Origin of the sequence: Acetobacter musti, from assembly GCF_011516835.1 — a bacterium.
Classification (GTDB): Bacteria; Pseudomonadota; Alphaproteobacteria; order Acetobacterales; family Acetobacteraceae; genus Acetobacter; species Acetobacter musti.
The window spans coordinates 56,800-114,470 of record NZ_WOTB01000011.1; the positions used below are offsets into that span (position 1 = coordinate 56,800).

Annotated in this window: 46 protein-coding genes (2 of these 46 only partly in view); 20 read left to right on the forward strand and 26 right to left on the reverse strand. The window is 60.9% G+C overall.

Annotated features, from left to right (window positions below; translation table 11 throughout):
- The 4 genes from GOB93_RS09875 to GOB93_RS09890 all read left to right on the forward strand — a co-directional run.
- Positions 1–560 carry the 3' portion of an alpha/beta fold hydrolase gene (locus GOB93_RS09875; RefSeq protein WP_173583342.1) on the forward strand. The gene continues 331 nt to the left of window position 1, outside the view, so the window shows 560 of its 891 coding nt (coding positions 332–891); its start codon lies beyond the left edge, outside the window; the stop codon is at positions 558–560.
- Complete coding sequence (locus GOB93_RS09880) at positions 557–1,786, forward strand: M20 family metallo-hydrolase (protein ID WP_173583343.1); 1,230 nt, start codon at positions 557–559, stop codon at positions 1,784–1,786. The genes GOB93_RS09875 and GOB93_RS09880 overlap by 4 nt, the downstream gene beginning before the upstream one ends.
- A gap of 840 nt (positions 1,787–2,626) precedes the next feature.
- Positions 2,627–3,385 (forward strand): class II aldolase/adducin family protein, encoded by a 759-nt coding sequence (locus GOB93_RS09885; protein ID WP_173583344.1) that lies wholly within the window; start codon positions 2,627–2,629, stop codon positions 3,383–3,385.
- 43 nt (positions 3,386–3,428) lie between these two features.
- Positions 3,429–4,721, forward strand: coding sequence for an LLM class flavin-dependent oxidoreductase (locus tag GOB93_RS09890; protein ID WP_198912687.1), 1,293 nt, complete (start codon positions 3,429–3,431; stop codon positions 4,719–4,721).
- 180 nt (positions 4,722–4,901) lie between these two features.
- Here the strand turns inward: GOB93_RS09890 and GOB93_RS09895 are convergent, their stop codons facing one another.
- From GOB93_RS09895 to GOB93_RS09925, 7 genes are all read right to left on the reverse strand, one after another.
- Positions 4,902–5,228, reverse strand: a complete 327-nt coding sequence (locus tag GOB93_RS09895; protein ID WP_173583345.1) for a YnfA family protein — start codon at positions 5,226–5,228, stop codon at positions 4,902–4,904.
- A 196-nt stretch (positions 5,229–5,424) separates the two neighbouring features.
- Positions 5,425–6,441, reverse strand: a complete 1,017-nt coding sequence (gene holA / locus GOB93_RS09900; RefSeq protein ID WP_173583399.1) for a DNA polymerase III subunit delta — start codon at positions 6,439–6,441, stop codon at positions 5,425–5,427.
- Between the two features lie 69 nt (positions 6,442–6,510).
- Positions 6,511–7,212: a hypothetical protein gene (locus GOB93_RS09905; RefSeq protein ID WP_173583346.1), complete on the reverse strand. Its 702-nt coding sequence runs from the start codon at positions 7,210–7,212 to the stop codon at positions 6,511–6,513.
- A 1-nt stretch (position 7,213) separates the two neighbouring features.
- Complete coding sequence (leuS, locus tag GOB93_RS09910; RefSeq protein WP_173583347.1) at positions 7,214–9,832, reverse strand: leucine--tRNA ligase; 2,619 nt, start codon at positions 9,830–9,832, stop codon at positions 7,214–7,216.
- 119 nt (positions 9,833–9,951) lie between these two features.
- A complete protein-coding gene (locus tag GOB93_RS09915; protein WP_173583400.1) occupies positions 9,952–10,473 on the reverse strand; it encodes a DUF3576 domain-containing protein in 522 nt (173 codons plus the stop codon).
- 178 nt (positions 10,474–10,651) lie between these two features.
- Entirely contained in the window at positions 10,652–12,898 is a 2,247-nt protein-coding gene (locus GOB93_RS09920; RefSeq protein ID WP_338422338.1) for an AfsR/SARP family transcriptional regulator, read from the reverse strand.
- A 494-nt stretch (positions 12,899–13,392) separates the two neighbouring features.
- On the reverse strand, positions 13,393–15,174 hold the full coding sequence (locus tag GOB93_RS09925) for a Hint domain-containing protein (protein WP_173583348.1): 1,782 nt from the start codon (positions 15,172–15,174) through the stop codon (positions 13,393–13,395).
- Between the two features lie 406 nt (positions 15,175–15,580).
- Between GOB93_RS09925 and GOB93_RS09930 the strand changes: the two genes are divergently transcribed.
- The 5 genes from GOB93_RS09930 to GOB93_RS09950 all read left to right on the forward strand — a co-directional run bounded on the left by GOB93_RS09930 (position 15,581) and on the right by GOB93_RS09950 (position 21,452).
- The gene (locus tag GOB93_RS09930; protein WP_173583349.1) at positions 15,581–16,009 is read left to right on the forward strand and encodes a hypothetical protein; all 429 of its coding nucleotides are present in this window, start codon (positions 15,581–15,583) and stop codon (positions 16,007–16,009) included.
- Positions 16,010–16,195: 186 nt separating this feature from the next.
- Complete coding sequence (locus GOB93_RS09935) at positions 16,196–17,506, forward strand: HlyD family secretion protein (protein ID WP_173583350.1); 1,311 nt, start codon at positions 16,196–16,198, stop codon at positions 17,504–17,506.
- The gene (locus GOB93_RS09940; protein ID WP_173583351.1) at positions 17,503–19,710 is read left to right on the forward strand and encodes a peptidase domain-containing ABC transporter; all 2,208 of its coding nucleotides are present in this window, start codon (positions 17,503–17,505) and stop codon (positions 19,708–19,710) included. Before GOB93_RS09935 ends, GOB93_RS09940 begins: the two co-directional genes overlap by 4 nt.
- Before the next feature lie 204 nt (positions 19,711–19,914).
- Positions 19,915–20,847 (forward strand): ribose-phosphate pyrophosphokinase, encoded by a 933-nt coding sequence (locus GOB93_RS09945; protein ID WP_173583352.1) that lies wholly within the window; start codon positions 19,915–19,917, stop codon positions 20,845–20,847.
- 14 nt (positions 20,848–20,861) lie between these two features.
- The gene (locus GOB93_RS09950; RefSeq protein ID WP_173583353.1) at positions 20,862–21,452 is read left to right on the forward strand and encodes a histidine phosphatase family protein; all 591 of its coding nucleotides are present in this window, start codon (positions 20,862–20,864) and stop codon (positions 21,450–21,452) included.
- Positions 21,453–21,516: 64 nt separating this feature from the next.
- Here GOB93_RS09950 and GOB93_RS09955 read toward each other — a convergent pair whose 3' ends face one another.
- A complete protein-coding gene (locus GOB93_RS09955; protein ID WP_173583354.1) occupies positions 21,517–21,756 on the reverse strand; it encodes a hypothetical protein in 240 nt (79 codons plus the stop codon).
- A 145-nt stretch (positions 21,757–21,901) separates the two neighbouring features.
- On the opposite strand from GOB93_RS09955, the gene GOB93_RS09960 reads away from it, so the two are divergent.
- A complete protein-coding gene (locus GOB93_RS09960; RefSeq protein WP_173583355.1) occupies positions 21,902–22,336 on the forward strand; it encodes a CHRD domain-containing protein in 435 nt (144 codons plus the stop codon).
- Between the two features lie 274 nt (positions 22,337–22,610).
- Here the strand turns inward: GOB93_RS09960 and GOB93_RS09965 are convergent, their stop codons facing one another.
- Genes GOB93_RS09965 through GOB93_RS09975 form a run of 3 tightly spaced genes read right to left on the reverse strand, consistent with a single transcriptional unit; the run spans position 22,611 to position 26,458 of the window.
- On the reverse strand, positions 22,611–23,981 hold the full coding sequence (locus tag GOB93_RS09965; protein WP_173583356.1) for a c-type cytochrome: 1,371 nt from the start codon (positions 23,979–23,981) through the stop codon (positions 22,611–22,613).
- Complete coding sequence (locus GOB93_RS09970; RefSeq protein WP_173583357.1) at positions 23,978–25,762, reverse strand: GMC family oxidoreductase; 1,785 nt, start codon at positions 25,760–25,762, stop codon at positions 23,978–23,980. The genes GOB93_RS09965 and GOB93_RS09970 overlap by 4 nt, the downstream gene beginning before the upstream one ends.
- Before the next feature lie 15 nt (positions 25,763–25,777).
- Positions 25,778–26,458, reverse strand: a complete 681-nt coding sequence (locus GOB93_RS09975) for a gluconate 2-dehydrogenase subunit 3 family protein (RefSeq protein WP_173583358.1) — start codon at positions 26,456–26,458, stop codon at positions 25,778–25,780.
- A gap of 178 nt (positions 26,459–26,636) precedes the next feature.
- On the opposite strand from GOB93_RS09975, the gene arfB reads away from it, so the two are divergent.
- A complete protein-coding gene (arfB, locus tag GOB93_RS09980) occupies positions 26,637–27,059 on the forward strand; it encodes an alternative ribosome rescue aminoacyl-tRNA hydrolase ArfB (RefSeq protein WP_173583359.1) in 423 nt (140 codons plus the stop codon).
- Between the two features lie 91 nt (positions 27,060–27,150).
- Here the strand turns inward: arfB and GOB93_RS09985 are convergent, their stop codons facing one another.
- The 5 genes from GOB93_RS09985 to GOB93_RS10005 all read right to left on the reverse strand — a co-directional run bounded on the left by GOB93_RS09985 (position 27,151) and on the right by GOB93_RS10005 (position 31,627).
- Positions 27,151–27,867: a hypothetical protein gene (locus GOB93_RS09985; RefSeq protein ID WP_173583360.1), complete on the reverse strand. Its 717-nt coding sequence runs from the start codon at positions 27,865–27,867 to the stop codon at positions 27,151–27,153.
- 212 nt (positions 27,868–28,079) lie between these two features.
- Entirely contained in the window at positions 28,080–29,540 is a 1,461-nt protein-coding gene (locus GOB93_RS09990; RefSeq protein ID WP_173583361.1) for an NAD-dependent succinate-semialdehyde dehydrogenase, read from the reverse strand.
- A gap of 306 nt (positions 29,541–29,846) precedes the next feature.
- Positions 29,847–30,617: an exodeoxyribonuclease III gene (locus GOB93_RS09995; protein WP_173583362.1), complete on the reverse strand. Its 771-nt coding sequence runs from the start codon at positions 30,615–30,617 to the stop codon at positions 29,847–29,849.
- Positions 30,618–30,654: 37 nt separating this feature from the next.
- Complete coding sequence (gene erpA / locus GOB93_RS10000; protein ID WP_173583363.1) at positions 30,655–31,005, reverse strand: iron-sulfur cluster insertion protein ErpA; 351 nt, start codon at positions 31,003–31,005, stop codon at positions 30,655–30,657.
- Between the two features lie 283 nt (positions 31,006–31,288).
- Positions 31,289–31,627, reverse strand: coding sequence for a P-II family nitrogen regulator (locus GOB93_RS10005; RefSeq protein ID WP_173583401.1), 339 nt, complete (start codon positions 31,625–31,627; stop codon positions 31,289–31,291).
- Positions 31,628–31,872: 245 nt separating this feature from the next.
- On the opposite strand from GOB93_RS10005, the gene GOB93_RS10010 reads away from it, so the two are divergent.
- Complete coding sequence (locus GOB93_RS10010; RefSeq protein WP_408742383.1) at positions 31,873–33,105, forward strand: UbiH/UbiF/VisC/COQ6 family ubiquinone biosynthesis hydroxylase; 1,233 nt, start codon at positions 31,873–31,875, stop codon at positions 33,103–33,105.
- Between the two features lie 133 nt (positions 33,106–33,238).
- Here the strand turns inward: GOB93_RS10010 and GOB93_RS10015 are convergent, their stop codons facing one another.
- Both GOB93_RS10015 and GOB93_RS10020 read right to left on the reverse strand, forming a co-directional pair.
- Positions 33,239–33,892: a hypothetical protein gene (locus GOB93_RS10015; RefSeq protein WP_173583364.1), complete on the reverse strand. Its 654-nt coding sequence runs from the start codon at positions 33,890–33,892 to the stop codon at positions 33,239–33,241.
- Between the two features lie 296 nt (positions 33,893–34,188).
- Positions 34,189–36,696, reverse strand: a complete 2,508-nt coding sequence (locus GOB93_RS10020) for a TonB-dependent receptor (protein ID WP_242010682.1) — start codon at positions 36,694–36,696, stop codon at positions 34,189–34,191.
- A 293-nt stretch (positions 36,697–36,989) separates the two neighbouring features.
- Here GOB93_RS10020 and GOB93_RS10025 point away from each other — a divergent pair, with 293 nt between their 5' ends.
- From GOB93_RS10025 to GOB93_RS10040, 4 genes are read left to right on the forward strand one after another with little or no spacing between them, the layout of a single operon-like run.
- Positions 36,990–38,231, forward strand: a complete 1,242-nt coding sequence (locus tag GOB93_RS10025; protein ID WP_173583365.1) for an acyl-CoA dehydrogenase family protein — start codon at positions 36,990–36,992, stop codon at positions 38,229–38,231.
- Positions 38,232–38,290: 59 nt separating this feature from the next.
- Entirely contained in the window at positions 38,291–39,700 is a 1,410-nt protein-coding gene (locus GOB93_RS10030) for an LLM class flavin-dependent oxidoreductase (protein WP_173583366.1), read from the forward strand.
- A 14-nt stretch (positions 39,701–39,714) separates the two neighbouring features.
- A complete protein-coding gene (locus GOB93_RS10035; RefSeq protein ID WP_173583367.1) occupies positions 39,715–40,992 on the forward strand; it encodes an MFS transporter in 1,278 nt (425 codons plus the stop codon).
- Between the two features lie 18 nt (positions 40,993–41,010).
- Positions 41,011–41,898 (forward strand): TauD/TfdA dioxygenase family protein, encoded by an 888-nt coding sequence (locus tag GOB93_RS10040; RefSeq protein WP_173583368.1) that lies wholly within the window; start codon positions 41,011–41,013, stop codon positions 41,896–41,898.
- 279 nt (positions 41,899–42,177) lie between these two features.
- Here the strand turns inward: GOB93_RS10040 and GOB93_RS10045 are convergent, their stop codons facing one another.
- From GOB93_RS10045 to GOB93_RS10055, 3 genes are all read right to left on the reverse strand, one after another.
- Positions 42,178–42,468 (reverse strand): hypothetical protein, encoded by a 291-nt coding sequence (locus GOB93_RS10045; protein ID WP_173583369.1) that lies wholly within the window; start codon positions 42,466–42,468, stop codon positions 42,178–42,180.
- A 189-nt stretch (positions 42,469–42,657) separates the two neighbouring features.
- Positions 42,658–43,734, reverse strand: a complete 1,077-nt coding sequence (gene hisC, locus GOB93_RS10050) for a histidinol-phosphate transaminase (RefSeq protein ID WP_173583370.1) — start codon at positions 43,732–43,734, stop codon at positions 42,658–42,660.
- A complete protein-coding gene (locus GOB93_RS10055) occupies positions 43,731–44,240 on the reverse strand; it encodes an ankyrin repeat domain-containing protein (RefSeq protein ID WP_173583371.1) in 510 nt (169 codons plus the stop codon). The genes hisC and GOB93_RS10055 overlap by 4 nt, the downstream gene beginning before the upstream one ends.
- A 213-nt stretch (positions 44,241–44,453) precedes the next feature.
- On the opposite strand from GOB93_RS10055, the gene GOB93_RS10060 reads away from it, so the two are divergent.
- Positions 44,454–45,776, forward strand: a complete 1,323-nt coding sequence (locus GOB93_RS10060) for an MFS transporter (RefSeq protein WP_173583372.1) — start codon at positions 44,454–44,456, stop codon at positions 45,774–45,776.
- 12 nt (positions 45,777–45,788) lie between these two features.
- Here GOB93_RS10060 and GOB93_RS10065 read toward each other — a convergent pair whose 3' ends face one another.
- On the reverse strand, positions 45,789–46,175 hold the full coding sequence (locus GOB93_RS10065; RefSeq protein WP_173583373.1) for a winged helix-turn-helix transcriptional regulator: 387 nt from the start codon (positions 46,173–46,175) through the stop codon (positions 45,789–45,791).
- Between the two features lie 113 nt (positions 46,176–46,288).
- Between GOB93_RS10065 and GOB93_RS10070 the strand changes: the two genes are divergently transcribed.
- Positions 46,289–47,353 (forward strand): SDR family oxidoreductase, encoded by a 1,065-nt coding sequence (locus tag GOB93_RS10070; protein WP_173583374.1) that lies wholly within the window; start codon positions 46,289–46,291, stop codon positions 47,351–47,353.
- A gap of 313 nt (positions 47,354–47,666) precedes the next feature.
- Here the strand turns inward: GOB93_RS10070 and GOB93_RS10075 are convergent, their stop codons facing one another.
- The 3 genes from GOB93_RS10075 to radA form a co-directional block, all read right to left on the reverse strand.
- A complete protein-coding gene (locus GOB93_RS10075; RefSeq protein ID WP_173583375.1) occupies positions 47,667–48,752 on the reverse strand; it encodes an MBL fold metallo-hydrolase in 1,086 nt (361 codons plus the stop codon).
- A 225-nt stretch (positions 48,753–48,977) separates the two neighbouring features.
- Positions 48,978–50,207 carry a dGTP triphosphohydrolase gene (dgt, locus tag GOB93_RS10080; protein ID WP_173583376.1) on the reverse strand — a complete coding sequence of 410 codons (1,230 nt, stop codon included), beginning with the start codon at positions 50,205–50,207 and terminating at the stop codon, positions 48,978–48,980.
- 249 nt (positions 50,208–50,456) lie between these two features.
- Positions 50,457–51,845, reverse strand: coding sequence for a DNA repair protein RadA (radA, locus tag GOB93_RS10085; RefSeq protein ID WP_173583377.1), 1,389 nt, complete (start codon positions 51,843–51,845; stop codon positions 50,457–50,459).
- A 245-nt stretch (positions 51,846–52,090) separates the two neighbouring features.
- Between radA and GOB93_RS10090 the strand changes: the two genes are divergently transcribed.
- Complete coding sequence (locus GOB93_RS10090) at positions 52,091–52,471, forward strand: hypothetical protein (protein WP_173583378.1); 381 nt, start codon at positions 52,091–52,093, stop codon at positions 52,469–52,471.
- An 81-nt stretch (positions 52,472–52,552) separates the two neighbouring features.
- Positions 52,553–54,871, forward strand: a complete 2,319-nt coding sequence (locus GOB93_RS10095) for a ComEC/Rec2 family competence protein (RefSeq protein WP_173583379.1) — start codon at positions 52,553–52,555, stop codon at positions 54,869–54,871.
- A 151-nt stretch (positions 54,872–55,022) separates the two neighbouring features.
- Here the strand turns inward: GOB93_RS10095 and GOB93_RS21515 are convergent, their stop codons facing one another.
- Positions 55,023–57,671, reverse strand: the final stretch of a protein-coding gene (locus GOB93_RS21515; RefSeq protein ID WP_338422339.1) for a Hint domain-containing protein. 5,076 nt of this gene lie beyond the right edge of the window; only the last 2,649 of its 7,725 coding nucleotides appear in the window; the start codon falls outside the window, past its right edge; the stop codon is at positions 55,023–55,025.

Consider the following 57,671-nt stretch of genomic DNA (forward strand, 5'->3'; position numbering starts at 1 on the left):
GCCTCTCCCTGACCATCGCCGGCGCCGGTTACGGCTGCGAGCCGGGCCGTGAAGAGTTTTTTCGCAATGTCTCTCTCACGGTAGCGGATAATTTTGAAAAGCTCGGCGCAAAGGATTTCGCCCGGATCTATGGCAGCGGGGCGAGCCGCGTGCAGTTCCAGAATAAAGATCCGCGCGGCTGGGCGGAGTTCGTCGCGCGGCTGGCAACGCACTCCACAACAGGCGCCGCGCTCACAATGCGCGGTGTTCAGGCACGCCGCCCTTCATTTTACGAGCTTGAGGCGGAACTGAAAGAAATGAAAGTTCCCTCGCTGATCATGAACGGCGATGAAGACGATCACTGCCTCCAGCCAGGATTTTATCTCAAGCGTATCCTTCCCGCCGCCGGCCTGGCCGTGCTGCCGAAAACCGGACATACCCTCAATCTCGAAGAACCTCAGCTGTTCAACACGATTCTCGGCGAATTTCTGGCACAGGTCGATGCCGGATGCTGGGGCGTGCGTGACCCCAGAGCTCGTCCCGATCAGGTCATGAAGACGCTCGATACGGATCAGATATGATCATTTCCGCGCCGCGCCTCTGGTCCACCCTCATGGACCTCGCCGAGCTGGGAAAGTTCTGCGAAGGCGGCGTCAATCGGCAGGCGCTGTCCGAAGAGGAAATTCAGGCCTGGCGTCAGATCATTACCTGGGCGGAAGAAGCAGGTCTGGAAGTATCCACGGACCCGATGGGAAATCTGTTTATTGCGTTGCCGGGCGTACAGCGCGGCCTTCCGCCTTTGCTGATCGGCAGTCATACCGACAGTCAGCCGACAGGCGGACGTTTTGACGGAGCGCTTGGTGTCCTGGCCGGGCTTGAGGTCCTGCGCACCATGGTCGATGACAATATCAGACCGGAACGCGATATCATCGTCGTCAGCTGGATGAATGAGGAAGGATCGCGTTTCGCTCCGGGTATGAGCGGCTCGGAGGCATTCGCCGGCGTTCGCGCGCCGGACGATGTTCTCGCCTGCAGAGACAGATCCGGAACGGGAACGCTGGGTGACGCTCTGGTTTATTTTCTGTCTCACTTTCAGAATCTTCCCCGACGCCCTCTGGGTTTCAGTCCTTTTGCCTATCTTGAACTTCACATCGAACAGGGACCGGAACTCGAACGGTGCGGAATCGATATCGGCGTTGTGACAGGGATACAGGGGAAGAAGACATTCCGTGTCGTAATCGAAGGAGAGGCCGGTCACGCGGGCACGGTCCCGATGGGATCGCGCCGCGACAGCGTCCATGCTTTTGCCGATCTCGCCGCCGAATTGTTCCGGACAATGAAAAGTATCGATGACAGCGTGCGTTTTACAATCGGACAGGTCACCGTAACGCCTGATGCGCCTTCTGTCATACCGTCCGGTGTGCAGTTCAGTATCGATCTGCGTCACCCCGACTCAGAAATTCTCGATCACTGCGGGCGCGAAACAGAGCGGATCGTGGCGGATCAGCGCGGGCCGTGCCGGTTTGTCCTGACGCCCCTGGTTGACGCGGCTCCTAACAGATTCAGCGAAGAACTGCAGAATCGTATCATGGACGCCGCCCGGCGCTGCGGCTTTTCCAGTATGCCCGTTCTTTCCACTGCGGGGCATGATGCCAGAAATATCGTAAAACTCTGTCCGGGAGCGATGATCTTCGTACCTTCAAGGCATGGCGTAAGCCACGCCCCTGAAGAATGGACCTCAGCTGAACAGGTCGCGGCAGGAGCCGAAGTTCTGGCAATGGTGGCACGGGAGATCGCTGAAGCATAATCATTCAGGGAAAGATGTGACGCCGTCGCTGTCCCGGATGAATCATCAGAGATGCCAATGCAGGACAAGTTCTGACTGAAATCGGGTGCCGATCAGGAATCTCACCGTCAGGGCGAGAATCTTTTCGGTCATGTGGCTTCACTTCATGGCAGATGGCAGTGAACCGTCAGGCGTAGTCTTGTCAGCCCGCACCTGAACGCAACACTCGCAAACAACCCTTGCTCAGGACAGATCAGGTTCGGTTCGTTGCCTCGTAAGGCAGCAGGCGCGCACTGTTATCGTCACTGACGTTATCCGACCCGCGCTATCCTTCGGAAGTTATGAAGGCTGTAATGAAACAGAAGAGGATTCTGTATAGCCTGCCGACGAATAGTAAAAATCTGTTTTAAAACCCTTAAATGCACAAAAATTCTTATAATAAACTGATAATATTATGTGTTTTGAGTCCTGTTACGCACTTGCATCACCCGGATTCGAAGAACCCACCACGATAAATCTTTGATGAGATTAATAAAAGTTTTTGGGTGCCGCCTTTTTTCAAAAAGGCGGCGTCTCCTGAAGCTTTTAAAAAAGCTTCACCAAAAATTTTTTTATAATTAAACGGAACCTTCACAGACAGGCATTTGAAACAGTCTCTGAAAAGCCAGGAACAATTAAACGATATCTCCAGTCAGACGCATCGCTTCCAGGCCGGTTTACACGTGACACGGCCCACACCCTGCACGCAGCGGCCTGTGCGGATGCAAAAAACTTGATCCGGCATCAGAACAGTGTGTATACACGAATTACGGTTTTGTATTCAGAATTCCCGCCCGCAATATCTGATGCCAGGAGATCTGCATGAACGACGAGGAATGGCAGGCCCGCACCGACCTGGCCGCCTGTTATCGTCTCGTGGCCAGCATGGGGCTGGATGATCTCATCTATAATCATATTTCAATGCGCGTCCCGGGAACGGACAATCAGTTTCTCATAAACCCCTACGGTATGCTCTTCGATGAAATTACTGCCTCTTGTCTGGTAAAAATCGATATCGACGGCAATAAGCTTGATGAATCTCCATATGAGGTGAATGCGGCAGGGTTCGTCATACACGGCGCCGTGCACGCCGCCAGACCGGACGCGCATTGCGTCCTGCATGTCCATTCGACGGCTTCAGTCGCCGTATCGAGTCAGAAATCAGGACTCCTGCCCCTCAGCCAGTTCGCAATGTGGTTCTGGAAACGTCAGGGTTTTCACGATTACGAAGGTGTGGCGCTGGACCTGGATGAACGCTGCCGCCTCGTACGAGATCTGGGCAGTCACCCGGTGCTCCTGATGCGCAATCATGGCCTTCTGACGGTGGGACAAAATCCTGCCGCGGCCTTCATGATGCTCTATTACTTTGAAAGAGCGGCATCCATTCAGCTTGCCCTGCAGGCCACTGCCGCAGGTGGCCCCGATGCGATGCCGTGCATGCCGCCTGCGGAGGTCTGTGACAGGGCGGCGGAACAGTTCTGGGGTCACGCGGGAGATATTCTCAGCCCCGGCGTCCGGGAGTGGAACGGTCTGCTGCGGCGCCTGGAGCGGGCAGGTCAGAGTCCGGATTACCGCTCGTAGTCATATCCTCTGACAAAACAGATATTTTTCAGGAGAAGCAGAGTTGTCGTCCTCCGCACGCATGATGCATCTGGGTTTGTTCCTGCTCGGCACGGGCAGTCATGTCGCGGGCTGGCGATATCCCGGTGCCATAGACCGCTTTACGGATATCGAGGCGGTAAGAAAAACCTGTCAGCTCGCTGAAGCCGGAAAATTTGACTTCATTTTCATGGGCGACAACCTCCACGCCGACGTCACAACCCATCCGTCCTACGCGGCGCGCTTTGAACCGATGACGATGCTCGCCAATGTAGCGGCCGTCACAAGCCATATCGGTCTTGGCGCAACAATGTCCACGACCTACAGCGACCCGTTTACAGTGGCCCGTATGTTTGCATCGCTGGATTTCATCAGTGGCGGTCGCGCCGCATGGAATGCTGTCACAACCGCCAGTCCGGCGGCGTCCGCGAATTTCGGCACAACCCATCCCGCTCACAGCTCCCGCTACGAACGCGCGGAAGAATTTATAGACGTTGTCACAGGACTCTGGGACTGCTGGGAGAAAGACGCGCTTGTTGCCGACAGAAAAAGCGGAATTTATATCGATGAAGCAAAACTCCATCCGCTGAAACATAAAGGGAAGTTCTTCGATGTCGAAGGACCGCTGAATATTCCCCGCTCCCCGCAGGGCAGGCCGGTGATCACCCAGGCGGGCGGCTCCGCTCCCGGAAGAAAACTCGCCGCAAGGACGGCGGATGTCGTATTTTCAGTCGTCCAGGATATTGACGAGGCAAGATCAGCTTACACAACCGTCAAACAAGAAGTCGCTGAATTCGGACGCTCTCCGGATGACGTCACATTTCTGCCGGGCGTCATGCCGGTTGTTGGCCGGACGGACAGGGAAGCTTTTGAAATTCTCAGTGAACTGCAGGGCTATGTCGGCGAAAAGGACGCTCTTGGACTTCTCTCCGACCGGCTTGGGACCGATATGTCCGCTTATGATCTCGACGGACCGGTCCCCGATCTTCAGCAGGCCGATACCTATCACAGCTTCTCGTCAGTGATGCTCGCAAAGGCAAAACGCGAGAACATGACATTGCGCGATCTCTACAACCTTGTCGCCTCGGCGCGCGGACACTGGGTTCTCTGCGGATCTGCCGAAACAGTCGCAACGACATTGATCGAATGGTTCGAAACACGGGCGGCTGACGGATTCAATATCATGCCGCCCTATCTTTACGGTGGTCTGACATCGTTTATCGAAGGCGTCGTCCCCCGCCTTCAGGAACACGGCGTTTTCCGCTCTGATTATGCAGGCACGACGTTGCGTGAAAACCTGGGACTGCATGAAGGCTGATGCCCGGAACAGCAGTCTGATAACTTCACCGCCATAGATCACAATAAACTAATAAAAGTTTTTGGGTGCCGCCTTTTTTTCAAAAAGGCGGTGTCTTCCGAAGCTTTTTGAAAAAAAGCTTCACCAAAAACTTCTTTATGATCTTCGTCACTCCGGACAATGCACGGAGCGAAGGGTTAATCAGACGGACCGTGGACCCAGAAGGATAATGCAGGCGCCGAGAATATTGACAGCAGCCCCGAGCACATCCCAGTGGTCGGGACGGACGCCCTCAACAGCCCAGGCCCAGACGAGACTGGCAACGATATAGACGCCGCCATAAATGGCATATGCGCGCCCGGCATTATCGGCGGGGCTGTAGGTGAGCAGCCAGGCAAAGGTGACAAGAGAGAGGCACCCCGGAACAAGCCAGAGAGGCGTCCTGCCCATGCGGAGCCACGCCCAGAAGGAGAAGCATCCGGCAATTTCGGCAAAAGCCGCCGGGATGTAAACGGCTGCTGTCATCATGCTGTTTTATGATCCTGTCTGAATGCGGGACCGGGACTGACGCGGGGCTTTCCCGGCAGGAGAGAAACTCTGTCGATTCCCGTATGTCACAACGCCGGTGACGAAACCACCGGCGAGAGAGACAGGCCGGACGCCACAAAACCCGTCAGACCGCGAGCGCAGGGAACACCCTCGCCGCAAGCGCCAGGCAGAACCGTCACCGTCTCCGCGATGCCGCAGCCGCCCTCGCCGCAATGACCGAGAGGTGCCGCCGGCACAGCAGCACATCCATCGCCCCCGTCTGCTTGCACGACAGCTCAAACGCCTGCGTCCGCGATGCCAGCTCCGCCAGCGCGGGCAGAGACCAGAGCTGAAGCGCCCGCTCAAAACTCTGCTGCTTTTTAAAAAATACCGGCGGCCGCAGAGAGCGCATCGCGTCAGCACGGGACACGCCCTGCTCCACCGCCGCCTTCACCCGACGCAGCCTGCTGATATGCCCCAGCAGAACCCGCGCCACCGCCACAGGATTCGCCCCTTCCGACAAAGCCCGCTCCAGCGCCAGATCCGTGCCGGTCCGGTCGCCCTCCATGGCCAGAAACACCGAATCATCAATCGAGGCCGAGCCCGAATCCCCGATGCACACCCGGACATCATCCAGATCCAGTTCATGATCCGGACCGGCATACAGCGCCAGTTTCTCGATCTCGTTGCGAACCCCGGCCCGGTCCGCCCCCAGCTGAGACACCAGCCAGCCCAGCGCCTCGGCGGTAATCCCGACCTGCCGCTCCGCGAACATCCGGCGCACCGAAGCCTCCAGCGCCCGCCCTTCCTCCGGATAACACCCGACCGAAGCGGAATCCTTCCGCTCCTCCGCAAGCTTCCGCAGTTTACCCCGTGCCGGCAGAGGCCCCGCCTCGACAACGATCAGCGCCGACCCCGTCCCGTCCAGAACGCCGGATACCGGTCCGGCCAGAGTGTCAGTCCCTTCCCGAACCCAGACCACCCGCTGCCCGCCATCCAGCGACAGCGCCGTCGCCTCTTCCTCAAACCGGTCATGCGTCTCGCGCGTCAGCGTTGCAACCCGGAACGGATCGTCCAGAGACCCGGCGACCCGCCGCACCAGATCCGACGCATATTCCCGGATCAGCCCGCTGTCGTCCCCATGCAGCAGCACAAAGCGCCACGCCTCCGGCGCGTTCAGAACTTTGCCGACCGATCGTGTGTCGATCTTCACCATGACGCCGCCGGAGTCAGAACCATCCCGGAGTCAGTCCCTCCGTTTCCGCGCAGGGCAGAGCCACGTCTAATTATTCGTCGGGTCACTGTCCGGGTCCAGCCGCCCGGTGGCCATCGCGGGAAGCCCGTCCTCACCGGCCCGCTCGACCGGCTGTTCCTGACTGGAGTTCGGAATGCCGTTCGGGATCGGATAGTAGGTCGGCGCTCTTTTCCGGCTTTTCGTGGTCGGCGCCTTCGTTTCGAACCAGATCGCCACCTGTTGCGTCACCGTCTCCGCGAGCGTCTCCGCCACACGGGTCTGCAAGGTCTCGGTGTTCAGACTCTGAGCAAAATACTGCTCGAACGTCCCGTTCATTCCATCCATCGTCGTGGCATCACCCTCGGCAAGCAGCTTCGGATACCGGCCGACAGTGAACAGCCGCCAGTGAGCCCGGCCGACAACACGATTGCGGCCCGAGGTATTGTCGGCGTGGATATCGACCGCCTCGTTGCTCATCGAAGGACTGACATAAAGCGTATAGCCGTCAGGATCTTCCGGTCCCGCGCCCGCCATGTCCTGCTGCAGCGCCAGCCGCACAAGCTGCCCGTACCGATTGGGTATGCTCGCGACATAAATCCGCTTCAGCGTCTCGCTGACCCCGGCATGTTTCGCCGTATCTTCATAGAGCGGCCGAAACCCGCACCCTGTAACGCTGAGCGGCGCGATCAGCACGACCGCATACGCCACCTTCGTCAGAAGAGCCGGGAAATGGCCGCGAAACAGGTCCATCTTATTTCGCCACCACGAAGTTCACGATCCGGTTCGGCACATGGATGCGCTTGACGATCTTCTGCCCCTCCAGCAGCCGCGCCACATTCGGCTCAGCCTCGGCCCGCGCGATCACCGCCGCCGGATCTTCATCCGGCTCGGCCTCGATCGTGCCCCTCAGCTTGCCCATGATCTGCACTGCCAGACTGACCCGCGTCACCGCCAGAAGCGCGGGATCGGCCACAGGCCAGGCCCGCTCCGCCGCCAGCGCCCCGCCCGGCTCCAGCGCCGCCAGCAGCTCCTCGGCCAGGTGCGGCATCATCGGCGCAACCAGAAGCGCCAGCGTCCGCGCCGCCTCACGCCGCGCAAACGCCACCCCGGTCTCCTTCGCCGACCGCTCGGCCTCCGACAGCGCCGAGGTCAGCTCATGCAGCCGTGCCACAGCCACATTCACGGCAAAGCCTTCCAGCGCCTCCGTCACCGCCGCAATCGCACGATGCGTCGCCCGCCGCAGCGTGTCGCCGGCTTCAGAGATCTCTGCCGGCAGCACCGAATCCGCCGGGCAGTCAGCCACCACGCCCCGCACGATCCGGAACAGCCGCTGCACAAACCGGCCCGCGCCGCTGACACCGGCCTCGGTCCACTCCATGTCGCGCTCCGGCGGACTGTCGGACAGCACGAACCAGCGCGCCGTATCCGCTCCGAAACGGTCGATGATCGCCACCGGCGCCACCGTGTTCCGCTTCGATTTCGACATCTTCTCGACACGCCCGACCGCCACAGTCTCACCGGTTTCCCGATGCGTCGCCCCGGCCGAACTGCGCTCCACTTCTTCCGGATAGAGCCAGTTTCCGGCGCTGTCCTTATAGCTCTCGTGATTGACCATGCCCTGCGTGAAGAGACCCGCGAACGGCTCGCTCACGTCCAGATGGCCGGTCGCCTTCATCGCCCGCGTGAAGAACCTGGCATAGAGCAGATGCAGAATGGCGTGCTCGATGCCGCCGATATACTGGTCCACCGCCAGCCAGCCATCCGCCGCCGCCCGCACCGTCGGTGTCGCCGCATGCGGCGCCGTGAAGCGTGCGAAATACCAGGAGCTGTCGACAAACGTGTCGAACGTGTCCGTCTCCCGTGTCGCCGGCCGGCCGCATGACGGGCAGTTCACATGCTTCCAGGTCGGATGATGATCGAGCGGATTTCCCGGCCGGTCGAACGTCACATCCTCCGGCAGAACGACCGGGAGCTGATCGTCCGGCACCGGCACAGCGCCACAGCTCTCACAGTGAATGACCGGAATCGGACAGCCCCAGTACCGCTGACGCGACACGCCCCAGTCCCGCAGCCGCCAGTTGACGACACCACTGCCGACGCCCACCCCCTCAAGACGCGCGATCGCATTCTTCCGCGCCGACTCGCAGCTCTCGCCGTCGAGAAACCCGGAATTGATCATCGTCCCGTCGCCGGTCCACGCCTTATCGGCCACCACATAGCTGTCGGCATTCTCGCCCGGCGGCAGCACCACCGCTTTGATCGGAAGATGATACTTCCGGGCGAAATCCAGATCGCGCTGATCCCCGCACGGGCAGCCGAACAGAGCGCCCGTGCCGTAATCCATCAGCACGAAATTGGCGATCCATACCGGGAACGCCGCATCCGGCAGAAACGGATGCGCCACTTTCAGACCCGTATCGAAGCCGCGCTTCTCCGCCGTTTCCACAGCCTCCACGGAGGTTCCCAGACGGCGGCACTCCGCGATAAACTCAGCCGCCTCAGGATTGCCGGCCGCGACCTTCGCCGCAAGCGGATGATCCGGCGCAATAGCCAGGAAGGACATCCCGAACAGCGTATCCGGCCGCGTCGTGAACACCTCGACGGAATCGAGATTCTCATCGAATCCGGCAGGCGGCTGCGCCAGCGAGAATCGCAGTCGCGCGCCCTCGGAACGCCCGATCCAGCGCTCCTGCATCACCCGGACCCGCTCCGGCCAGCGGTCAAGCGTCTTCAGCCCGTCCAGCAGCTCCGGCGCGAATTTCGTAATCCGCAGAAACCACTGCGACAGCTTTTTCTTCTCGATCGGCGCACCGGAACGCCACCCCTTGCCGTCAACCACCTGCTCATTGGCCAGCACGGTCTGATCCACCGGGTCCCAGTTCACCCAGGATTCCCGACGATCAACCAGACCGGCCTTCAGGAAATCCAGAAACAGCTTCTGCTGCTTGCCGTAATAATCCGGCAGACAGGTCGCGATCTCACGAGCCCAGTTGAGCGAAAAGCCCAGACGCTGCAGCGTCTCCCGCATCGCCGCAATGTTGGCCAGCGTCCACTCTTTCGGATGCACGCCCCGCTCGCGGGCCGCATTCTCGGCAGGCAGCCCGAACGCGTCCCATCCCATCGGATGCAGCACCGAGAACCCGCGCGCCCGCTTGTAACGCGCGATCACATCCCCGAGCGCGTAGTTCCGCACATGCCCCATATGGAGCTGGCCGGAAGGGTAGGGAAACATCTCCAGAACGTAGTATTTCGGCTTTCCCGCAGGCGGAACATCGGGAACCGTAAAGACACCGGCCTTGTCCCACCGCTCCTGCCAGCGACGCTCCACGTTGCGGAAGTCATAATGAGTCAGAGCGTCATCGGCGGTCATGGTGTCTTAATCCAGAATACAGAAAATATGGCTCGCAGCGCTCCTCAGAAAGGAGCGGACGGAAGCCGGTCACACGGACGGGTCATCGCTGCAGAAAATTGCGGATGACCCGCCTGATCTCAGTTGTCCCGGTTTCCGTTATCGGCCCGAAGCTCACGCGCACGGGCGAGAATCTTGGTCGTGATGTCGGAGGCCATGTTCGCAGCCGGAGGAGTGTCGGTCCAGACACCATCCTGGTAGACCTGCCGGAACACGCTCACCCGAAGCGCGTCCGAACGCAGGCGGCGGTCCAGGATATAGGCTGTGATCTTGAAACGCTCGCCATGCGCGGCAGGCGGCGTATACCAGTCGGTCAGAAGGAAACCGCCAACGGCATCAGCCGATGCGATCGGCATGAACGACAACGTGTCGAGGGCTCCCCGCCACAGATAGGCGTTTACCCCGCCGGTCAGCTGATCATCACCGCCGGTCGCTCCGCGGTCTTCGCTGAGAAGATGATTGCGGGGGGCAGTCAGGTCGCTGGCCTTGTCGCCACCGGAACACGCGGTCAGTGTGAAAAGGGTCAGAAGTGCGGGAACTGCGGCCAGGCGTGCTGTCCGTCCGGAACGCGATGACGTCCGGCAAACGCGAGTGGTGGGCATGTGGTGCTGCGACTCCTGTAGCAAGACCCGCCAACCGGCCCCACCCTTATGTGAGAGCCTCCGGTATGAAGGCGTGGTGAAAGATGGTGAGACCATGACAGTCTGCGAGCCGCTTTCATATCCCGTTGCGCAGGCGGAGCCAAGCGGTGCCGGTCCTTCCTGAAGAAGATAACGCGTTTTAAGGGATGTCCGGCGTCGTTTCGGGAAGCCCGGCCTCACTCAGCAATCCGCTGAGAATCCGGCGCTGCCGTTCGGGAAAATGCCCGTACTGTTCCATCACCGCGGCCACCGGGAGCGACGGCGCCAGACGGGCAAGCTGCTCCCTTACATCCGCTCTTTCGCCTGAGGTATCCGCTGCCCCGTCGCGCTGAAGCTGCTGCAGGGCGGCAAGATTAAGCACAAGCATCGCCACCCGCGTCGGCGCTGTGCTCAGGGATGTTCTGGCCCGTCGTGCCGCCGCCGCCGCCTGGCCGGTAAGAAGTAACATGAGGACAAAGTCGACATCGAACAGATCCACCAGAGGATGCGTCGGGTGCGACTTCGCAAAAAGATCCAGCGCGCTACAGCCCGCTTCCGGGTCTCCGCTGATCAGGCTCGCATAGGCGCTGACCGTGGCAATGACACTGCCCGGCGGACTGGAAGCCCGCAGTTCAGAAAGCAGTGACAGCCCGTATTTCTGTTCGGCCGGATTGTTCAGGAGCAGCCGTGCGAGAAGCAGTCTGCTGGTGATGCTGTCAGGCATGACCTGCACCAGACGGCGCGTCAGCTCCGTCGCCACCTGAATGTCTTTCCGACAGGCGCCTGCGGTCCATTGTTCAAAAGATCTGACAAGCCGGAAGATTGCCGAGACAAGAAGAAGGAACGGCTGATCCTGTTCCCGTTGCAGGGCGCGCTGAAGCAGCATCTGCACCTGGGGATAAGCGGCAGGCTCATTCCGGCTGATCAGCGCGAAGGCCCGCAATGCCGCTTCCGCCGGCAGAAGATCTTCCGCCGGACGCCCAGCCATATTGCGGGCTTCCGTGATCGCAATCCGCCACGCAATCTCCGTCGTGAGCAAAGCGGCCGTATCATCAACGGTTTCAGGCGTAATATGAAAACGGTCACCCCAGATGATGACGTTTCCCCGCCGCCGGTCAGTGACCCGAACGGTCAGCCGGGCAGCGTTGCGATGAGACCCGGCTGAAGACGCGCCGGGCAGTGTCGTGTCACTCTGAAGTTTTGTTTCGACCAGATAGTCGGAAACCGGTGTATTTCTGGCCTGAGAAGACTTTCCGGCTTCCTGAGCGACGGTTTCAGGTGGAAAGACCGACAGAAATCCGAACTGAGCCAGCTCGGTCGTCAGAAAGTCGAATAATGTTTCTGTGTCACGGGGCCGGAGTGCCAGACCCGGACCGCCGGTGCCGTGCAGAAAACCAACGCTGGCGATATGGCCGTACAGAGAGCTGTGACGTTCGCTCTGCTCAGAAGCCAGATTTCCCGGCGGCCCGCTGACCGCCGCATCGGAAAAGGACGTGGCATCGTTACCGGGCGACGCACCCATTCCTTCGGATGCAGTTTTTCCACCCTTGTGCCGGACCCGAAGCTCGGAAATGACAGCCATCGTCGACGGTCCGGGCTCGGCCCCGAGAGTCTCCTGAAAGACGGCCAGGCACTGTTCCGCGGTGAACAGTCCCGCGCCGGTATCGTTTTTCCGCACAAACTCCCGAAGCTGAGCCTTCCAGGCGTTTTCATTGAGCCGGTCCAGACTGAGCAGACGCGCGGCCGCGGTCATTTTCTGTTCCGGCTCAGGAAGAGAGAGCAAGGCCTGTTCAAGAGTGGCGACAAGATGCTGCCGCAGTCTCTGCCGCTGTGCATGCAGCCATTCATCCAGCGCCGGATCGACCGCATCGAGATCGGCGAGCAGAACGGCGTCGGTTTCGGGAAGTTTAAGGATGCCGGACGCCGTTGCGTTCAGATAACGTTCAGCATCGACTGTCGTCAGTACCGGTTTCAGAGCGAGCGTATGCCGCTGGACATCGACAATGTCGGTCCCCAGAGGACTCAGCGCTTCCGCAAGGCGGTGAATTTCCTGCCTCAGCGAGGCCCGGGCCTGTTCGTCCGACCGCCGGCTCCAGAGAAGATTCGCGAGGGAACGCCGCGTTACAGCACGCCGGTCGGACAGCGCCAGAATGGCCAGAAGCCCTCTGGTTTTGGCGCCTGTCGGGGTAATGGAGGAGCCATCCAGCATATGAGCGGACATTGAACCGAGAAGTTCAATTCTCAGGATTGCCGCGTCCGATTTTCTCAGTCCTGGTTTGGCCAGCTCAAACAACCCATGTGCTCCTGCTCGAACCTGGTTGCCGGAGCCGGATGCGGCATGTGCATCCGGCGGGTCGGTTACCGGGCTTTCAGATTCCCGTCGCGAGAGTTCCGGATCAGAGACCACAACTCATTTGCCGGGAATATAGGGCAAAACAGTTTCATACGAGTGAAGATGCGTTTCGAAGTACAGGCAACATTCTCTCCGGACTGTGGAAGCTGACTCTCACTGCCTTCCGCCTGAATCAGACGGCTGTGTAACTCCAGGAAAGAAAGCGCAGTTTCCGGAGAAATTACGACATTATTATGTGGATCTGACAGAAAAATGCACTTTGACGATGTGTGAGCACGCTGTCTCATCAAAGGCATGGACGTAAAAAAGCGTTTATGTATTTCGCAAACAGGAGACAAAGCTGGACCCTGCCCTTTACCCGTTTAATTTAACAGACCGGGATCAAAGGGATTGTGTCCCTTTGCGGGGTTCGGGGCAAAGCCCTGAAAAGCCATTCCGTCTGTATTTGCAAAGTATACAAACGCTAAAAAAAAGGAGGGCATATGCCCTCCTTTTCAACGCGCGAACCGGTCAGACCTGAGACCGGCCGGCCCTGAATAAAGTTTCAGTCAGGCAACCTGAGCACCGGCTGCACCGGCATTTCTGACCAGATACGGCCCGGCGGCGAGAACTTCAATCTCGACCATTCTTGCGAACAGCCCGCCAGAAGCGGTCCCAAGTGACAGAAGGGCATTTCCCGCTGTCCAGCGGCCCGCGCCAGCCTCGCATGAATGCCAGCCATCGATCGCGGCATCGCTTTTATGCGCAGTCAGAACCTGACGCTCACGACCGTTCGTGACGGAGATATCGCCGACGAGAACACCAAGCGCACGCCGGTCATCACAGAAAGGCCCCGTGACCTCGGAAGGACGGCTCGCATGCGAAGCAATCCGAACGGTGTCGACACTGGCCGGAACCATGAAGCAGTACGTGTTGTCCACATGACGAACCGGACGGATCTCACGGCCACCTTCGGTCACAAGGCGAAGATCAGGCTCCGTGACCACCTGCGCTGCTGCCGTTGCCGGATCAGCCGCCAGCCCAAGCTCTTCCGCCCGGTCCGCAAGCCGCTTCCAGACCGGCTCGACCGTCTCCCGGTCCGTGGTCAGCGGAGCGGCCGCATCGTCCTGCCAGCTTCTGCCGCCAGCGATCGTGATGCCGCCGGCAAAATGAGGGCGCATCGAACGGATCACAGAGTTTTCAAACGTGCCGCGGTTGCCGGTATCGAGATAGCTTTCGCTGGACAGGCCCTCCGACACGATCACCGCATGCTCTTCAAGCTCGACATGGTAAAAGTCGTACGAGGTTATGGCGCGTTCGGTCACAATCGAACGACCATTCACAAGCATCCGGACCGGAATGAAACGGCCATCCACATAGATGCAGTGCTCGGATGTCACCAGAAGATCCCGATGCGGTGCGCCCGCGCCGAACGCATCCCTGCGGATACGGACAGGATAGGCATCCTCATCAAAACCAAGGCTCGCCACGTCGGCATGCGAACGGCCCAGCCAGAGGAGCGGACGGTAAGCCGTTTCGCCATCGACCAGAACCGCGATCTCGTCACCCTCGGAAAGAGTCTCGACCAGCTTCTCGCCGTCACGGGTCAGAATATGCGTTCCGGGAAGGAAGCAGCCGTCGATCTGGCAGGAGTTTTTGCCATCGACATAAAACTGGCAGCCTGTGTAACCCTTCGAAACGGTGACAGGGATGCCAATATAACCCGACTCATTTCCACCGGAAGGATTGCCGGGAGAAGGATTTGTATTGATCAGACCCGGGTTTGTAGCCGTGTCATGATAATAACGGATGATCAGAGTGGAGCTGGTCGTGTAAGTCCCCGCAATACCCATCGTATTGGCGTAACCGCTGGGGATATCCTGAGCGCAGATCCCGGCGCCGGTACCGAAATTGGTGATGGTCGCATTCTGCAGCGACGGATAGGTGTAGTAATCATTTCCACCCGCCGAAAGATCTTCTCCGGCCTGATTGGCTTCGTAGGACCATTTGCCAGTGGTGTTCTCAAGAACAAGCGTCGAACCCGTGCCCGCCATGTTGATCTGGCCAGCGACACTCGCGCCCGTCTTGATGTCGAGATGCGCGCCGTTGACGACAATCCCGCCCGTTGAGCCCGACGAATTGTACTCTGACGTGACAGCCGTGCCGATGGTTACGCCAGCCGGAATAACATAATATTCTCCGCTCTGCAGTGTAACCGTGCCGGCATTCGACTTCAGAACATACGGATCGGCTTCAGTGCCGCTGCCCGAGGAATAAATGGACGTCGACGTGGTCGAAGTCTTCGTCGAGGAGGCGGCCAGCGCGCTGCTGGTGTTCGTGCTGTCGAGCATATTGATTGGCCCTTAAGATCGTTACGACAAAATGCGCCGTTTGATTTTTTTTAACGTCTGGCCGTTTTTGCTGTCAATAAAATAAAACGTTAATTGTTTAGAATTCCAAAACAAAGGTTATATGTTGCCTTTGAGTAACATTCTCCACGGAACGTTCTGCTGACTGTCCATCCCTGTACTTTAACTGGCCGGATACAAAAATGCAGAATTTCCGGAGACTGACAGGCCCGCACGTCTTCAGAAATATACTGCGGCTCCGCGAGATTTATTCGCTGGAACGTTCGTCTGAAAAATATTAACAATCTCCTAAGACGAGGCGTCACGCTGTGACGTCGCGCTCACCTGTTATCCTACAGGCCCCAGGCCGAGAGGATGACGGTACCAAACATGTGGAGACAATAATCCGATGCGTGAACTGACGATGACGGAACTCGATGCGGTTTCCGGCGGCTGCAATGTCCAGCCGGGCAGCTGTTACAAGCCTTCATATCCCTGCGGCCCGTCGTATTCCTGTGGTCCGTCATATTCCTGCGGGACATCAGCGGCAATGATCGCGGCTTATGCCGGATATCTCGCCGGCGAATACAATGTCGCGGCGGATATTTTCAATCATGCCGGCTGCTCCACCATCAGCTCCGCGATGCAGAACGTCTGCACGGACGTGAAACTCGGTTACACGGCGGGTCTGAGCATGACCGTGGCGCAGGCCACATCCATGCTCAACGGGGTCGTCTCCGCGATCGGTTCCGCTGTTACGCTGAACAAATGCGGCGGTATTGCAACGATGCAGACAATCGAATTTCCCCCGGTCAGTGGTGGTGGCTTCGGTACATAATCAGACTGATACGTACCTCCGTTCAGACGGACGTTCTGTTCAGTAATTCTGCCGGTTCATTACTCTGCGGCTCTTCTGGTCCGTTGTCCGTGACAGCGTGCGGGAAGAGCCGTCTTTTTCTTTTCTTTATCTTTCTGTCGTGAGTTTGTAAGCGAAACGCTCCGTACCTGAGAGACTCCGTTCCGTATGTCGTCACTTTATCGCCAGGAAGCGCTTGACGCCCGTCGCCAGGCGTGGCTCGGGCAGGTGCAGGCGGCACAGTCGCTGTCCATCCGGATTATTTCCTGGGTAACGCTCGGACTGGTTTTTCTCACAATCCTCTATCTTCGTTTCGGCCTTTATACGCGTCGCGTGCATGCCACCGGCCTCATGCTGCCTCCGACAGGCCTGATCACCATCGATGCAAGCGCGGCAGGGATCGTCAGCCGGAGATTCGCCGAAGAGGGGATGGAGGTCCATAAGGGGCAGAAGCTTTTTGTCATCGACCTCGAAGCCCGGACACTCGTCGGCGCCACACAGGGACAGGTTCTCGCCCAGCTGCACAGGCAGCGCGAACTGTTCGAGCGGCAAAAGGAAATCAGGGTCGCCGACGCGCCTGTGGAAAAACAGGCCCTGGTGAATCAGATCCGGAATCTTCAGCAGCAGCACGTGCTCACCGGGCAGCAGCTGGTAAATGACGCCAAAGTGCTTCCGGTGGTTGAAGCCGCGGTGAAGCGGATGAGAGACGCGCAAAGCGCGCACCTCGTCACGGAGACGCAGTTTCAGAGCCAGCTCTATACCTATGCGCAGCTCCTCAGCAGCCATGCCCAGTTTCTTCAGAATTATACAGATACCGAAGGAAAGATTTCAGACAACACATCGAAACTGATGCGATATGACCGCCAGACGGCGCACGACATCAACGATCTCGACCGGCAGATCGCGCAGATCGATCAGCAGATCGACGAAAGTGAAAGTCACCGTGAAATCGTCATCGAAGCACCGGAAGACGGTATTCTGAGCGCCGTGCGCGGCAATCTGGGACAGCAGGTCAGCGCAGGCACCCCTCTCGTAACATTGCTGCCGACCGGACGCGCCCTTGATGCCGAGCTTTATGTGACAAGCGCCTCCATCGGCTTTGTCCGAGAGGGACAGCCGGTCCTCCTGCGCTACGCCGCCTTTCCTTATCAGCGCTTCGGCCTCGCCCGCGGGCGGATCACGGAGATCACGCGCGCACCCGTGACGGCGACGGAACCGGGTCAGACCGGGCAGCAGGGCGGAAATACGTCTTCAAAAGACCAGAAATCGACGTCAGGCTCCGATATGTACCGGATCAGGGTCAGGCCCGATCTGCCCTACGTGCTGGCTTACGGACAGAAAAAGCCGCTCCAGGCCGGAATGGAAGTCGAGGCGGACATCGCCATCGATTCACGGCGTCTCTATCAGTGGATATTCGATCCGGTGACCAGTATGCGTGACAGCGTCATGGCTGTCAGCGGCGGGCTTGTTGATAAATGAGCACGCCCTTTGAGTCTCTTCAGTTCGGCTTCGGCAAAAAAGTACCTGTCGTCCTTCAGGTGGAGGCCGCTGAATGCGGCATCGCCTGCCTTGCCATGGTCCTCGGCTTCTACGGTCACGAGATCGACCTCGCTACCCTGCGCCGCCGTTACTCGGTCTCGATCAAGGGCGTAACGCTCCGCAGCCTGGTGCAGGCCGCCGATACGCTCGGTTTCACCAGCCGCGCCGTCCGGCTGGAACTGGAAGATCTGCCAAAACTCCGGACACCGTGCATCCTGCACTGGGGAATGAATCACTTCGTCGTTCTGGTTTCGGCCAGAGGCGATCAGATCACGATCAATGACCCGGCAGTGGGCCGCCGGACGGTAACGTCCGATGAGGTGTCCCGTGAATTCACGGGCGTCGCGCTGGAACTGACACCCAACGAGACATTCGAACGCAGGGACGAACGCGAAACGATTCGTCTGCGCGATCTGTTCCGGCATGTGGCCGGTCTGCGCGGCGCCCTCATGGGGCTGTTCTTCCTGTCTCTCGGACTGGAAGTCATCGCACTTATTTCACCGATGGTCTCGCAGGTCGTGATTGATGAGGTGATCGTGACAGCGGATCACGATCTGCTGCTGACGATCACCTTCGGCCTGGCCATGCTCCTGCTGCTGCAGATGTTTCTCGGCTCCGTCCGGACCTGGGCCGTAACATTGTTCAGCACCCGGGTCGGTCTCGAATGGAGCACCAGCCTCTTCGACCATCTGACCCGTCTGCCGCTCGATTACTTCAGCAAACGTCATGTCGGGGACGTTCTGTCCCGTTTCGGCTCGCTCGGGTCCATCCAGCAGGCCCTGACGACCGATATGGTGCAGACCGTCATGGACGGGCTGATGGGCATCGGCATGGGAATCATGCTTTTCGTCTATGGCGGATGGCTGGGCCTGGTAGCCTGCGTCGCGCTGTTTCTGGATATTCTCCTGCGGCTGGTGACGTACCGGACCTATCGTGAAGCCTCGGAAGAGCAGATCGTCGTCAGCGCACGCCAGCAGAGCCATTTTATCGAGACGCTGCGCGGCATGGCGAGCGTCAAGCTTCTGGGCCTTAGGGAAAGACGCCGTACGACCTGGCTGAACATCGTCATCGACAGCATCAATATCAGGCTGAGACTCCAGCGCTTCGACCTGATCTACGGTCGTCTCGGTGACTTCATTTTCGGCGCGGATCGTCTGATCATGATGGTTCTGGGGGCGAGACAGGTGATGGACGGGTCCATGTCCGTCGGCATGCTCGTCGCGTTCCTGTCCTACAAAGACCAGTTTGCGGGGCGCGTCGGATCGCTTGTGAGCACGGGCTTTAAACTGAGGATGCTCAACATCCAGAGTGACCGCCTCGCGGACATCGTCATGACCGAGCCGGAGCCGGTCAGCCGGGCAGTGCCGACGCACCACCACGGCCCCGCGACTCTCACCTGCCGTGAGATGTCCGCGCGATACGCGGCACAGGAGCCATGGATTTTCCGGAATATCGATCTCGATATTCCGGCCGGGAAAAGCGTCGCGATCGTCGGACCCTCAGGATGCGGCAAGACGACGCTGCTCAAGGCGATGATGGGACTTCACCCTCTGGACGAGGGTCGTCTTTTCATCGACGAAGTCGACGTTTCGGTCCTGTCGCTGGAAGGCTACCGCGAGCGTATCGCCGGCGTCCTGCAGGATGACGGTCTTTTCTCCGGATCTGTCGCCGATAATATCAGCGGTTTCGCGGAACAGCCGGATCAGGACCTCATCACGCACTGCGCTGAAAAAGCCGCCATTCTCGATGACATCCGGCGTATGCCGATGGGGTTTGAAACCCTCGTAGGGGATATGGGCGGGGCGCTTTCCGGAGGGCAGAAGCAGCGTGTCATTCTCGCCCGCGCGCTCTACAAACAGCCCCAGATTCTGTTCCTCGACGAAGCCACCAGTCATCTCGACGAACACACTGAATCGATCGTGGCAGCCTCGCTGCGGGACATGAATATCACGCGCGTCATGGTGGCCCATCGGCCGGCGACGATTGCTCATGCCGACTATATTTATTCGTTCGAGCCCGGAGGCGTGCTTGTATTGCGCAAAAGCCCCCGGCCGGAGCCCCCGGTGACTCCGGCTCCGTCACCGGCTTCCGGTTACACAATGGCGGGACAGTTCGGATCATCCTGGAACATTTCCGGACCATAAATGCCGTTGCCGTCTCATCGGGTCCCAGAGCATGAAAAGCCGGCGTTCCGGCGGCCTCGTGACGAAACAATGGCGGAGGCATCGGACCGCTGACCGGAAGGAATGCGATAACGCCCGGATGACAGCGGGCGAGGACGTTGCTAGAAGGCCCGCAACGCCCGGTTGCATGGGCGGCCTATGGCAGTTTCACGGGAACGTCGGCCAATGAAGATCGTCGCTTGTAATAGCAATCCACCTCTGGCCGAGGCTGTTGCGGCCGAGCTCAATATGCCGCTCTGCAATGCTTCGGTCCGACGATTCGCCGACATGGAGGTCTTCGTCGAGATCTTCGAGAACGTTCGCGGAGAAGATGTGTTTGTGGTGCAGAGCACCTGCACGCCGACCAACGACAATCTGATGGAACTGCTGATTATGCTGGATGCGCTGCGCCGGAGTTCCGCGCGCCGCGTGACAGCGGTCATGCCCTATTTCGGCTACGCCCGGCAGGATCGCAAATCCGGTTCGCGCACGCCGATCAGCGCCAAACTGGTCGCCAATCTTCTCGTCGAGGCCGGAGCGGACCGGATTCTGACCATGGATCTGCACGCGATGCAGATTCAGGGCTTCTTCGATATCCCGGTAGACAATCTCTATGCCGCCCCCCTCTTCGTGCGCGATATCAAAGATCGTTACGGCGATCGTGACCTCATGATCGTATCGCCCGATGTCGGAGGGGTGGTGCGCGCCCGTCAGCTGGCGCAGCGTCTCAATACCGATCTGGCCATCATCGACAAACGCCGGGAACGCGCCGGCGTCTCCGAGGTCATGAATGTGATCGGTGACGTAAAGGGACGTCATTGTCTGCTTGTCGACGATATCGTCGACAGCGGCGGCTCGCTGTGCAACGCCGCCCGCGCGATCAGCAATCAGGGCGCGGCCTCGGTCGGCGCTTACGTTACCCACGGCGTGCTGACCGGCAGCGCCGTCGAGCGCATCGCCGATTCACCGATTGAAATGCTGACACTGACCGACAGCATCATGGCGACCGAAGCCGTGACGGCGGCGCGCAATATCCGGCAGGTCAGCATCGCCGGCCTGCTGGCGCGTGCGATGCGGGCCGTCTCCGACGAAAGCTCCGTGTCATCCCTGTTTGACTGATCGGGGTCCCTGACATGATCACTGATGCGCCTTACTGGTATCTCCGTCACGGAGAGACCGACTGGAACAAAAAAGGCCTCTCGCAGGGACGGACCGATATCCCCCTGAACGCGACGGGAATCGCCCAGGCCGAGGCCGCGGGCGCGATCCTGGCCGAACGGGCCGTCGCCGGCCTCAGCATCCGCCGTATCGTGTCGTCGCCCCTGACACGGGCATTACGTACCGCGGAGATCGCCGCCGACGCGCTCGGCTGCGCGAATACCCGCCCGACACTGTCGGTCGATCCCGGGCTGGAAGAGGTCTGCTTCGGTGAGCAGGAAGGGCAGCCCATGGGAGAGTGGTATGATGACTGGATCGCCGGTCATTACACACCTCCGGGCGCGGAGCCTTTCGCGTTGCTGCGTGACCGTGCCGTCAGTGCCGTGAACCGGGCGCTCGCCGGAGACGGTATGGTGATGATCGTGGCCCACGGAGCATTATTCCGGGCGCTGAGGTCAGCAATGCGCCTTCCGGCAAATGTGCGGCTTCCAAACGCCACTCCGCTGGTGGCTGAGCCGCCTTCGGAGGGCGGCCTTTCACCATGGAAGCTGAGCGTCGTCGGCTAGAAAATCCTCTGCCCCGTATTTTGCACCAGAAGTAACCAGAAGCCTCCGGTCCATCCGTCGGAATTCAGCCGAACAGGCTGACGGAGGCCGAACTGGTCTGCTTGTCAGTTTTTTTGTGGGTCTCCCGGGCCAGAACATTTCCTGTGGAATCGAGCCCGATGGACACGGAACTGCCCCTGGCGCGCTGACCCGTGGCCGAAATATTCGTACTGCCAAGCGTTTTCGGCGCCCCGGACGAGCGGGCTTTGTGCTGAGTCGCGAGCAGGGCGTAGCTGGTGCCGCTGATACTGGAAACTGTTGTCATCACGGTATCCTCCGGCCGGGAATACTGAAGAGAATCAGTTATCATGACGTAAATTATGGCGCCCATAAAACAGACTGATCATCATGAACGATGCCGGTGCTTCGGCGTTAGGCTATTGTTTATAGAAACGGTAACGGAGGTTCCGATGTTCAGAACGTGTAAAGTTATCCCGCTGGCTGTATTCGCCGCCGCCGTGATCTCAGGCGCCGCACCGGCAGCCCTGGCCGCGAAAAATCCGGTCTTCATCGGAACGTTCAGAGCCGAACACGGAACGAAGACCGCTCCGTCGGGTGAAGTCCGGGCAACGCTCGATCCGGCGACCGACGTGCTGACCTACAAAATCTCCTGGAAAGGACTTTCAGGCCCGGTCAATGCAGCCCATTTTCACGGCCCGGCCTCTTTTGATCAGGACGCCGACGTCATGGTGCCCATAGACGGTCCCTATAAGAGCCCGCTTTCCGGAAAAGTGACTCTTGATAGCGAGCAGGCGGACCAATTGTCGCACGGACAGGTTTATGTGAATCTGCATACCGAGGCTTTCCCGAATGGCGAGGCCCGCGCGCAGATGGTAAGGCACTGAACCGGAACAGCAGACCGGCGATCCGCAGAAAAAGCTGATTCCACGCAGAGAGTATAAGAGACTTGTTTCACAAGCCGTCCTGTGAAACTTCCTTTAAATTATCAGGAGGTTTCTGGTTGAGCTTTTTCCGGAAAGTTTCGGAATACGCCGCCTTTTTGAAAAAAGGCGGCACCCAAAAACTTTCATTTTTTTAAATGTTTATCGTGAAGTTTTTTCTGATCCTGGCTGAAGCGAACAGGCAGCCGCCCCGGTACCTGTCTGTTCAGATGACAACTCAGTTTAAAGGATACGGTGTTTCAGGCGCCGTTTTCATCTGCTCTTTCCGGAGACGCGCAACCTCCGTCGCGGTGACCGGATCAGCATTATTTCCCCAGCTCGCCCTGATGAACGAGACAACATCAGCCACCTGCTGATCGGTCATCGTGCCGCCAAACCCGGGCATCACAAAAGATGACGGTGACGAGCGCATGGCAGGAACAGTGCTGCCGGCAATGACGATCCGCACGAGGCTGTCGGGCGCTGGATTCATCACGACCGGATTACCGGCAAGCGGCGGGAATGTCGTCGGATAAGCCGTGCCATCGGTCCGGTGGCAGGCTGCACACCGATCAACATAGACTCTCGCGCCACGGGCCGATATATCGCCATTCCGCAGCGCCAGAGCCTCGGTCCTGTCGTAGACCCATGGCGTCTGGTCCCTGTCGGCAGCCGGAAGAGATTTAAGAAAACGGGCGATGGAATAAAGATCTTTATCGCTGAGATATTGCGTTCCGTGCCCGACCGCTCCGGACATGCCTCCAAAAGCCGATCCGTGAGCGACGCGACCGTTGCGCAGAAAACCGACGATGTCCTTCTCCGACCAGCGACCAAGACCAGTGCGGTTTTCCCCGCGCAGGCTTGTCGGCGTCCATCCGTCGACCGCGCCGCCGCCGGAAAGGAAAAGCGAACTCTCCGCCGCCGTTAAGGCTTTTTCCTGTAAAGTGATCGCACGCGGGGTATGACACGCACCGCAATGACCCGGGCCTTCAACAAGATAGGCGCCACGCGCCATGTCCGGATCATCCGCGAAACGCGCCGTCGATTTTATGGCCCGCTCAGGAGACGGGGCAAAGGCGGCCTGCCAGATGCGCAGAGGCCAGCGCATTGAAAACGGCCAGGAAATCGTGCTGGCCGGAGGCGTTTCGGCTGATGCCTGAACATCAGTCGTAAAATAAACATAGAGCGCGTGTATGTCCTCATCCGTCATCCGGGCATAAGACGGGTACGGCATGGCGGGATAAAGCGGCGCGCCATCAGCGCGAATGCCTTCGCGTAACGCGCGGCCAAACTGCGCCTCGGTGTAACGACCAGTTCCGTGATCGCGATCAGGCGTAATATTGGAAGAAAAGATTGTACCAAAGGGAAGGCTGAAAGGTACCCCTCCCGCGAAACGCGCATGACCGGGAACGGAATGACAGGCCGCACAGTCAGAAGCACGCGCAAGATACTCGCCCCGCTTTTGAAGAAACTCCGTGTCCTGCGCCAGAGCGCCGGTTTCAGAGACAAAAGCCAGCGCAGCGACTGTCAGCAGCAGCCTGATTCCGGAACACTTCAGATATTGAAAAACAAATTCTGTGATCAGAGTTTTTTTCGATATCAGACTCATGCCGGCACCAGCGGACCGGGATTTTTCAGGTACGTCGTGCGGATATGGTGCGCGCTCCAGTATGCGAGTGCGGCGACCATGCCTGTGGGATTGTATCCTGTGCCCTGCGGGAAGGCGTTTGAGCCGATGACGAAAACGTTGGAGACGTCCCAGCACTGCAGGTAGCGGTTCAGGGCACTGGTCGCGGGGTCGCTGCCCATGACCGCGCCGCCGCCGAGATGGGTGGTCTGGTAGAACCGGGTATCGAAGGGCTGGCCGAATTCCTTCATGCCCAGGTGGGTCTGGCGGGCGCCCATGGCCTTCGTGACCGCGGCGATTTTGCCGACGACGTAACGGTTCATGCGGATATCGTTGTCTTTCCAGTCGAATGTCATCCGCAGGAGCGGACGTCCGAAGGCGTCTTTCCAGGTCGGGTCGAGATCGAGGAAGACATCCCGGTAGGCCATGTTGGAGCCGTGGGCGTCCATCCGGACGGCGTGTTTGTAGGTGTCGATCATGCCGCTTTTCCAGGCCGATCCCCAGCGCGGGGTGCCTGGCGGGCCGCCGGCTTTTGCCGCGGCGATGGCCTTGACGCCGGCCTGATTGACCCAGACGGGCGATCCGCCGATGAAGCCGAGGGGGCCGTGATCGAAATTTTCGCTGTTGAAATCATCGAAAGCAACGCCGCCGCCGCCTGTGCCGATGAACTGGCTGGTCCAGACCGAGGGGTCCAGCCAGGCGGTGGTGGTGCTGATGTTCTGGTAGACGAAGTTACGTCCGACGACGCCGGTGCCGGCGACGGGGTCGTAGGGTTTGCCGATGCCTGAGACGAGCATCAGATGGACGTTGTTGAACTGGAAGGCGGCCAGGATGACGAGTTCGGCCGACTGGATGACCTCGTTCCCCTTCTCGTCGAGATAGGTGACGCCGGTGGCACGGGTTTTCGTGGAATCGAGCGTGACGTGCAGGACGGTGGAATTGGGACGGATCTCGAACAGTTTGTTTCTGCGCAGGACCGGGAGGATGTTTACGTTCGGGGAGGCCTTTGAATACATATAGCAGGCATAACCGCTGCAGTATCCGCAGAAATTGCACGGGCCCATCTGGGCGCCGTAAGGGTTGGTGTACTGGCGGGAGGCGTTGGCGGCCGGGATGGCGTAGGGGTGGTATCCGGCTTCCGCTGCGGCTTTCCGGAAAAGATGAGCGCCGGTCACGTCTTTGAGCGGCGGCAGGGGGAAGTGATCCGAGCGGTCGGGGGCGAAGACGTTGCCGTTGCCGACGACCTTGCCGTTGACGGTGTAGGCCTCGCCGGAGGTTCCGAAGACCTTTTCGGCCTTGTCGAAAAACGGTTCGAGCTCGGCGTAGGTGACGCCGTAATCCTGGAGGTTCATGCCTTCGGGGATGAAGGATTTTCCGTATTTCGAGATGACCGTGCTGCGCAGTGTCAGGTCATCCGGCGCGATGCGGAGATGGACGCCGGACCAGTGCAGGCCGGCGCCGCCGACGCCCTCGCCGGGCAGGAAGGCGGCGAGCTGGCGGTATGGCAGGGCGGTCTGGCTGATGTTGTTGCGGATGGTGACGGTGGTTTTCTGCAGCTTCTGGAAGATTTTGAAACGGTAATTGCCTTCGAGTTCGTCCAGGGAGCCGGGGTAGGCGCCGTCGGCGGCCGTGCTGCGCTCCCCTCCCCGTTCGAGCATGACGACGCGCTGGCCGGCCTCGGTCAGTTCCTTGGCCATGATGGAGCCGGCCCAGCCGCCACCGACGATGACGACGTCGACGGATCTGCGTGTGATGGTGGCCATGTCAGATCGTCTCCATCAGATGGTTTCTCCGGAGATCGAGACCGACCCGAGCGGGTATTCGCGGCCGTACTGGTCGACCCAGTCCATGAAATCGGCGCGGGCGCCGGGGAAGCCGGTCATGGCCCAGCCGCCGAGGCCTTTGTTTCCGCCGTGGATCGGGTCGGCGAACGCACCTTCCTGGGTGTTGCCGAGCAGATGTCCGAAGAAGGTTGATGCCGGGAGGTCGCCGAACTGATGCGTGCCGGTCTCCAGTTCGGTCAGAAAGGCGTCGCGGGTTGCGGCGTCGAGGCTGGCGAATTCGGCGTTGTGCATCTGCAGCGCGAGCGCGCGGGCTCCGGCGATGCCGCGGCGGTAAATGTCGCGCGGGGTGTAGGGGAGCTGGTAGCCGAGATTGGCCGGGCCGGTGACGTGCGGGCCCTGCATGTACCACAGGGCGCCGTATGCGTAGGGGGTTTCCATCTGGCGGTCGATGAATTCGGGCACGCCGAGTTCGATGGCGCCGGGACCGGAGGCGTCGTGCGGGATCAGGCGGTCGCAGGCTGCATGCAGGAAGCGCCATTCGTCGGTCGTGAAAAAGACCGGCCTGTAGGCGCTTTCCGGCGGGGCGGCTTCAGCGAGGCGGGCGCAGGCTGTGAGGGCCGTGGCGCCGGCGAGTGTCTGAAGCAGGTTACGGCGGGACAGAAGCGATGGCGGCATACGGTCGTTGGGACTCTGCGTCGTGATGGTTCCGGAATGACGGGTGTGTGGCGACTATAGGGATGGCGGCAGAGGGGAGCAAACCCGGAGGGGGAGCCGGGAGAGGAAGGGCTGGCGGTGCGGATGTGGGGTCTGGTAACAGTCTCGCTCCGCTTTTTTGTCTGGTCTGTTTTCCGTCATGGCGATTTCTGTTGCACCGGGCCTGTCTCTTCAGGAGGCCGAGCTTGTCTTTACCTACATTCTGGCGTCCGGTCCGGGCGGGCAGAATGTCAACAAGGTCGCGACGGCGGCGCAGCTGCGGTTCGACGTGGTGCGGTCGCCGTCTCTGTGCGAGCGAACGAAAGCGCGACTGCTCCGGCTGGCGGGGAGCCGGGCGACGCGGGACGGGGTGATTGTGATTACCGCGCGCAATTTCCGGACGCAGCAGAAGAACCGTGAGGACGCGACGGAGCGGCTGGCGACGCTGATCCGGGAGGCGGCGCACCGGCAGGCCTTCCGGGTGGCGACGCGTCCGGGCCGGGCGGCGCGGCAGCGGCGGCTGGACGGGAAAGCGCACCGGGCGGGGATCAAGCGCGGGCGGAAGGTGCGGGGGGAGGAGTGAGGGGGTATGGTTTTACTTTGTGTGGGCGCCCCGGTCTGGCCAGGTAGCTTGCATGATAGCACCCAGATATTACTTTTCTTTCAGGGCTTTTTTAATCGGGGCGTGCTGCATAATTAGCAACCGCAGTTGCGACGTCAGTCTGCTCTCCCGCAATAGAAAGACTTAAGAGTGTTGACATGCCTTGTGTCGACGTTCTCAATCCCTCCTTCCACGCGCGCTTGGAACGGTCTTGAATACTCTCCATCACAAGTGTTCGCACTATAGTTGAATAATTCTCGGACTTTAACAGTCGTAAAATGGGCACCGCACACTCAAGCACAGCCTGCCCAAATTGTAATGTTTCATCTTGTTCGGGAAAGGTTCCTTGGTGTATAACGGCATTTCGGAAACTCGTTTGCTTCTGCGAGAGGAGATTTGGTGGCTGACCAGTCTCAACAAGATAGAGACCAATAAAAGCTCCAAGCTGACGTTCAGACTGATTAGATATCTGCTTCCATGCGAGAGCGACAACTGATGCATCAATCCCATGCTTCCGGGACGCTACGCGAATAAAAAATTCGTATAGTCGTTCAAGAGCGCCAGCGAATGACGCTACTGCGTCACGATAATAGCCATCAACAATCGCCCTGATTGCCATCTCGGATAATATCTCAAATTTTTCCTGCTGAATAATTGTGAATGTCCGATGCCCATGATCGCATTTTACTTCAATCACACCGTCATCGGGTATCCTGACCATTTTGAACGATGAAAAATTCGGGATGCCATTTTCTGCCTGGCATTGCATACAGGGTGCGACTATCTTCATTTTTCGCGTCTATCACTCGGCACGACATTCCGACGTCCGGATATAATTTATTCACGTCAAAGAAGCTATGTTTGCAATAGTATAAACGGTCTTAGTAACGCGCCAATACAGTAATTTTAAAAACAAACCGGTTTCCAAAGGTCCGCGACCTTTGGCGGGTCCGGGCGGCGCCCGGAGTTCTTCCCGCCTGACACAAAGCTACACAGAGAAAATCAGAACTTCAGCCCGGCCATATGGAAGGATTTGAGTTCGAGGAACTCGTCGATGCCGGGGTGGCCGCCTTCGCGGCCGAGGCCGGACTGTTTGATTCCGCCGAAGGGGGCGCTTTCCATGGAGACAGAGCCGGTGTTGAGGCCGACCATGCCGAAGTCGAGTGCTTCGCCGACGCGCCAGGCGCGGCTGATGTCGGTGGTGAAGAAGTAGCTGGCGAGGCCGAAGGGGGTTGAGTTGGCGAGGGTGACGGCTTCTTCTTCGGTCTCGAATTTGAAAACAGGAAGAACAGGACCAAAGGTTTCCTCGCAGGAGACGCGCATGGCGGAGGTGACGCCTTCCAGCACGACGGGGGTGACGAAGCGGCCGTCGGTGGAGAGAGGGGCGCTGGCGTAACGGGCGCCGTGGCTGAGGGCGTCCTCGACATGGGCGCGGATTTTCGCGACGGCGGCGTCGTTGATGAGCGGTCCCATGGTGTTTTTGGGATCGAGGCCGTTGCCGACTTTAAGTTTCGCGACTTCCTCCGTGATGCGGGCGACGAAGCGGTCGTGGATGCCGGACTGGACGAGGATACGATTGGAGCAGACGCAGGTCTGACCGCTGTTGCGGAATTTGCTGCCCATGGCGCCGGCGACGGCGGTTTCCAGGTCGGCGTCGTCGAAGACGAGGAGCGGGGCGTTGCCGCCGAGTTCGAGGCTGAGGCGTTTGATGGTGCTGGCGGACTGTTCCATCAGCAGGGCGCCGACGCGGGTGGAGCCGGTGAAGGAGAGTTTGCGGACGGTCGGGCTGGCGGTGAGGACGGGGCCGATCTCCTTTGCCTCGCCGGTGACGATGGAGAGCAGGCCGGACGGGAGGCCGGCGCGTTCGGCGAGGACGGCGAGGGCGAGCGCGGAATAGGGTGTAAGTTCGGAAGGTTTGATCACCATGCTGCATCCGGCGGCGAAGGCCGGGGCGCATTTGCGGGTGATCATGGCGAGGGGGAAGTTCCAGGGCGTGATGGCGGCGGTGGTGCCGACAGGCTGTTTGAGGACGAGCACGCGGCGGTCGCGCTGAGGCGGGGTGATGATAGTGCCGTCCATGCGGCGGGCTTCCTCGGCGAACCATCTGAGGAAGGAGGCGGCGTATTTCACTTCGCCTTTAGCCTCGGCGAGGACCTTGCCCTGTTCGACGGTCATGATGGTGGCGAGGTCGTCGAGGCTGGCGAGGATGAGGTCGTACCATTTCATGAGAATGGCGGCGCGCTCGTCCGGGGTGCGGGTTTTCCATCTTTTCTGGGCGCTGTCGGCGGCGGCGATGGCTTTTTCGGTTTCGGCGGCGGTACAGGCGGGGATGGTGCCGATGATCTCGCCGGTGGCGGGGTTATCGACGCTGAGGGTTTTGCCGGAGGTAGAGTCCGTCCAGGAGCCGCCGATGAGGGCCTGCTCGCGGAACAGGGAGGGATCAGAGAGACCGGAGATGGGCATGATGGTGCTCCTGCTGCTGCGTTTTATGGCGGGATCGTGCAGGGGTGTGGGGGCAGGGGTCAATGCACGGGGTGGTGACGTTCGTGTGCTGGTGTCCGCTGGTGTGGAAACGGGCTGATCCCGGGGTGGGTTGCCTGGAATTGGGAGCGATGACGGGGCTCTGCCCCGTGTCCCGGCAAAGGTCGCGGACCTTTGCAAACCGGTTTGTTTTTTATAAATCAGGATCAAAGGGGCTGCGCCCCTTTGTGGGTTTCAGGGCAAAGCCCTGAGAAACTGTCGGTTCAGACCGGAGGGCTCACCGGCGTTTCAGCGGAGCGTGATCAGCACCGGGACATGGTCGGAGGGTTGCGGCATGGCGCGTTCCTCGCGGTCGGGGTCGGCGCTGAGGAGGCGTTCGGCGATGCGGGGGGACAGGAGGGCGTGGTCGATGCGCAGGCCCATATCGCGGTTCCAGGCGCCGGCCTGGTAGTCCCAGAAGGTGTAGCAGGGCGCGGTGGGGTGCATCGCACGGACGGCGTCGGTCAGGCCGCACCAGAGCAGGCGGCGGAAGGCAGCGCGACTTTCGGGACGGACGAGGGCGTCGGTGGGCGGCAGGGCGCCGGGGGCGAGGTCCTGGTCGGTAGGGCAGACATTGTAGTCGCCGGCGAGGAGGAAATCGGTGTCGTCGCGCAGCATGACTTCGGCGTGGTCGGCGAGGGCTGAGAAAAATTCCAGCTTGTTCTCAAAGCCGGCCGGCCCGCCGGAATTGCCGTTGGGGAGGTAAAGGTTGCCGATGACGAGGCCATCGGCGGCGACCTCGATATAGCGAGCGGGAGGCTCGGGATCGCTCAGGCCGGGGAGTTTCTTTGTGCGGAGTTCGGCCGGGATGCGGGAGAGGATGGCGACGCCGTTATAGGATTTCTGGCCTGCGACGAAGGCGGTGTAGCCGGCGTCCTGGAAGGCTTCCACGGGGAACTGGTGGGTTTCGCACTTGATCTCCTGGAGGAGGAGGAGATCGGGTTCGATCCGTTTCAGCCAGTCCAGCACGAGGGGCAGGCGCTGGCGGACGGAGTTGACGTTCCAGGTGGCGATTTTCATGTCGGCGCAGTCGTCCCGCGGATGGTTTGTGCGGGCGTCAGCCGGCGAGTGAGAAGCTGGTGCCGCAGCCGCAGGAGGAGGCGGCGTTCGGATTTTTCACGGCGAAGTGAGCGCCCATGAGTTTGTCGATGTAGTCGAGTTCGGAGCCTTCGAGCAGGTCGAGGCTGCCGGGATCGACGACGACGCGGATGCCGTTTTTCTCGATGGTGATGTCATCGGGGGCGGTTTCGGGGTCGAGTCTGAACTCGTACTGGAAACCGTTGCAGCCGCCGGCGGACACCGCCACGCGCAGGGCGGGCGGCGTGCTGTCCTCTTTGCGCGCGGCGATGATTTCCGCGATGCGGCGGGCGGCGGCGTCTGAGACGGAAAAGCGGGGCTGCTGGGTCATGGGTGGATAATGGGGTGTCTGAGAGGGGATGGAAAGGGTGGAAAGAGTCTTTTCAGGGTAGTTTTACCGGGCCTTCCCCCCACGTCCCGATTTGTTGTTACAGACCGGGATCAAAGGGGCCACGCCCCTTTGCGGGTTTCAGGGCAGAGCCCTGAGAATATCGCACAGCGTAAAGCACTGGTTTTTGTGGAGAGACTTCCGGGCGCTGCCCGGACCCGGCAAAGGTCGCGGACCTTCGCAAACCGTTTTGTTCAGCAAATCAGAGCGAAACTCTGAGGCTGTATCAGAGCGCGTCTTCGCCGCTTTCGCGGGTGCGGATGCGGATGACGCGGGAGAGGTCGCTGACGAAGATTTTGCCGTCGCCGATTTTGCCGGTGTGGGCGGACTGGAGGATGGCTTCAACGACCTGATCGGCGAGGTTGTCGGCGATGGCGATTTCGATCTTGATCTTGGGCAGGAAGCTGACGTGATATTCGGCGCCGCGATAGATTTCGGTCTGTCCTTTCTGGCGGCCGAACCCTTTGACTTCCGAGACGGTGAGGCCCTGGATGCCGAGCGGCGAGAGAGCGTCGCGAACGTCGTCGAGCTTGAAGGGCTTGATAATGGCCGTGACGAGCTTCATCGCAGTTCCTCTTCCTGTATCGCGCGGACGCATCCACCTCTGATGCAGGGAAGCATATCGTCCGGCCCATGTCACGCCGGTATGGCGCTGTGATATGGGATAGTCCGGCGCTATAAACCGTGGCATGTGTCCGGGTTTCCGGCGGCCCCGAAAACGGCCCCGAAAACGATCTGGCCGGCGCGGTCCGCCGGCATGGTATGCCAGCATGGTATGATCGTACTTCTGAGTTTCGAAAGGACGCGGGCATGATGACATCCGGCATGACGGACCCGACCGGAGCAGCCACCGCCGAGGTCGAGGTCTGTATCATCGGCGCGGGACCCGTGGGGGCGACGCTGGCCTGCCGTCTGGCGCGTGAGGGTATCCGCGTGGCGGTGGTGGACCGTGCGGCGCTGCCGCCGATGGAGCATCCGGATTTCGACGGGCGGACCTACGCCATCGCGGCGGGATCGAAGAAGCTGCTCGACGAGGCCGGGGTATGGGAGCACCTGCCGCAGGTGCCATGCCCGATCGAGGATATTCTGGTGACCGACGGACGCGTCGGTCAGCCGCCCTCGCCGCTGTCGCTGGAATTCACCCGCGAGGACGCGGATCAGCCCTTCGGCTGGATGGCCGAGGCGCGGGCGCTGCGGGTGGCGCTGAACGCGACACTGCACGCCTCGCCTGACGTGACGGTGCTGGCCCCGGCGGAGGTCTCCGTCGTGCGGAACGAGGCAGGCGTGACGGTGACGGCAAAAGACGGCCGCGTCGTGCGGGCGCGGCTGCTGGTCGCGGCCGATGGTCGCGCCAGCCGGACCCGCTCGCAGGCGAGAATCCCGGTAACGAAGCTGCCTTACGGACAGAGCGGCATCGTCTGTGCGATCGCCCATGAATATCCGCATGACAACGGCGCCCTGGAGCATTTCCTGCCGGGCGGCCCGTTCGCACAGCTGCCAATGACCGGAACGCCGGAATATCCCAATCTGTCGGCGGTGGTCTGGAGCGAGAAAGACGAAATGGCGCGGCGTCTGGCCGAACTGCCTCAGGAAACCTTCGCCCGTGAACTGCGCCGCCGCATGGGAGACCGTCTCGGCGAGGTCACGCCGGTAGGGCGCCGGTGGGTTTATCCGCTCTCGGCACAATACGCGCAGCGTTACACCGCGACGCGCCTGGCCCTGGCCGGCGACGCCGCGCACGGCATTCACCCCATAGCCGGGCAGGGGCTGAATCTCGGCTTCCGCGACGTGATCGCCCTGTCCGACCTGCTGATCGAAGCGCATCAGCGCGGAGAAGATCCGGGATCGGCGGCGCTGCTGGCCCGGTATCAGGCACGATGCCGTCCGACAAACATGCTGATGTTCCTGGCGACGGATGCGCTGGACCGGCTGTTCAGCAATGACAATCCGGTGCTGCGGCTGGCGCGGGATGTGGGGATTGCGACGGTGCAGAAGTTTCCGCGGCTGCGGAAGGCGTTTGTGAAGCATGCTATGGGGGTCTGAGCGGGGCTTTTTATTCAGGGCTCTGCCCTGAAACCCGCCAAAGGTCACAGACCTTTGGAAACCATTTTGTTTTCATAAATCAGGGTGCAGGGATCTGCGATCCCTGCCGGGTCCGGGCAGAGCCCGGAAACCCTCACGCCGGAACCGCCTGCGCGGACCGGACGAAAAGCGGCTGCTGCCCCGTGAACAGCGGCGCATTTTCCGGCAGAGCGTTAAGCTGATCGGTGGCCGTGGCGAGGGCGGCGCAGGCAAAGTCGAAGGCGCCCCAGGCCTGCTGGTCCGTGTGACCGAAGCCCGAGGCGTTGACGTGCAGAATGCAGCAGCGGCCATGGCCGAAGAAATCGAGCAGCGGCACAAGGGTGAGTTCAAAGCTGATATGGTGTTCGGCGCTGCCGGTCACGCGGCTGAGCAGGGAGCGGGCCAGATCGCAGATCCGGTCCGGCGTATTGCGTTCGGGCTGGCGGAAGGCGATGGCGATATAAGAGCCGACATAACGGTCCGGCTCGTCGGAGGCGACAGTCTCGCGCGCCACCAGACCGCATTCACAGCCGCAGGTCAGAAAAGCGGAGCCACGTTTATTGACCGTCTGCAACAGCCGCAGAAGACCGGCCGAACGCTGTGCTTCCGGAATGAAGGCAGCAAGTTCCGGCCGGTCGACAAGATCGAAATAACCATGGTTTTTATTGCCGCCACCGAAACCGGACGGTCTGTAAGGAACAGCTGAATGCGCCTCATCGCTGCGGGCGATGGTGTAGCCCTGACCCTGCGTGACGATGGTCGTTGCCATCCGCGCCTCCACTATGACGTTTTGTGGAGTATTGCGCGAGGATTATTGAATTTCGGTTAATCCGGAGCGGCTTTCTGGCCTCTGCCGACATCCGGCCACGGATGCCGCAGCGGGGCGTGATGTCCAGATTTCAGGTGAACCGATAATCACCGGATACAGAGGCCATTTTCACGAGCCGCACGTATCAGAGACCAGATGCCCGGAGAGCGTCCCCGGACCGGTGAGAACCCTGCCTTCGCGGAAGCGGAAGACTTCGGCAAAGGCAGGCGTGACCAGCGAAAGCCCTGGCTGTATCGTCAGAAATCGACCTGAACGGACCCGAAATACTGGCGCGGAGCCCCGAGAACGACGGACTGGTAATCTCCGCTCATGGGGAAACCATTCTGCCCCATTGTCGAAATGTAGTGCTGATTAGTCAGGTTATAAACGTTGAAGTCGAGACTGACCCGCTTGAAAACCGATGCGCCGGCAGTCCGGCCGATCAGGCTCGTCAGGTTGTAGCGGACGCCGGCATTGGTCAGCCAGTAGGACGGCACTTTTTCATCGCCGGTATAGCTGAGATTGCGCTGACCGATGAACTGGGTGTCGACATGCACTTCGGCATCACGCCAGCGATAGGAGATCTGCCCTTTGTACATCAGACGCGGATAGGCGACGACCTGCTGGCCTCTGGTGGCGTAGGTAACGATTCCGCCTGTCGTTGTCTGCGTCACGTTATCGGAATATGTCGCGTGATTGTAGCTGATGCTGCTGCCGATCTGAAGTCCCTTAACAGGTCTGAGGACGATCCCGGCATCGACGCCGTTCATCGCGACATTACCGACATTGCTGATGACAGTGTAGGGATTATTCGGGTTTCCGCTGGAGATCTTCTGAAGCCTGTTGGAGAAATCCGTATGGTAAGCGTAGACGTTTCCGTCGATGATGCGGGAGTTGTAACGATATCCGACGGCGTAGTTCCAGTCCGTCTCCGAGGTGATGCCGCCTCTGGAAGCGTCGAAGGCGGCCTGAGTGGTGGCGAAGGGAGACGTGCCGCTGTTATAGCCTGATACTGGCAGGACTTTTACGTTATTGGCGACGTCGAAATAGACCTGATGACCGGGGAGAAAGCTCCACTGGCCGCTGATATGGGGCAGGAAAGGCTTGGCGGTGGTCAGACCGTCGCCACCGGCGATGGCTGTTGTGCGGGTATAGGGCTCCCAGTTTGCGAGCTCACCGACACGGGTGGTGTTCAGCACCGAGCGGAAGCCGAAATGCAGCGCGACGGTATCGATGGGACGGTACGTATCCTGCAGGTAGGCGACGAAGGTGTTCGTGTTGAACACCTGCTCGTATTCGCGCTGATAGGCGGAATCCAGATGAAGCCCGTCCACGGGTCTTGCCGCGCCGCTGAGCACGTCTTCGAGCAGCGGCTCGTCATAGGCCCGCTTATCGGCGTTGAAGTGGGTATTTTCGTACCAGACACCGCCATTGATTTCATTTCTGGCAATTGTATAGGTCAGGGACGACAGCAATCCGAAACGTCGTGTGGTGGGAATGGTCGCCTGCTCGACGAAGGGAGCGCCGGTTGTTGATTCGAGCAGCGGGCTGGTGACGGTACCGACCTCCCAGGAGCGGTGGCCGTAAAAGGTCGTGTTCCAGCGCAGGCGGTTCGTCAGGGCGAGATCGGCGGTGACGCCGCCGAAATACTGCCTCTGGCTGCCGGCGCCGTCATAGAACGAGGCGGTATAAGGGCTTTGCAGCTTCTGATAGGCAGCCGGAACAGCACCGCCCGGCCGGCCGTTCTGAGCCAGGGCGAGGCGGTAGGCTGTCTCATAACCGCCCGGCGTGCCAAGAAGGTTATCGATATAGTAGCCGCCGTTGCGGAACATATTCATGCTGTAGTCCTGATAGTTCTGCATCTGCTCATCGGCGTAATTGAAAAACGCCGTGATGCGGCTGTCATGACCGATCGGATGAATGAGTTTTGAATTCACCTGCTGCATGAACTGATTCTGCCCGCCGCGCCATTTGCTGGTGTCATTGCGCATATAGGACACCCAGAACCGGGTTCCCTGCTGGTTCAGATCGCCACTGTCGGCGCGGACGAAGGTATGGAACATGGCATTGCTGCCGAAGGTCTGATTGATGGTGGCGCCGGCTTTATGTGAGGGATCACGCGAGACGAACTGCACGGTGCCGCCGAGATTGCTGATGCTGGCCGCGCCTTCCGATCCGGCGGAGGCGGAGACGTCCATACGGGAGATATTCTCCGAAGAGATAGCGGCGGACGGGCTGAGGCCGTTGGAATTGCTCCACTGCTGATCGCCCAGCGGCATGCCGTCCAGGGTCATGCCGATCTGGCTCTGATCGAAACCGTGCATGAGGAAGGACTGGCCCCAGAGATTGAGGCCCTGCGGGTCACCGGAATTGTACATGACGCCAGGCAGAACCGAGAGTGCCTTCAGCGCGTTGGTGCCGGGAACATAGTTCGCAATCGTTGCCGCGGTGACGGGCGTAACGACCCAGTTGGCCTGACGTTTCCCCTGGATGCTGACCGACTCTTCCCCGGATGACCTGATGGTCCGTGCCTTTCCATCATGAACCTGCCCATCATGAGCCTGCGTGGAATTCCGGACGTCCCTGTGCGGAGCGCCGGACCGGGACGGTTTCCCGGCGTGGCCGGTTGTCGAGGCTGTATCCACAGATTCACTCTGGTCTGCGGGTTTCCGGTCCGCGGCTTTAGCGGAAGGCGACAGAATGACGAAGGAGAGCGCCAGCGCCGTTGTGCCGGCGAGATACGCGGGAAGAGTCCTGTCCACCATAGGCTCCTGTGTGAGCTGCCTGTTTAATTAAACGATTCATTTCTGTGTTTATTTCACTATGAATCACAGCGAATCGTGCATTATGGTTCTTTATGCGGCAACATATAACTAGTCAATTATGTATTATAATTGCTCAAGCGTGAGTTTTTGAACTTGTATGAATCGTTGAATCGGATTAGGTCCGATTCACAGGCGTTGTTTTCAGTCCGCCGGTATTTCACGCGCCGGGTGTGAAACCTCCCGGCTGATGCTGAATGTTCCGGAAGACTGAGGCCTGTGTGACCAGGAGATGTATGGTGCTGAAACGGAATCAGTCAGTGGAACAGGAACGCGCCGCGACGCTGTGGGGCGAAACGGCTCCCGCAGGATATAACGCTGTCATTGCGGAGTTTACGCCGCTTCTGGAAGAGATCCGGGCTCAGTCCCTCCGCGCGGAGGTGGAGCGCATCCTGCCGTTCGGGCAGATCGCGCGTCTGAAGGAGAGCGGACTGACGGCGTTCACAGTCCCCGCAGAGTTCGGCGGCCTCGGGCGTCCGCTGCATGAACTGTTCTCGCTGGTGGTGGATCTGGCGACGGCGGATTCCAACGTGGCCCAGGCCCTGCGCGCGCATTTCGGCTTTATCGAGCAGCTGCGGTGGGAGGAACCCTCCGCTTACACGGAACGCTGGCTCCGCCGGCTGGGCCGGGGTGAGACGGCCGGCGCGGCGGCGGCTGAAAAAGGTGCTGAGCGGGACCGGTTCGCAACGACGTTCTCTCAGAAAGACGGGCACTGGGTCATCAATGGCAGCAAGTTTTTCACCACGGGATCGCTTTACGCGGACTGGCTGACAGTGACGGGGTCGACCGAAGACGGAGAGACGGTCAAATGTCTGGCGGCGCGCAGCGATCCGGGTCTGGAGATCGTGGATGACTGGGACGGCGTCGGTCAGAAGCTGACGGCGAGCGGCACGGCGCATTTCCGGGACGTCCGGGTCGAGGATGACGAACTGCGTTACGGTAACACCGGTTTTTCGTATTCGCAGGCATTTTTCCAGCTTTATCACTTGGCGACGGTGGCGGGCATCACGCAGGCGGCGGCGCTGGACATCGCGCGCGCGGTTCGCGAACGGAAGCGCGGATTCAGCCATGCCAATCATGCTCTTCCGGCGCATGATCCGCAGATTCTCGAAATTGTCGGCCATGTCGCCTCGGCGGCGCATACGGCGCGGGCGATTGTCCGTCATGCGGCGGAGGCACTTCAGGCGGCGGCGGACAGCCGCGAAGGAGATGAGCGCGGACCGGCGACCGTAAAGGCCGAGCTGGAAGTCTGGCAGGCGCAGGAAATCATTTTCCCGCTGACGCTGAATGCAACGTCTCTGCTGTTCGATGCGCTGGGCGGAACAGCGACGCTGCGTGTGGCGGGGCTGGACCGTTACTGGCGGAACATCCGCACGATCGGGTGTCACAATCCGCGGGTGTACCGCACCCGGGTGATCGGGGATTATCTGGTCAACGGCGAACCGCCACCGGGACAGTGGCGCGTCGGGACGGTCTGAGGGCCGGATTACGCAACCGGGCAGCCGGTTTCCGTCATGCTGAAATTATGAGTCATGCTATGTCATATCAGGCAAAAAACCAGGCGCCGATCATTCTGAATGCCTTTACGATGGCGACGGTCTCACACCTCAATTACGGTCTGTGGCGCCATCCCCGCGATCAGACATATCGCTACACCAGCGTCGAATACTGGGTGGAGCTGGCGCGGTCGCTGGAACAGTCCGGATTCGACTGTCTGTTTATCGCGGACGCGCTCGGACAGATCGACGTCTATGGCGGCAGCCCGGAGGCGTCGCTGCGGCATGGCATCCAGTCCCCGCTGATCGATCCCCTGCTGCTGGTCTCCGCCATGGCGGCCACGACCGAAAGGCTGGGATTCGGGATCACGCTGTCCACGACCTACGAACATCCTTATCTGGCGGCAAGAAAGTTCTCGACGCTCGATCATCTGACGAAAGGGCGGATCGGCTGGAATGTCGTGACCTCGCAGCAGGAGAGCGCGGCGCGGAATCTGGGACTGACGCATCAGGTGCCGCATGACAAACGGTATGATGTGGCCGACGAGTTTCTGGAGGTGACCTACAAACTCTGGCAGGCTTCCTGGGAGGATGATGCCGTGATCCGGAAAAAGAATCTGTCGGACAGCGTCTATACCGACCCGGAAAAAGTTCACCCCGTCGCGCACAGGGGCGAGTATTTCACGGTGCCGGACGGTCATGTGACGGAACCGGGGCCGCAGCGCGTGCCGGTGATCCTGCAGGCGGGCACCTCCCCGCGCGGTTCGGATTTCGCCGCCCGTCATGCCGAGGTTGTGTTTGTGGTAGGGGCCGGCGCGGACGGGGTGCGAGCCAATGTGCGGCGCATCCGCGAGCAGGCGGCGCGTTATGGCAGGCGGCCGGAGAATGTGAAATTCATCACGGCTGTAGCGGTCGTGGTGGCGGAGACGGATGAGGCCGCGCAGGAGAAATTCGCCGAGTATTACGGGTATTATGATCCGGTCGGGTCGATTATTCATTACTCATCAATGACCGGCGTGGATTTTTCAAAGACACCACGGGACAGCGTGCTGCGTTATCAGCCGACCGAAGCGAGTCAGTCCGTTCTGAAGCAGTTTGATCCTTCGGTCAGCGGCCGGCAGTGGACGCTGGACGACGCGGCCAATCCTGAGGGCAGTTTTGGACGGGCGCGCACCTTTGTCGGCTCGGCAACGACGGTCGCGGACCAGCTTGAGCAGTGGCTGGACGAGACGGAAACCGACGGGATCAATCTGATTCAGCTTGTGAATCCGGAGAGTTTTGCAGATTTCGGGCGTCTGGTGATTCCCGAACTGAAGGCGCGTGGGCGTCTGCGGTCATCCGCCGGTCCGACGCTGCGCGAAACACTGTTTCCCGAAAACGGCACGGCGCGGCCGCCTGCGGATCATCCGGCGGCGCGTCATGTCTGGTCCGAAAAGAAAGAAGTGGCCTGAAGGGGCATGTGACCATGACGGCGCAGGCACAGTTCGCGGGCAGAAGCCCTTATGATTTTTCGTTCCAGTATCTCGGGCTTCTCCTGTTCATGATCGGTGACGGGGTGGAGGTCGGATATCTCTCGCCCTTTCTGGTGAAAAGCGGCCTGACCGAGCATTTCGTGGCGCTGGTTTTCACAGTGTACGGGCTGGCGGCGGCGGTGTCGGCCTGGGGATCGGGCGTGCTGTGTGACCGCTTCGGCTGCCGGAAGGTGATCCTTTCCGGCATTCTGCTCTGGGTCGTGCCGCAGATCCTGTTTCTGGCCGTCGCGGTTCCGTCTCATTCCGCATGGCAGATCCTGCTGACCTACGGCGTTCGCGGTTTCGGATATCCGCTTCTGGCCTATGGTATTCTGACGCTTCTGGTCCGCGAGGTGCGCCGGGAGCAGCGCGGGCTGGCGTCCGGTCTGTTCTGGTTCTGCTTCACCTGCGGTCTGCCGACGCTGGGAACGGTGGTGGCCGGTGCGTCCCTGCCCGTATTTGGCGAGTACGGCACGTTCTGGGTAGCGTTTCTGGCCGTGATTCTTGGCGGCGGCCTGTCTCTGGTGCTCCTGCGGGAAGAGGCACCGGGTTCCGCCGACGGGCATGTCTCGCTGCCGGCGCCGCGCGACCTGCTCGGGGTCATCAGGGACAATCCGTCCCTGGTACTGACCTGTGTCGTGCGGGCGATCAATTCCAGCGCGACACACGGAATCATCGTGTTCATGCCGTTTTATTTCATGACCACACTGGGGCTGTCGAACGCACAGTGGCTGCGGTTTCTGGAGACGATTTTCGCCAGCAACATCGTCTGCAACGTGTTTTTTGGGGCGCTGAGCGACCGGTTTTCCTGGCGCGCGACGATCATGTGGGTAGGAGGCGTGGGCAGCGGCCTGGCCTGCCTGCTGCTCTACTGGGTGCCGGCGCGGTTCGGGCATGTCTCGCCTGCGGCGCTGTATGGCGCGGCGGCGTTTTTCGGGCTGACGCTGGCGGGGTATGTGCCGCTTTCAGCCCTCGCCCCCTCCCTGCTGCCGGAGCGGAAAGGGCTGGCGATGTCCTTTCTGAATTTCGGCGCGGGGTGCAGCGTCTGGCTCGGGCCGCTGATCGTCTATGTGTTTCAGCCCTTCATCGGTGTCGCCGGCGTGCTGTCCGTCTATGCGCTGCTGTTCGTGATCAGCGGTGTTCTGGTTCATTTCATCAGACTTCCGCAGGAGGTCGCACCTTCTCCGGTGCGCGATCTGCCCTCCTTTGCATTTTCTCCCGCACAACGCTGAAAAAGGAATAATCCGGTCATGTCGGAGACTCTTACGAAATCACGTCTTTACACGGAGAAAGCCGGAGCGCGGCTCGGAGCGGTTGTGCATGGCATCGACGCCCGTCAGCCGCTGGATGAGGAGCAGAAGGAGTTTCTGCGGAAAGAGCTTGTTCGCAACAAGGTCATTTTTCTGAAGAAGCAGTTTCTCGATGACGCGCAGCATGAGGCGCTGAGCCGTGTGTTCGGAGAGCCGATCCTGCACCCGACGATTGCCGCGCCCGAAGGCACGAAATACACATTCGAGCTGAAATCACGCCATGGACGCTCGACGGATTCCTGGCATACGGATGTGACATTCGTGCCGGATTATCCGAAGGCGTCGATCCTGCGGGCGATTCATATCCCGCCTTATGGCGGCGGGACGATCTGGGCCAATACGGCGACGGCGTATGACGATCTGCCGCAGCCGCTGAAGAATTTCGCGGATACGGCCTGGGGTATCCATTCCAACGATTATGACACGAACTATTACAAGTTCGACGGCAAGAAAGGCGAGATCGCGGCGTTCCGGGCCGAGTTTCTCTCGAAACTGTTTGTGACCGAGCATCCCGTCGTGCGGGTGCATCCGGAAAGCGGGGAGCGGACGCTGGTTCTGGGGCATTTCATTATCGGGCTGGACGGGTTTCCGACCCGTGAGGCGCGGGCACTGGTGGAAATTCTGCAGGGCTATATCACGCAGGTCGAAAACACCGTGACCTGGCGCTGGGAGGAAGGGGATGTCGCGATCTGGGATAACCGCGCGACCCAGCATTATGCGCCGGCGGATTTCGATCAGCAGCGTCGTGAACTGCGGCGGATTACGGTGAAAGGGGATGTTCCGGTCAGTATCGACGGCAGACACAGCAGTTTTGTCAGCCGGCCCTGAGGACCCGGCGCGCCGCCCCTCTGACCCCGATCTGTTCAATAAACCCGGGTGCAGGGAGCCGCGCTCCCTGCCGGGTGCGGGCAGAGCCCGCGGACAGAAGTCACGGCCGGGTAAAAAGGCGTTTGTATACCCGGTAAATAAAGGTGCGATGGCTTTTCGGGGCTTTGCCCCGAACCCCACAAAGGGACACGGTCCCTTTGATCCCGGTCTGTCTCCTGCTCGCACGACATAAAAAACGCCCGGAGGGATAACCTTCCGGGCGTTTTCTGATTTCGGCGCTCAGCTCAGAACGTCTGACCGGATGCGACTGCGGGGACGACGCGGCGCGTCGCCGGCGCGGGGCGTCCGGGTGTTGTTTTTAGCATCGCCGGAGCTTTTGAGAGCCGGGGCGGCAGACAGTTCGGCTTCCAGCTGCGCGATGCGTTTACGAACGCTGTCACGCAGGGTGGCGGCCGTATGGGACTTCATCGACGCCAGGGTTTCCTTGAGGTCGCGAAGCTGTTTCTGCTTCTCGGCAAGGGAGCGGCGGATCGGCTGGTTGTCCGAAAACTGGCCGTGAAAAGCACGCATGATTTCAAAACCCATTCAGGCAGGACAAAAGGTGAAGATCCCTTATATGGGACCAGATCATGAACAAAAAAGAAAGAAACAGTGTTTTCCGACACGCTTTAAGGAGCTCTGATCCTGCCGATCAGGTCTCGCCCGCATGTCGGGTTTCGGTCTGTTTCCGGAGTGTGACGCTTTTCAGGAAAGGCCCGGCTAACCGGGCGTCGTATTCCTGCGGACGATTGTCCCTAAAGCATCAGCCAGAGCCGCGCATTGCGGATCGGTGCCGATCGTCACCCTGAGCCAGGACGACGTTCGCGGGCCTTTTAAGTGGCGCACGATAATCGCCCTTTCTCTCAGCGCGGCAGCCACCATGGCTGCGTCGCGGTCAGCATGCCGAACGTAAACAAAGTTGGCACAGGAAGGCAAGACCTCAAATCCAAGCTTTGTCAGCGCGTCCGTGAGAGAGGCCCGCGTCGCCATGACTTTCGCCACGGACATGGCGAGCCACTCTTCGTCCTCAATCGCCGCCAGCGCCCCGGCCTGGGCCAGGCGGTCGAGCGGATAGGAGTTGAAGCTGTCCTTGACGCGCACCAGAGCCTCGATCAGATCGGGGTTGCCAAGTGCGAATCCGACGCGCAGCCCGGCCAGAGCCCGGGATTTGGAAAGGGTCTGGACGACGAGCAGATTCGGGTAGCGCTCGATCAGCGGGATGGCTGATTCGGCGCCGAAATCGACATAGGCCTCATCGATCAGAACCACCCGGTCCGGGTGACTGGCGAGCAGGTTTTCGATGTCCCCACGGCCAAGAGCAATCCCTGTCGGCGCATTGGGATTGGCGATGACGATTCCGCTGTTGGGAATGGCGTAATCTTCCGGATGAATCCTTAGTGAATCATCGACGGGAACGGTCCGGAAAGGCAGGTCGTACAGGCCGCACCAGACCGGGTAGAAGCTGTAGGTGACATCCGGGAACAGAATCGGGTCGCCGTGGCTGAACAGGGCCTGGAAAGCGAAAGCAAGGACTTCGTCGGAACCGTTGCCGATAAAGACATGCTGCGCGGTCAGGCCATGACGGCCGGCAATGGCCTCGCGCAGAGCGAGGGATTCCGTGTCCGGATAGAGCCGGAGGGAATCACCGGTGGCCTCCCGAATGGCGGCGAGAGCTTTCGGAGAGGGGCCGTACGGACTCTCATTGGTGTTGAGCTTGATGATATTGGCGATTTTGGGCTGTTCGCCAGGAACATAAGGCGTCAGACGGTGGACGAGCGGGCTCCAGAAACGGCTCACATCGTGTCTCCGAGCAGGGTGATCATCTCCGGGTAGCCCTGCGCCCGGGCGAGATCGCGCGCGCTCTGGCCTTCGCCGTCTTTCAGAGCGGGGTCAGCGCCTGCCTCCAGCAGAAGACGCGCCATGTCCCGGCGGCCGAACATGGCGGCGAACATGAGCGGCGTGCGGCCGACATCGTTGGCGGCGTCCACGGCCGCGCCGGCCGCGAGCAGCATTTTCGCGAGTGCGGTGGTGCCCTTGAACGCAACGCCGGCGAGGGCCGTGGCGCCCTTGGCGTCGCGCTGGTCGATGGCGGCGCCGGCGTTCAGCAGGACGCGGGCAGTGTCCTCATGGCCGTTATAGGTGGCGAGAATGAGAGCGGAGTGACCCTTCTCGTTGGCGAGATCGGGACTGAGGCCGGCGGCGATGAATTCGCTGACCAGGTCGGTCTCCCCGTCACGGGCTGCATTCAGGAACAGGGCCTCGACCTCGGCCTGGTCGAACGTTCTGTCTTCCTGGTCTGTCATGGGACTCTCCTCTTATTGCGGTCCGGGACCGGGGTCCTGGGGAGCTTTTTTCTTACGGCATCCATGGCGTCTTGCGAAGCGGCCTGACCCGGATGTGTGATGCGCCGGCATCGCGGGCAGCGTTCCGTCTTCCTTCGCCGGTCCGCCATACTTCAATATTGGCATCGTTTTGCCCCCGGTTCATGATGAGCGCCATAACCGGGGCGGACAGGAATGACGACAGCAGCAGCCGCGACACTCACGGAACCCGACGCCCGACCTCTCTCACGCCTGCATCTCCGTCTCCTTCTGATCGCCGGTCTGGGCTATCTCTTCGACGGCATGGACGGGTCCGCGCTGGCCTTCTTTCTGCCGGTCCTGCGCGCCGAATGGCACCTCACCGCCTGGCAGTCCGGCTGGATCGCCTCCAGCACGTCACAGGGTTATCTGATCGGCTCGCTCGCCGCCGGATTTCTCGCCGACCGTTTCGGTCGCCGCCGGATCATGATGACCGCTCTTACCATTTACTGTGTCGCCTCCTGCCTCAGCGCCCTCCAGCACGACTGGAAACCCTATTTCGTCCTCCGCGTCATCTGCGGCATCGGAACCGGCGCCGAAGCGGTGGTCATCATCCCCTACATCGCCGAATTTCTGCCACCCCGGAAAAGAGGCGCACTCTGCGGCGCCGTCGTCGGCTTCTACGCCTTTGGCTACACCGCGGCGGCCGCGCTCGGTCTGTTCGTGGTCTCCGCCTCGCCGTCCGGCTGGCGGATCGCCTCGGTCATCACAGGCCTGCCCGTGCTCCTCCTCCTCTGGTGGCGACGCGCGCTGCCGGAATCGCCGCTCTGGCTGGCGCGTGCCGGCCACGGAAACCGGTCCGGGCGAAACCGGGCCGCACAGAGAAAACCAGCAGGGGCGCAGGCGCCTGCTATCCCTGCCAGGTTTCAGGGCGGCCCCCTGACATCCCTCCTCACCGAAACCCCCTGGCGCGGAAGACTCCTCACAGCGGTCTCCGTCTGGACCTGCCTGTTCTTTTCCTTCTACGGCTTCTTCGCCTGGCTCCCCTCCCTGCTGATGACCCACGGCCTCGCTCTCTCAAAGAGCTTCGGCCTCGCCTTTCTGATCTTTTCCGCTCAGATCCCCGGCTATTTCATCGCGGCCTGGCTCAACGGTGTGATCGGACGGCGTCAGGTCATGATCGGTGCGCTCAGCTTCGCCGCCCTCTCCGCCACGGGACTGATCGCAGCACCGACCCTGCCGCTCATGATCGCCTCCGCCATGGGCCTGTCCGCCGGACTGAACGGCGCCGTCGCCGGACTCTACGCCTATATGCCGGAACTTTTCCCAACCCGCATCCGGGCAAGCGCCATGGGACTCTCCTCCGGCATCAGCCGCATCGGCGCCATCGCCGGTTCCATGGGCGCCGGGCCTCTCGCGGCGTGGGGCGGCACCACCCCTGTCTTCACGACAATGGGCGCCGCGCTTCTTCTCGCTCTGCTTATCCTCGTTTTCATTGCCGGGAACACCGGCGACGGGCCGCTGCCGGAAGAGGTCTGACTTTCCGGCTGGTCAGGATGCGGCGGCGTTCTGGTCGAGACGGTCGAGCAGGGCCGCGTGTTCGGCACCCCAGCGGTAAAGCATCTCCAGAGGCTCGACGAAGGCCTGGCCGAGGCTGGTCAGGCGGTATTCGACGGCGGGCGGCATGACCTCCATGACCTCGCGTTCCACCAGGCCGAGATGTTCGAGTTCGCGCAGGGTCTGTGTCATCATCTTTTTCGATAGGCCGGGAATGCTGCGCTGAAGCTGACCGGGGCGGGAGGCGCCGCCGCGCAGGTGCAGGGTGTGGAGGATCATGGTGGTCCATTTGCCGCTGAACAGGCGCAGCAGGCGGCGGGGGGCGCAGTCTTCCGTAAACGGCGGCTGGCGGTACTGATCGGGCAGCGGGGCGAGGGTCATGCGGGGCTCCTGGGAACCTCTGGGTGGCCAGGGCACGGAAAGGTGCCGGATTGTCTTTTGCAACCACTCCGGACAGCCTGTGAAGACTGAGTTTCATATCAGGGAGAAACAGAATGTCCCGCAGGGCTCTTATTGTCGGTGCGACAGGGATTGTCGGCCAGAATCTTGCAAACCGGCTCGTGGCCGACGGCTGGACCGTTTACGGTCTTGCGCGGCGTGTCGGGACGCTGCCGGGGACTGTCATTCCGGTGGCGGCGGATACGCTCGATCCGGTATCGCTGCGCGCGGCGCTGGCGGAGATCGTGCCGACGCATGTGTTTTTCACGACATGGACGCGCCAGGCGACCGAGACGGAAAACTGTGCGGTCAACAGCGCGATGATCCGCAATGTCTTTGAGGCTCTGCCGAAGCCGGAGGCGCTGGTTCATGGCACTCTGGTGACGGGGCTGAAGCATTATCTCGGGCCGTTCGAGGCGTATGCGAAAGGGGCGCCGCCGCAGACGCCGTTCCGGGAGAGCATGAAGCGGCTGGATCTGGAAAACTTCTATTATGATCAGGAAGACGCGCTTTTCGCGGCGGCGGAGACGTTCGGGTTTTCCTGGACGGTGCATCGTCCGCATACGGTCATCGGCTATGCGATCGGCAATCTGATGAACATGGGCACGACGCTGGCGGTGTATGCGACGCTGTGCCGTGAGACGGGGCTGCCGTTTGTCTTTCCGGGGTCGCCGGCGCAGTGGAACGGTCTGACGGACGTGACGGATGCGCGTCAGCTTGCCGATCAGATCCTGTGGGCGGCGCAGAGTCCGGCCGGGCGCAATACGGCTTTCAATGTTGTCAACGGCGATGTGTTCCGCTGGAACTGGCTGTGGTCTGAACTGGCGACCTGGTTCGGGATCGAGGCGGCGGCTTATCCGGGCCATGCCACGTCTCTGGAACAGGTGCTGGCCGGAAAAGGCGCGGATTGGTCAGCAATCGCCGGGAAATACGGGCTCCGGGAGACGGTGCTCGACCGTCTGGCGTCGGCCTGGCACACGGACGCCGATCTTGGCCGGCCCGTCGAGTGTGTGACCGATATGAGTAAAAGCCGCAAACTCGGTTTCAGCGGATATCGGTACACGCCTGATTCGTTCTTCGATCTTTTCGAGCGGCTGCGGGCGGAACATTATATTCCGTAAGATGCTGTCTCAAAAGTCAAAGAGACAAAAACTTTCATACCAGGCTGATGATGTTGTGTTTTTTAATTATGAGGACCTGTTCGCCTAAGTCAGCCTCAGAAAGCACTTCACGGCAAGCTTTTGATAAAACGATAAAAGTTTTTGGGTGCCGCCTTTTTTCAAAAAGGCGGCGTCTTCCGAAGCTTTTTGAAAAAAGCTTCACCAAAAACTTTTTTATAATCTACACGAGGTTTCACAGGCAGGCCTCTGAACCAGGACAAAAACCCGGCACCTCTTTGCAGATTTCATGACAGAAGCCTGAGAACGACATATCTCAGTCAAACCTGATCTCCCGCGTCTCCCCGAACGCCATCGGAGCAAATCTGTCGGGAGCGATCCCGGCCCAGGCGACAGTATCGGCGAGGCAGCGTTCCGGCTCTCCCAGCGGTTCACGCGAGAGCGGGAAGACGCCGTAATGCATGGGGATGCCACGCCGGGCCTGGAGGGCCTGAAAGGCGGCGACAGCTTCGACAGGATCGGCGTGAACGGCTTTCAGAAAAGCGCGGGGAGCGTAGGCGCCAATCGGAAGCAGAGCGAGATCGGGTGGCCCGAGGCGGTCATGGATAATCCGCCAGTGCGGGCCGTGCGCACTGTCCCCGGCGAAAAAGACGGAAAGCGGGGGCTTGTCGCCAGCTTGCGGTATACGGAGCATAAAGCCGCCCCAGAGACGCTTCGCCGCGTCCCAGGGAGTGCGCTGGGCGAAGTGACGGGCAGGAGTGCAGGTGATTCCGGCGTCGCCCATGCGAATGGTCTGCCACCAGTCCGCCTCCGCGATGCGGGTCAGGCCGGCTTTGCGGAGGATCTCGCCGTTGTTCAGCGGAGTGACGGTGACGGGGTTATCGCGACTGGCGATACGACGCAGCGAGGGAAGATCCAGGTGATCGTAATGGCAATGTGAGATCAGAAGCAGATCGATTTTCGGCAAATCCTCCAGGTGGCGTCCAGGGGCGCGGAAGCGCTTCGGGCCGAAGAAGGAAAATGGCGAGCAGCGCTCTGAGAAAATCGGGTCGGTGAGAATGGTCAGCGTTCCGCCGTCTTTCTGACGAAAGCGGAGCAGGAAGGTGCAGTGACCGATCATAGTGACGCTGACGGCACCGGCCTCCGGAAGGTCGTGCGGGTCGCCGACGGGCGCGGGATCGCAGATACGCGGAGGATTTTCGTCCCGGACCATGGAGAGCATCCAGCGCAGGAACAGGGCGGGTCTGATGCCGCGTCTGCGCCGGATGGCGGAGGAAATTTCCGGGGCGGGCTCGTCGGGCCAGGCAGGCGGGCGCGGCGCGGGCTGCCAGGCAGAGGGAAGAGGCGGATTAGTGAAGTGCTGGCCGTCACAGTGGTCGGAAACGGGAAAAATGAAGGGCATCAGGCTGTGAAGTTCCGGTGTCTGGTTCGGTAGGGGCCGTTGTTCAGGATGCGACCCCGGCGCCCGAAGTTGTTTTATCAGGGAGCATTTCAGCAGTCTGCTCACGAAATCTTCTGTAAATTATAAAGAAGTTTTTTCTGAAGCTTTTTTCAAAAAGCTTCAGAAAACGCCGCCGTTCTGAAAAAAGGCGGCCCCCCAAAACTTTTAATTGTTTTCATCAATGCTTTATCCCGGAACGGACAGATCGGTGAGGCGCCGGTGCTCTTCCATGGCAAAACGGTCGGTCATGGAAGCGAGGTAATCGGCGACGACGCGTCTGCGTTCGGCCTCATCCGCGGCGGCGAGGGCCTGCTCGCGCCAGCCATCGGGCAGCAGGCCGGGGGATGAGCCGAGAGTGGCGAAAAGTTCGGCGACGACATGTTTCGCCTTGTGGGTCATGCGGTTGACCTTCCAGTGCCGGTAGAGTTTCGCGAAGAGAAATTCGCGGATCGCGGCGTTGGCGTCGGCAATTTTCGGACTGAACGCGACCATCTGGCGATCGGCATGGCGGACATCGTCGGCGGAGCGCGGATCGAGTTTGCCGAGATTGCGTTTCGTCTGGGTGAGGACGTCCGTGGCCAGGACGTTGATGACGCGGCGGACGGTCTCATGCCGGAGGCGCTGTTCCATGGCGGGAATGGCGACGGAGCCTTCAGCCGGTGGCTCGCCGGTTTCGCCCGCGCCGTAATGCGGGGCGCTGCGGGGCGGCATATGCCGCGCGAGGGAGCGGGCTTCTTTCAGCGCATTGCCGACAATGGGAACATGGGCGAGGTCGTCAAGAGCAAGAAGCCCTGATTTCACGCCGTCATCGAGGTCGTGACCATGATAGGCGATGTCGTCGGCGAGAGCGGCGAGCTGGGCTTCGACGGAGGCGAAGGTGTCGAGTTCGAGCGGATGGGCCTCGTTATAGTCGCGGAGCCAGCCGTCGGGGTGATCGACGGGACCATTATGCTTGGCAAGGCCCTCAAGAGTTTCCCAGGTAAGATTCAGACCGTCGAACTGTAAGTAGCGCCGTTCGAGCACGGTAACCTGTCGCAGAGCCTGGGTGTTGTGGCTGAACCCGCCCCAGGGCGCCATGGCAAGGGCGAGGGCGTCTTCGCCGGCATGGCCGAACGGCGTGTGTCCGAGATCATGGGCAAGGGCGATGGCCTCGGTAATATCCTCATCGACATTCAGATGCCGCGCCATGGAACGGGCGATCTGAGCGACCTCAAGTGAATGGGTCAGGCGGGTGCGGAAGAAGTCGCCCTCGTGGTTGATGAAGACCTGGGTTTTGTACTGAAGGCGCCGGAAGCCGGAGGAGTGGACAACACGGTCGCGGTCACGCTGCCAGGGAGAACGGGTGGGAGATTCGGGCTCTGAGTAAAGCCTGCCCCGTGTGGGCCGTGCGTGAATGGCGTACGGCGCTGTGGTCATGCGGTCCTCGTCTGGCGGTGTCACCGAAGACGAGTTGAGCATGTTTGAGCCGAACTGGCGAGGGCGGCCTCAGAAGAGCACCTCACAGTAAATCCTGATAAAATAATAAAAGTTTCCGGGTGCCGCCGTTTTTCAGAAAGGCGGCGTCTTCTGAAGCTTTTTAGAAAAAGCTTCACCAAAAACTTCTTTATAATTTATAGAAGACTTCACAGGCAGACTTCTGGGACAGTTTCTAAGCGATCCCCCCGGTCACTCCTTCACCCCCTCCGTCATCATCGCCACCAGATCGGACAGATGCCCAAGCTCATTCAGCGTCAGCCCCGGCGGCGGACGAATACTGGCATTGGTGGCACGGGCGATCCGGCGAGGAAGAATAGCAGTGCTGAACCCCAGCTTGGCCGCCTCGCGCAGACGCAGATCCGCCTGCGAAACCTGCCGGAGCTCACCCGAAAGACCGATCTCGCCAAAATAGACCGTCCCGGCAGAGGTCGGCTGACCGGTCGCAGCCGAAATCAGCGCTGCAGCCACCGCCAGATCAGCGGCCGGCTCACTGACACGCAGCCCCCCGGCAAAATTGAGCCACACATCCATCCCCGCCAGCTTGAGACCGCAGCGCGTCTCCAGCACAGCCAGCAGCATGTTCAGACGCCCCGTATCCCACCCGACCGCAGCCCGGCGCGGCGCCCCGTCTCCGGCCTTCGGAGAAAGCAGCGCCTGAACCTCCAGCAAAACAGGCCGCGTGCCCTCAAGTCCGGCAAACACAGCGGAACCGGCAATGTTGCCCCGCCGCTCAGCCAGAAACAGCGCAGAAGGATTGGGAACCTCGATCAGCCCATGATCGGTCATCGCAAAGACACCGATCTCATCCGTGGCCCCGAAACGGTTCTTGGCCGCGCGCAGAATGCGGAACTGATGACCGCGATCCCCCTCGAAATACATCACCGCATCGACCATGTGCTCCATCACACGCGGCCCGGCCAGCGCACCATCCTTGGTGACATGACCAACGAGAATCAGAGCAAAACCCCGCTTCTTGGCCAGCCGGATCAGCTCAAAGGCACAGGCCCGGACCTGGGCGACGGAGCCCGGCGCGCTGTCGATGCTGTCGAGCCACATGGTCTGAATGGAATCGATGACGACCAGCCCGAGCTTCGTCTCGGTATCGAGCGTCGCGACAATATCGGACACATTGATCGACGCAGCCAGCTGCAGCGTCGGAGCGTTCAGCTCCAGCCGCTGCGCACGCATCCGGATCTGATCGACCGCCTCCTCGCCCGAAATATACACGACATGCTGCCCGGTGCGGGCCAGACGGCAGGCGGTCTGCAAAAGCAGCGTGGACTTGCCGATGCCCGGATCACCGCCGACAAGAACAACGGAAGCCGGAACAAGGCCGCCACCAAGCACACGGTCCAGCTCAGCAATATCGGTCTGAATCCTGGGCGGCGGCGCAGCGTTGCCCTCAAGCCCCGTCAGGGTCAGCCGTGTTTTCGAACGACTGGTGCGGGACGCCGTCGGCTCTATGCTTTCCTCGACGATCGTATTCCACTCACCGCAGGCCTCACATTTTCCGCTCCACTTCGGATAAACAGCGCCGCAGTTCTGGCAGACAAAGCGATGAATCGGACGTTTGGCCAAAAGAAAAGGACTCCTGATTGTAAGGCAACCTGCGGTGTATGCCGGACGTTCCGCGCTGTTTTACGCGAATCTTTCACAACAGCACATTGTGTTTCCCGGGCGGCTCTATAAATATTGCGCTCTGTGATCTTTATTGATCGTCAGGGACTTAAGGAGAAGAGCGCGTGGCACGAGCCAGGGCTAAAACATCAGCAGGCCATGTAAGTGCACGGTCGCCGGCCGCGAAACCCTCAGGACGGCAGGGCGTGGCCAGGACCGGTGGAAGCGCGAAAGCGGTTGCGGGAAAAAAGCGTGCCGAAAAAGCGGAAGTAAAGCCGGAAGCGGAAGAGATCGTTGAAATCGTTGCGATCGCCGAGCCGGTCCGGGCAAAAACGCCGCCGCTTCGCGATGCGCTGTATTTTGATTCGGAATGGTATCTGACGAATTATCCGGATGTGGCCAGCGCCGGCGTCGATGCGGCGACACATTACCGGACAGTAGGCTATCAGGAAGGCCGTCAGCCAAACGCGGCTTTCGACGGCAAAGAGTACGTGGCCGCCAATCCGGATCTGCTCGGATACGAGGGTGACCTGTTTCTGCATTATGTTTTTTACGGCGCGTCCGAAGGCCGCCCGCTGGCGCCGTAACGACGCCCTGGACCAGGAGCCTCCCCGCCCGGAACGGCAGCACGCCTGCGGACTGACAGGCCGTGACGGAGGCCGACCGAGGTGAAAAGAGCGCTGCCGGACCGTCTTCAGGCGCGCCTGCTCTCTGAACGGCACCGGCTGCCGCTCTGGCTGCCCGTCGGGCTGGCGGCCGGCGTGCTGGCCTGGTTCCAGCCCCGGTATGAGCCATCTCCCTGGCTGGCTCTGGCGGGGCTGATCCTCTCCCTTCCCATTCTCATCGCAGGCTGGTGGCGTCTGTCCGGACGGCTCGCCGGCTCTGCGCTGCTCTGTGTCTCTCTCGGCTTTCTGGCGGCCTGGACCGAGGGACATCGCGCGCCGCCCATGCCCGAACTGCCCCGGCGCGCGGTCGTTCTGACCGGCTATGTCCTGTCCGTCGAGCAGTTGCCGTCCCGCGCGGAGGGCGATCCCGGCAGCCGGCGCGTGACCCTGTCAGGCGTGCGGTTCATGACCTGGCTGGATGCCGGAATGGCGCCCCTGCGCCGTGATCTGAAGATCCGCCTGCGGGACGATGACGGCCTGGTGTTTGGACCGGGTGACAGGCTGCGGATCCGGGCTCTGCTGAGCCCGCCACCGTTTCCGGTCATGCCGGGCGCGCGGGATCTGCAGCGCGAGGCGTGGTTCGGTGGCCTGGCCGGAACCGGCAGAGCGCTCGGCGCGGCGGCCTTCGCACCGGCCGATGACGGCCTGGCGACAGCCTCCGGCCTGTCGTCCGGACCGGATGAAGCCGGCCGCCATGCTGAGCCGCACACACCGGACGCCGATGACGAAACTACACGGCGGAACACCCCCACGGATCACTGGCCGGTCGAGCGCCTGCGCGAATCCATCGCCGCCCGGATCATGTCGGTGCTGCCCGGCACCGACGGCGCGATAGGCGCAACGCTGCTCGTGGGACAATCGGGCGCCATTCCGGCCCCGGATCGCGATGCCTTCGCCGCATCAGGACTGTCGCATCTTCTGGCCGTGGCCGGACTGCATCTGGGAATCGTGGTGGGACTGGTGGTGGCCGTGACACGCTACGGGCTGGTTTCGGTCGAATGGATCGCGCTGCGCTGGCCCTGCAAAGAGATCGCGGCGATCGCGGGCCTGCTGGGCGGGGCGGTCTATGTTGTCATGACGGGCCTGCATCTTCCGGCGCTGCGAAGCCTGGTCATGGCGGCGCTGGTCGTGCTGGCGCTTGTCACCGGGCGCAGAGCGGCGTCGATGCGCGGGCTGGCGGTCGCGGCGACATTGCTGCTGCTGACCGGGCCATCGGTCCTGCTGGACGTGCCGTTCCAGATGTCGTTCGCGGCCGTGATGGCGCTGATCGTGGGATATGAGGTCCTGCGCCTGCCCCTGATGCGGCTGCATGGCGAAGGGCGGCTGAGCCGGCGGTTTCTGGTGCATGTGCTGATGCTCGCGCTGACAAGTCTGCTGGCCGGCACGGCGACCCTGCCCGTGTCGATGGCGCATTTCGGAGAGATTCAGCCATTTTTCGTCGTCGCCAATCTGATGGCCGTGCCGCTGACAGCGCTGTGGGTCATGCCGGCCGGGCTGGCGGGAGTTCTGCTGGTCCCGTTTCATCTGGAGGCGCTGGCCTTCGTCCCGATGGGTTGGGGGATTCACGCGATCGTCTGGTCGGCGCGGGAAGTGGCGTCCTGGCCCGCGGCACGGATCGCCGTGCCGATGACACCAGGTCCGGGACTGGCGCTGTTCCTGTTCGGGCTATGCTGGCTTTGTCTCTGGACGCGACGCTGGCGGCTGCTGGGTCTCGCACCGATGCTGGCCGGGTTCGTCTCCCCCTTCATCATGCCGTTGCCCGATCTGGTCGTGGCACCGGACGGGGGCCTGGTGGCGGTTCGTGACGGAGAACAGCTTCTGCTGGCCGGCCACTCCCGCGATGCGTGGTTTGAACGGGATGCCCTGGCGCAGGCATTCGCGCGTCCCCTGGCGGATCTGCCTGTAAACGGCGTGCAGGCTGACGGGATGCAAACCGGGGAAGAGCAGGATGCGGGAAGCGAGACAAAGGACGGCGAAATCTCCTGCGGCGAGGATGGTGTGAAGGGCGTCTGTGTAATCTCCCGCGCGGGGCGTTCCGTGCTGCTGCGGGCGGAGGACCGCTCGGACGGCAACGACCTGATTCCGGACAGCGTCTGCGCCGGCATGGATCTGTTCGTGACCGTCACTCCGGCACGGCGGTCCTGTGCCGGCGTGCGGACGGTGGATCGTTTCACAGTCTGGCGGGAAGGCGCTCAGGCCGTCTGGCTGCGGCGCGACGGCATCCGGGTACTGTCGGACCGGGCATGGTCGGGAGAACGGCTGTGGGTGATGCGCCCGGGCGGCCACGGCATTCCCAACCTGCCCCTGGCCCAGGAAGAGTGACCGGAACCAGTCTGTTCTGGAATCATAAAGAAGTTTTTGGTGAAGCTTTTTTCAAAAAGCTTCAGAGAACGCCGCCTTTTTGAAAAAAGGCGGCACCCAAAAACTTTTATTTTTTAAATACTTCTCGTGAAGTGCTTTCCGAGCCCGCCTCTCACGCACGCTGCCGTGCCTGTCCGGCCCGCCTGTCCGAAAGCGCCTCGTCCCAGGCAAGCTGCGCCTTTTCATGGGTTCTGATCGCCCAGTTCCGCATGGCGCGGGACATCATGCTGTGAAACCGGGAATTCGTATAAAGCTGTGTAAGAAGCTTCGCGGTGGCAGCAGGCGTTCTGGCGATCATGCCCTGAAGCGGAAGAGGAAGTGAACCGGTCTCCGCTTTCGTCAGACCCGTGAACACAACCGGCACACCCGTTGCGGCAAGGTCCATGATCTGCGGCGTGACGCCGTGATCCGCGCCCGGAAGAACGAGACCCGCGCGGGCGGAAAAGCAGAGCGCTCCGTCGTGTAACAGCGCCGCGTCGGGACAGCCGGTCCTGAGATGCGGCAGGATCGTCGCCCGGAAATAATCCTCACAGGCGCAGCGGAGATGTTCGTTCGGGCTCCCGGTAAGAAAAATCCCTGACGTGCCGTCGAAAGACTGCGCTGCACGAATGTCCTGATTGCCCAGCACAGGCAGGGTGACGATCCGGGCGCGGGGATAGCGCCGCTCCAGTTCTTCCGCGTCCTGAGAGGAGGACGGCAGAAATGTATCGACAGAGAAAACAACACCGGAGGGCGGGAACAGGCTCACGTTCCGCGCGGCGGGAGCACTTCTGCTGAGAGGAATACGCGGAATCATCAGCAGGCGGGCATGCGGCATTTCGGCACGGATCAGCGCCTGATAACGCCTTGTGAGCTCCGCGCTGTCGATAACGACCCGATCGAACGCATCGTGATAACGCCGCAGCATATCCTCGACGCTGGTGACAAAAGGCGCACCGCAGACAGTAACGCCAGGGGCTTCGAGATCTTCCCGCACCGCCGCCGGAATCCGGGTCGGGTCCGCCGGAACGATGGTGACATCATAACCGGCTTTGCGCATGAACCGCATGTGCTGACGCAGGCCGGTAGTGACGTCGCCGGGAGCGCAGCTCTCCAGGACGGTGGTAATGACGAGGGCGCGTTTCGCTCTGGCCGGAAGGCGTATGCCCGTGCGGCGCGCTTCACGGACGGCGAGTTCGGTCTCCAGCCTTTCCGTCCGCTCTCCGGCCTCAGCCGTCGCGAGAAAATCAGCCTGGCTTCTCAGGAAATGAATGATCCGGGCGCGTTCCTCGCTGTCTCCGGCCGCGCTCGCGGCGCGGCTAACAAGAGTTTCGAGATCGGCGCCGAAGCTGTTTTCGGGCTCGATGACAAAGGGCGAGCCATACAGATCGGCGCCGTCGACCGCACGGCAGATCCGGATGACATGCCGCTCCGCCGGTGACAGGGCGCATGGAAAGAGGACATGGAAACCATGCCGCCCGTCGCCGATGGAGTGACTGACCAGATCGGGCCTGTGACGGTTCGCCACGGTGGAACAGATGCGCCGGTCATTGAGAAACACGTCGAGCGTCACAGGGGCCGGCTGATCCGGCCCATTCCACGCCCACCCCCGCGCATCCCTGCGGGTGACATTGTCGAGATAACCCTGAACCGGTGTCAAAGGGGCGGCTTCCTGTGTCACGTGGCGTTCTTCGCTGTCCGGATAAGGCGCTTCCGGGTCCGCCGAAGCCCCGTGAGCGGGCGCGACATAGACGAAAGAGCCGGCCAGGAGCGCGTTATCGGCAGCGCGCCTGAGCTCGATGAGATGAGCGTGACCGGGATCAGGCAATGCGCCGACAGGATCGTCGAAACCGAACACGCGGGACCCGCCCGGACGGAACTCCGAAGAGCTCTCGCCGGCGACAATGGTTTTCAGAGGAACGCCGTTATCGAGAACGGTCACTTCAACAAAGGCTTCCGCATCTCCGGCCGCACGGACCCATCCTCTGAGGCGCCCGCCGGCAGACGTCTCAAGCCAGCCCGCGGTAACAATGCCGGAACCTGCGCCCGCGCCGGAACCGGCCCGCCTCTCCGCCTCATGACCGCGCCCCAGGTTATTGCGGATGATTTCGAGTTCCGGACCGTCCTCGATGCGCGGCGCGCAGTAAAGAGCAGGCGGATCGACATGATCCGGGTAAAGCTCAGCGAACTCCGCCGCATTCTGGAACAGGAAACGGCCGCCATCGTTCACGAAGGTTTCCGAAGCCGCGCCTTCAGCCAGGATCACATCATGCGTTTCCAGCTCGATATGGAAATAATCGACACGGTCAAAGCGGCGGACCTGAACAATGGTGCTGCCGTTGACAAGCGCGCGGGCCGGAACAAGCACGCCATCGAGATACATGGCGTGAAGAGGAGACACCCAGAGATCGCGCGCCGGCAGATTTCCGCCCAGAGACCCTTTTCGGAAAACGACCGGCTGCACGGAGGGATTTCTCTGCGCGAACGTCCCGCCATAAACCCGCCGCCCGATCCACACCACCGGCCGGACGCGGCCCGACGCGGTGACGACATGATCGCCCCGTGACAGCGTTTCGACAGGGCGCTGTCCGTCGGGCGTCAGAATCAGGGTGCCCCGGCAGTAGCAGGGCGTGTCGTCACCGGCCGGGATGATCTGAATCTGTGTGAAATCCTGATCACTTTCCGAAACCTGAAAGGTCTCGTCCGCATAAGTGCCGGTCAGATCGAAACTGTAGACATGGCCGTTTTCTTCGGTGGAGAGAACGCCGGTCGCCGAATCATA

What these genes read in the sequence shown, in the direction of transcription:
- GOB93_RS09880 (WP_173583343.1), top strand. Translation starts at nt 557, where the DNA reads ATGATCATTTCCGCGCCGCGCCTCTGGTCCACCCTCATGGACCTCGCC.
- GOB93_RS09885 (WP_173583344.1), top strand. Translation starts at nt 2,627, where the DNA reads ATGAACGACGAGGAATGGCAGGCCCGCACCGACCTGGCCGCCTGTTAT.
- GOB93_RS09895 (WP_173583345.1), bottom strand. Translation starts at nt 5,228, where the DNA reads ATGATGACAGCAGCCGTTTACATCCCGGCGGCTTTTGCCGAAATTGCC.
- GOB93_RS09905 (WP_173583346.1), bottom strand. Translation starts at nt 7,212, where the DNA reads ATGGACCTGTTTCGCGGCCATTTCCCGGCTCTTCTGACGAAGGTGGCG.
- leuS (WP_173583347.1), bottom strand. Translation starts at nt 9,832, where the DNA reads ATGACCGCCGATGACGCTCTGACTCATTATGACTTCCGCAACGTGGAG.
- GOB93_RS09915 (WP_173583400.1), bottom strand. Translation starts at nt 10,473, where the DNA reads ATGCCCACCACTCGCGTTTGCCGGACGTCATCGCGTTCCGGACGGACA.
- GOB93_RS09925 (WP_173583348.1), bottom strand. Translation starts at nt 15,174, where the DNA reads ATGCTCGACAGCACGAACACCAGCAGCGCGCTGGCCGCCTCCTCGACG.
- GOB93_RS09930 (WP_173583349.1), top strand. Translation starts at nt 15,581, where the DNA reads ATGCGTGAACTGACGATGACGGAACTCGATGCGGTTTCCGGCGGCTGC.
- GOB93_RS09935 (WP_173583350.1), top strand. Translation starts at nt 16,196, where the DNA reads ATGTCGTCACTTTATCGCCAGGAAGCGCTTGACGCCCGTCGCCAGGCG.
- GOB93_RS09940 (WP_173583351.1), top strand. Translation starts at nt 17,503, where the DNA reads ATGAGCACGCCCTTTGAGTCTCTTCAGTTCGGCTTCGGCAAAAAAGTA.
- GOB93_RS09945 (WP_173583352.1), top strand. Translation starts at nt 19,915, where the DNA reads ATGAAGATCGTCGCTTGTAATAGCAATCCACCTCTGGCCGAGGCTGTT.
- GOB93_RS09950 (WP_173583353.1), top strand. Translation starts at nt 20,862, where the DNA reads ATGATCACTGATGCGCCTTACTGGTATCTCCGTCACGGAGAGACCGAC.
- GOB93_RS09955 (WP_173583354.1), bottom strand. Translation starts at nt 21,756, where the DNA reads ATGACAACAGTTTCCAGTATCAGCGGCACCAGCTACGCCCTGCTCGCG.
- GOB93_RS09960 (WP_173583355.1), top strand. Translation starts at nt 21,902, where the DNA reads ATGTTCAGAACGTGTAAAGTTATCCCGCTGGCTGTATTCGCCGCCGCC.
- GOB93_RS09965 (WP_173583356.1), bottom strand. Translation starts at nt 23,981, where the DNA reads ATGAGTCTGATATCGAAAAAAACTCTGATCACAGAATTTGTTTTTCAA.
- GOB93_RS09970 (WP_173583357.1), bottom strand. Translation starts at nt 25,762, where the DNA reads ATGGCCACCATCACACGCAGATCCGTCGACGTCGTCATCGTCGGTGGC.
- GOB93_RS09975 (WP_173583358.1), bottom strand. Translation starts at nt 26,458, where the DNA reads ATGCCGCCATCGCTTCTGTCCCGCCGTAACCTGCTTCAGACACTCGCC.
- arfB (WP_173583359.1), top strand. Translation starts at nt 26,637, where the DNA reads ATGGCGATTTCTGTTGCACCGGGCCTGTCTCTTCAGGAGGCCGAGCTT.
- GOB93_RS09985 (WP_173583360.1), bottom strand. Translation starts at nt 27,867, where the DNA reads ATGAAGATAGTCGCACCCTGTATGCAATGCCAGGCAGAAAATGGCATC.
- GOB93_RS09990 (WP_173583361.1), bottom strand. Translation starts at nt 29,540, where the DNA reads ATGCCCATCTCCGGTCTCTCTGATCCCTCCCTGTTCCGCGAGCAGGCC.
- GOB93_RS09995 (WP_173583362.1), bottom strand. Translation starts at nt 30,617, where the DNA reads ATGAAAATCGCCACCTGGAACGTCAACTCCGTCCGCCAGCGCCTGCCC.
- erpA (WP_173583363.1), bottom strand. Translation starts at nt 31,005, where the DNA reads ATGACCCAGCAGCCCCGCTTTTCCGTCTCAGACGCCGCCGCCCGCCGC.
- GOB93_RS10005 (WP_173583401.1), bottom strand. Translation starts at nt 31,627, where the DNA reads ATGAAGCTCGTCACGGCCATTATCAAGCCCTTCAAGCTCGACGACGTT.
- GOB93_RS10010 (WP_408742383.1), top strand. Translation starts at nt 31,873, where the DNA reads ATGATGACATCCGGCATGACGGACCCGACCGGAGCAGCCACCGCCGAG.
- GOB93_RS10015 (WP_173583364.1), bottom strand. Translation starts at nt 33,892, where the DNA reads ATGGCAACGACCATCGTCACGCAGGGTCAGGGCTACACCATCGCCCGC.
- GOB93_RS10020 (WP_242010682.1), bottom strand. Translation starts at nt 36,696, where the DNA reads ATGGTGGACAGGACTCTTCCCGCGTATCTCGCCGGCACAACGGCGCTG.
- GOB93_RS10025 (WP_173583365.1), top strand. Translation starts at nt 36,990, where the DNA reads ATGGTGCTGAAACGGAATCAGTCAGTGGAACAGGAACGCGCCGCGACG.
- GOB93_RS10030 (WP_173583366.1), top strand. Translation starts at nt 38,291, where the DNA reads ATGTCATATCAGGCAAAAAACCAGGCGCCGATCATTCTGAATGCCTTT.
- GOB93_RS10035 (WP_173583367.1), top strand. Translation starts at nt 39,715, where the DNA reads ATGACGGCGCAGGCACAGTTCGCGGGCAGAAGCCCTTATGATTTTTCG.
- GOB93_RS10040 (WP_173583368.1), top strand. Translation starts at nt 41,011, where the DNA reads ATGTCGGAGACTCTTACGAAATCACGTCTTTACACGGAGAAAGCCGGA.
- GOB93_RS10045 (WP_173583369.1), bottom strand. Translation starts at nt 42,468, where the DNA reads ATGCGTGCTTTTCACGGCCAGTTTTCGGACAACCAGCCGATCCGCCGC.
- GOB93_RS10055 (WP_173583371.1), bottom strand. Translation starts at nt 44,240, where the DNA reads ATGACAGACCAGGAAGACAGAACGTTCGACCAGGCCGAGGTCGAGGCC.
- GOB93_RS10060 (WP_173583372.1), top strand. Translation starts at nt 44,454, where the DNA reads ATGACGACAGCAGCAGCCGCGACACTCACGGAACCCGACGCCCGACCT.
- GOB93_RS10065 (WP_173583373.1), bottom strand. Translation starts at nt 46,175, where the DNA reads ATGACCCTCGCCCCGCTGCCCGATCAGTACCGCCAGCCGCCGTTTACG.
- GOB93_RS10070 (WP_173583374.1), top strand. Translation starts at nt 46,289, where the DNA reads ATGTCCCGCAGGGCTCTTATTGTCGGTGCGACAGGGATTGTCGGCCAG.
- GOB93_RS10075 (WP_173583375.1), bottom strand. Translation starts at nt 48,752, where the DNA reads ATGCCCTTCATTTTTCCCGTTTCCGACCACTGTGACGGCCAGCACTTC.
- dgt (WP_173583376.1), bottom strand. Translation starts at nt 50,207, where the DNA reads ATGACCACAGCGCCGTACGCCATTCACGCACGGCCCACACGGGGCAGG.